Here is a 48,080-nt window from a genome sequence, read left to right as displayed (position 1 = left end):
CAAACACCAACCTCCACACCGACACATAGTTGTCGGGTGGATCAGAAGACCTGGTGGCTATGGCGGGAGACTTCCACCCGATCCCATCCCGAACTCGGCCGTGAAACGCCCCAGCGCCTATGATACTGCATCTCAAGATGCGGAAAAGTCGGTCGCCGCCAGGTCCCCTGATCCACCCCACAAAACACCCCACCACCCTCGCGGGGTGGAGCAGCCCGGTAGCTCGTCAGGCTCATAACCTGAAGGCCGCAGGTTCAAATCCTGCCCCCGCAACCAAATCCCCACACATACACAGACTGCCGCAATCAGCGCATCAACACGCTCGCCCAGCACATAGAACGTGCACAGCGGCGAATACACGTGCCCAATGCCCGAAACGCAGGCACCAGCGCAAAGGCGCAAACCACTCTCAGAGGGTTAGAAAGAGCGCGCCTTACGCATGCGCTTGCGGACTGATCACTCCAGACACTCGTGACGCAGCCGTTGCCTGGGTCGAGCCCGAATTTCTACAGCTCTCGGTAGAGGTAGAACGGGATAAACGCGAAGATTGTCCATGCGATCAGGAAGACGAGGGGAGCCTGATGGGCAAACATGCGGCCGCGACGGGCACGATGGGTCATGGCACGCGCATCCTCGTCGCTTTTCCCAAGCGTGAACTCAGACAAATTTGGAGATCGTCGATGGAGACGCTGCTCCTTCTCGTTCCATTTACCAATCGCCGCATAGCCCGCACGGATGCCGGGAAACGCCATGAGGGTCAGCATGAACCCCAGGAGCGATAGAAGCGGAGGAATGAGAATGGCCATGCGGTCTCCCCAACGCGTTGTTGAGCCGGTCATCGCGGTCGCATAGGCGATCACCAGAAAGGCCTGCGAACTCAGCAGCGCTTGGAGACGGCCATTGACAGTCTCCGTTTCGAACCGGATCTCAGAGCGATAATAGGCGAGCAGCTCGTTATCGGACGGTTTGCCGTGGGCGATGACTTCTTCAGCATCGGGGGGCGGGAACGCAGGTATGACCATGCAATGCTTTCGTGGAGTGAGAGGTGAAATCAGACAGGATCGTGTCGTCATCTGCCTAAGACAAAGGCGACGCATCTGAGCCTATGGCGCCATGTACTCTCAAAAAGCGTGTCCACCCCGACGGTTCATATTCGCCTAGGGGGGAGGCCGGATGCAGCAGGATACTGTGCGCTGATGGGCGAAATTATTGAGTCTTTCGTCCTGACCTCGCGCTTTATGAATGCATGAGCCGTGCAGCCAGCCTTCAGCAGATCCTGAAACGTTCGGCGCCAGGCCAGAAGAAACATGATCGGCGCATAGGGGGCAGTGGCCCTTTGCCCGTTTCATGACGTTTTTTCGGGAGAGTGGAAATGCGACCACGCCTACGGCCGTGCCCTATGTCTCGGGTCGGCTAACGCAATGGGACGCGTCCCCTTTTCGCGCAATGCTCGTTTATCGGCTCAACGCGACGCGATTTCGCGGCCGGCTCCGTAGATATGATAGAGCGAACTTGCAGGCATGTAGTCCACCAGCGGATGCCCTTGTGCATCCACATGGTCGATCCAACCCCCATTCAGTCTGGCCGGGGCGAATTGCCGTAAAAATGCCCGCCCATAGGCTGTGGCATCTTGCGTGAGCGCCTCCTTATGCGGAGCCATATGCAGAAGCCGCAGCAATTCGGTTTGTGCCCAGATGCGGGCGGAATGCTCCAATACGCTGAGGGTGTCGCTCATACTGTCGAGTACGACGCGCCGCTCATGGTCGCACCCATGAGTGAAACCTGCCTCATGGAGGCGCGATGCTGTAGCGCCAAGCCATTCGGCTTCATCGCCAGAGCTCTGAGCCAGTCTGGCGAAATCACGCAGCAGCCATGACCATTCGAAAAGATGCCCGGCCTGAACCTGATTGGCCCCATGAGAGGCGAGTGGCATCCAGTCTGGGGCAAAGAATTCAAGCAGCAGACCCGAGCGATGATCGATCAGATGTGTCCGTGCAAGCGTGACCAGAGCACGGGCCTTGTCGAGATAGAACGCGTCTCCCGTCGATTCGAATACGACGAGATAGGCCTCCAGCAGATGCATGTGCGGGTTCTGGCTGCGGCGGGTTCCGTTATCAGGGACCGCATCGAGATAGCCGCCATTGGGCGCTGCAAAGATTGCCTCAATATCCTCGGCAATCTGCCGCGCCATTTGCCGGTCCTGAGGACGGTCGGCATAGCGAATGGCCCATCCATAGGCAAAAAGAATGAAAGCATGGGCATACAGGTCGCGTCTGCTGTCTGCCGGACGATCATCCTGGCCGATGGAGAAAACCCAGCCTGGTTGACCATCTGCCCGGTGATACAGCCTAAGAACGGTGTCGAGACAGTCGAGCGCCTGTTGTCCGGCATCATGCACGCCATCGAGCGCGGCGCGACAATAGGTGGAGATCTGGCGGGCCTGAACCATCAGGCGCAAGGCCGGGAGGACAACCGGACGTGCCTGCCAGTCCAGGCGCTCGTGATACAGCCCGCGGTGAGTATCAAACCCTGCCGTACTCCATAGCGGCAGAGCCTGTCCGAAAAGCCAGTTGCGCCAGGACTCCTGCAGGGAGAGGGCCGGATCTTCCATAGCGGTCGTCATATCACTCGGGGGCCAATCACGTTGGGGCCAGTCACTTCGAGGCCGGGTTCACTTGCTGATCGGCTCGTCCGTCTTGGGGGCGGTTTTCATCTTGCGCACGATCGAGGTTGTCGAGCGCCCTGATACCAGATCGGCCAGTACGACGCGACCACCATAGGATTTCACAACGTCTCCACCGACAACCTCGTCTTCGGTGTAATCCGCCCCCTTGACGATAATGTCCGGACGAAGGGCGCAAATCGTCTCAAAAGGCGTGTCTTCATCGAAAATGACGACCAGATCGACATCGCGCAGGGCGCCCATCACGATTGCGCGTGCCTGCTCGTCCTGAAGCGGCCGCTCCTCTCCCTTCAGGCGTCGTACCGAGGCGTCGCTGTTCAGCGCAACGATCAGCTTGTCTCCCTCGCGCGCAGCAGCCTGGATGAGTGCAATATGGCCAGGGTGCAGCAAGTCGAAGCATCCATTGGTGAACACGACACATGCACCATGCTGGCGCCAGGCCTCTATCATGGCCTGAGCCTGAGCCAGGGTCGCGATTACGCCATCGCGGTCGATCTTGGATTTGAGGGCTGCGCTCAGCTCTGCGCGTGAAACCGTGGCGGTGCCGAGCTTCCCGATGACGATCGCGGCCGCATTTGTCGCGATCACCATGGCAGTGCGCAGATCAGCCTTGGCGGATATCATGCCGGCAAGCGTGGCGACCACGGTATCACCCGCACCAGACACGTCGAAAACTTCAGATTTCGGCACGTGTGCATGCGTCATGCGTCCATTGCGCTCCAGCAGGGTCATGCCCTCTTCAGAACGCGTGACCAGCACATCGCCGCCGAATTGCTCCTGTGCGGCGAGCGCCGCAAAATGAATCTCGGTGTCGCTGCCAACGGGCAGCCCCGTGGCCGCTGCCAACTCCTTGCGGTTCGGGGTGATCAGCTGGGCGCCCTTATAGGCCGAAAGATCGCGGCGTTTGGGATCGACGACCACCGGGATACCACGCAGATTTGCCGCCTGTATGACGGCCTGAAGCACGGCGTCGCTCAGCACACCCTTGGCATAATCAGAGCACACCACGACATCCGCCCGGTCCATGGCGACGAGGGCTGCAGCGATGAGGCGTTCCTGCGCGGCAGGTGCCACGACGACGGAGGGCTCCTCATCAATACGCACGATCTGCTGCCGCCCGCTCAGGACGCGCGTCTTGGTGATCGTCACCCAGTCAGGATCCTCCACCAGATGCGTCAGATCAATAGACGGCTGACGGCCGATTGCGCGGCGGAATTCGTGAGCAGAGCTGTCCTGACCGACGAGCCCGACCAGATCGACGGCACAGCCCAGGGCAGCGGCGTTCATGGCGACATTGGCTGCGCCACCGGGCACGGTGCTGTGCTTGGCGCGCAAAAGGACCGGTACCGGGGCCTCGGGAGAGATGCGATCGACGGACCCATGGATATAGCAGTCGAGCAGCAGATCGCCGATGATCAAGACCCGTCCGAATATGAAGTCACTAATCATCGCTCATCCTTGTGAAAACGCCGCTTTGATCCCGGCAGGCCATATCCTGCCCAAAGTCGCTCTAGCCCAGAGCCGCTCAGGGGCATCACGGGTGATACGCGATCAGCCCGTCCTTTTGTCCTGCCAAAGGTGGCGCCGCATGACAATCCTCAACCCGCTCAGTCAGAGCGGCATGCTGGCCCTCGTTCCTGCGCACCGGCGAGAGGGCCTCTCGGTCAGCCGGGTAAAACGGATCAGGAAGGGAGATGGAATCATTTCGTTTCTGCGCTATCGTGCCCCCATGACCCTGAAATTTGCCCTGTCTGTGGTTTCTTGATGCGCGCAGCTCTTGTTCTCCTCGTCCTGGCCGGGTTCGGCGTGAAGCAGGCCCACGCCCTGCCGGCATTTCTGGAGAAATTTCTGCCGCATCCGCCGCCACAGCCAAGTCATCCTGCCATTCCTGCCGTTCCTCCGGCGAACACGGTGCAGATTCCGGCCCAGGCGGCCGTGCCGGATGGAACGCCGGCCCTGCCGCCCGTGCTCGTACAGTCAGGGCCGCTTTCTTTCGCCCCTCTGGTCCAGCGCGTGATTCCGGCGGTTGTGAATATCGCCATCACGCAGATCAGTTCGGAAGGGGGAGGCAAGGTTCCTGCCCAGATCAAGGGCACCCCGCTCGAAAAGCGTTATCGCGAGAAGATGCAGCGCCATCAGGAGGAGATCCTGGGAGCGGGGTCAGGGTTCATCATCGACCCTTCGGGGATCATCGTCACGAATGATCATGTCGTCGGCGATGCAGATAACGTGACCGTCTCGCTTTCAAACGGGCAGGAACTGCCTGCCAAGCTCGTCGGGGTGGATGCCCTGACCGACATTGCCGTGATCAAGGTGGAGTCGCCCAAGCCGCTGCCCTATGTCACCTGGGGCGATAGTCACAAGGTCAATGTGGGCGACTGGATCCTGGTCGCGGGTAATCCCTTCGGTTTCGGTTCCTCCGTGAGCGCGGGGATCGTTTCAGCCCGGGGCCGCGATCTCGGGGCCGGATCGCTCGACGACTTCCTGCAACTCGACGCACCGATCAATCCGGGCAATTCGGGTGGCCCCGCCTTCAATATGCGGGGTCAGGTCGTGGCCGTGAACGCCGCCATGGTGTCGCCCGCCGGCGGGTCGGTCGGGATAGGTTTCGGCATCCCGTCGGAAATCGTGGCGCCGATCGTCGAGGAGATACGGCGCACCGGCCATGTCGATCATGGTTGGCTGGGCGTGACCCTGGATGACGGGGATGGATCGGTCGTGTTGGTCGACGTGGATCGCAACGGTCCTGCCCAGAAGGGCGGATTGATGAAAGGTGACAAGATTACCGCCATCAATAACGTTCCAGTTGAGAACGGTCGCGCGTTGCTGCGTACGGTCGCCGCCGGAAAACCCGGTAGCGCCGTGACATTCACGGTAATCCGTAAAGGCAAGACCGTCACTGTCACGCTTCCAATTGGGAAACGCCCGGCAGATGCGGATCTCTGATCACAGAACCCTTTCTTCTCGCGCGTAACTGAAAGATAATGCAGTCACCGTAAAGTGAGGGGCGGACCTGCCGCTTCTCTGAGCCAAGGACTGACCATGCGTATTCTGCTTGTCGAGGATGATCCAACCGTCAGGAGCTTCATCGTGAAGGGCCTGAAGGAAACCGGGCACCTTGTCGAGGAAGCCGATAACGGGAAGGACGGTCTGTTCCTCGCCGTGAGCGAGAACTTCGATATCGTTATTCTCGATCGCATGCTGCCGGGCGGCATTGACGGTCTGCGCATTCTCGAGACGTTGCGTGCGCAAAACAACGCGACCCCCGTTCTGTTGCTCTCGGCGCTGGCCGATGTGGATGAGCGTGTGGCCGGGTTGAAGGCTGGCGGCGACGATTACATGACCAAGCCTTTCGCCTTTTCGGAGCTTCTGGCCCGTGTCGAGGCTCTGGCCCGCCGTGGCAGCGCCGAGCAGGCTCCCCAGACGAAGCTGACCGTGGCAGATCTGGAAATGGATCTTCTCTCGCGTACGGTAAAGCGCGGTGAGGAGAAGATTGATCTGCAGCCGCGCGAATTCCGCCTGCTCGAATTTCTGATGCGTCATGCCGGTCAGGTTGTCACCCGCACCATGCTGCTGGAGCGCGTTTGGGACTATCACTTCGACCCGCAGACCAACGTGATTGACGTGCATGTCTCGCGTCTGCGTCAGAAGGTTGACAAGCCCTTTGAAACTGCGCTGATCCATACGATCCGCAATGCAGGCTACATCCTGCGCGCCAATTGAGCAGGATGAGATAACTTCATGAGGTTCAGCCTGTCGCGCTTTCCCCTGCTTCGCGTCTGGTGGAAGCGCGCCTGGCGATTTCGTTCGGCGGGGCTTGGTTTCTCTCTGGCCTATGGGCTGGTCTTTGCCCTTTCGGCCACGCTGTTCCTGACATTTCTGTGGTGGCACACTATAGGCGCACTGGAGCGCGAGGTCGGACAGGCCGTCGACGCCGATGCTCACGGTCTCGCCGAGCGCTGGATGCAGGGGGGACTCTCCAGCCTGCAACGCGCAATCCAGGATCGTCTGGACCAGGATGTCGAAGATCAGGATCTCTATCTCCTGATCACGCCGGGCGGCCAGCGTCTTGCCGGGAACATGCCTGCCTGGCCTGAGGCCGTGCAGAGAGCAGATCGCTTCTATACGCTCAAGATCAGCCGCGCCGGTAACACGATCTCGGCGGCCATGCACGCCTATGTGCTGCCGGATGGGCTGCAATTGCTGGTCGGGCGCGATATCAGAGGGCGCGATATATTGCGCCGCGTGCTGACAGAGACCTTCCTCTGGTCCTGGCTGATGGTGACGGCGCTGGCGATAGGCGGCGCCTGGGTGGTGCGGGGTATCTTCAGCCGTATTCTCAGTTCTATCGCGCGTACCACCACGGCTCTTGCGAATGGCGATATGCGCCAGCGTATGCCCCTCGTCGGCAATGACGTCGATCTCGTCTCCCATTCGATCAATCGCATGCTCGACCGAATTTCCAAGCTGATGGAGGGAGTGAAGCAGGTCTCGAATTCCATCGCCCATGATCTGCGTACGCCCATCACCAGAGCGCGCAATCGCCTTGAGGATGCAGCCCTCCATGCGCGCTCCACCGAGGAGATGCATGATGCGATCTATCGCGCCGTGGCAGACCTGGATCACGTCACGGCGGTGTTCGATGCCCTGATGCGTATTGCCCAGATCGAGGCCGGGGCGCGCCGCGCAGCGTTTGAGACGACCGATCTGATCAGGCCGCTGCACGATATCGCTGAGCTCTATGAAGCCACGGCGGAAGATGCCGGGTTGCAGATCGCGCTCGATCTGCCGCCGCGCCTGTTTTTCCATGGTGATGCGCGTCTGATCCAGCAGGCCGTGGCCAATATGATCGATAACGCCATCAAGTTCTCGCCTGCGGAAACGACCGTGACCCTGCGCGCCAGCACCTCGGGCGCGCTGGTGCGGATCAGCGTGACCGATGAGGGCCCTGGCATGTCGGCCGAGGATCTTTTGCGCGCTTCCGAGCGGTTTTTCCGGGCTGATCAGGCACGCAACACCCCTGGTGCGGGCCTCGGGCTGTCGCTCGTCCAGGCCGTGGCGCAACTGCATCGTGGAACTCTGGCCCTCGAGCCGCTGCAACGTGGGCTGAGGGTGGTTCTCAGCCTGCCCGTTGACGACACGACGCTGAATTGACGCATCGGTCAGGAAAATTGACCACATAACCAAGTCTTCATGTCGGGCCCATCAGACCGCAATACAGACTGGCATAGTGCGGGTTTCATGACCCAAACCGCCATCACGCTGCTTTGCCTGACCTGCGCCCTCGGCCTGCCCGGCATTGCCGAGGCTGAAACGATAGGGGGGCCGCGCTCACTGCCTGTACGGAGTGAGGCTGTTCCCATGGCCGTGACGAGCGACACTCTGGAATATTGCAAGACGCTGGCGCGCAAGGTCCATCGGACGCTGCGCCAGACCGCCACGGCCACGCCCCCCATCATCAATCAGGCCATGTATCTCGAGCATGAGGGCGAGGCACTGTGCGCTCATGGACATCTGCGCACGGGCATTGCCCAGGAGCGGCGCGCGCTGATCGTCCTGACGCGCTCCTGAGCGCATGGACCGACAGGCTTACGCTGCCCCGTCAGCCGGGTAACGTCATCCCGGTTCTGCTCTCTATCGTTTCCCCATCGTTCGGGGTAATCCAGTGCACTGCGCGCGGTGTCCGAGCTTCCATACCGGTCCGCACCCATCGTGATGGATGACCGGCCATGAACATGATCGCTGTTCTCGACAAGACCCCTGGCAATTCCGGCACCCATGCCGCCTTTCTCGAGGCGCTGCACGATGCCGGGTTCGCGGGCGAGATTGGCACGGGTCATGACACGCGCCTGGTGCATGCCACCGATAATTCGATCTATCAGCGCCATCCTGAGGCCGTCATCTGCCCCCGGCATCGTCAGGATCTGGAGGTACTCACCCGTCTGGCCGGACAGGATGCCTGGCGCGGCGTAGTGTTCGCCCCGCGCGGCGGCGGGACCGGCACCAATGGCCAGTCCCTGACCGATGGGATCGTGGTCGATCTATCGCGCCACATGAACCGTATCCTTGAGATCAATGTCGAGGAGAGGTGGGTGCGCGTCGAGCCTGGTGTGGTGAAAGACCAGCTCAATGCCGCTGTGGCCGCGCATGGGCTCTTTTTCGCCCCTGAACTCTCGACGTCCAATCGTGCGACCATTGGCGGCATGATCAGCACCGATGCAAGCGGGCAGGGAAGCTGCACCTACGGCAAGACGCGCGATCACGTTCTGGGGCTCTCCACGGTCCTGATGGGCGGAGAGGTTCTGGACAGTGTGAAACGCGATGACGCGGAACTGAACGCGCTCAGGCGCGGTAAAAGCCATGTCGCCCGCATCCATGATTGCGTGGCTGCGATTCATGAGCGTGAGAAGGAGACCATCGAGCGGATCTTCCCCAAACTTAATCGCTGCCTGACTGGATATGATCTGCGTCACCTGCGCGACGCAGAGGGACGTTTCGATCTGACGAGCCTGATTTGCGGGTCTGAAGGAACGCTGGGATTTCTGGCCGAGGCAAAACTGAATCTGCTGGCGATCCCGCCCCACAGCATTCTGGTGAATATCCGGTATGGGAGTTTCATGGAGGCGCTGCGTGACGCGCGCGCGCTGATCGGGCTCAAACCTCTGTCGATCGAAACCATCGATTCGAAGGTTCTCGGTCTTGCCATGCATGATTTTGTCTGGAATTCGGTCGAGAGCTATTTTCCCGAAGATGCCGCAGGCCCCGCACAGGGGCTGAACCTCGTCGAGTTTGCCGGGCATGACGCGGCGGCACTTCGCGAAACGGTCGATGCTTTCCTTGAACATCTGAGGCAGGACAGAACCGTCCAAAGGCGCGGTCACACCCTGGCCGAGGGGCGCACATCCGTTTCGCAGGTCTATGCCATGCGCAAGCGGGCCGTGGGTTTGCTGGGCAATGTCCAGGGTGAAGCCCGTCCGCAGCCTTTCGTCGAAGACACGGCGGTCCCGCCCGAGAAGCTGGCCGATTTCATCGCTGAGTTCCGCACCCTGCTGGACAGTCATGGGCTCGATTACGGCATGTTTGGTCATGTCGATGCCGGGGTGCTGCATGTGCGTCCCCTGCTCGACATGCGCAACCCGCGTGACGCCGCGCTCATCCGTCCGCTGAGCGATGAGGTTCATCGTCTGACACGTCGTTACGGCGGCCTTCTCTGGGGAGAGCATGGCAAGGGCGTGCGTTCGGAATATGTGCCCGATGTCTTTGGTCCGCTCTATCCCTGTCTCGAAGAGATCAAGGGCGTGTTCGACCCTCATAACCAGCTCAATCCCGGCAAGATCGCTGCGCCAGCAAGATGTCGGGAGCCCCTCCTGCGCGTGGATGGGGTGCCCCTCCGTGGCGCGCAGGATCGGCAGATACAAGATCCGGTCTGGAAGGGCTTCGGCGCTGCCATGCATTGCAACGGTAACGGGGCCTGTTTCAATTACGATCAGGACGACCCGATGTGTCCGTCCTGGAAGGCGACACGCGACCGACGTTTCTCTCCTAAGGGCCGTGCGTCCCTCATGCGCGAATGGCTGCGCCTGCAGGCAGGGGCCGGGATCGACGTGGCGACGCTCGAAAATGCGCCTTCATCGCTGGTTGCCCGGATCCGAGCAGTATTTCACTGTCGCAGCCGCGCCCCGCTCGATTTTTCGCATCAGCTCTATGACGCGCTTGCCAGTTGTCTCGCCTGTAAATCCTGCACGAGCCAATGCCCGGTTAAGGTCGATGTACCCGATTTCCGGTCACGCTTTCTGAGACTGTATCATCAGCGTTATGCGCGGCCCCTGCGTGATTATCTGGTCGGGATGATTGAATACGCCTTGCCGCTCATGGCGCGCTTGGCGCCGCTCTACAACCTCGGTACGGCGTTGCCGCCGGTGCGGGCGCTTTTGCAGCGGGGGCTTGGGCTGGTGGATATGCCGCGTCTGTCGCGTGGCACGCTGCAAGGAGTCTGCGATGAATGGGAGGTCCAGCCCGCAACTCCCGAACGGATTCTGGCGCTGACCCAGGCAGAGCGTGCGCGTTCCGTCATCCTCATGCCGGATCTCTTCACCCGGCATTTCGAAACCGATCTGGTGGCCGCATTCGTCGAACTCGCTGCGCGCTGCGGTTATCGCGTTTTCCTGGCTGAGAGCCTGGCTTGTGGAAAGCCGCTGCATGTGCACGGCTTCCTCGGGCTTTTCGCCCGTCAGGCGCGCCGCAATATATCGGTGCTGCGCGTTCTTGCCTCGGCTGGTGTGCCGATTGTGGGACTCGATCCGGCGATGACCCTCGTCTACCGTCAGGAATATCGCAAGCTGCCGGGACTTTCCGCAACGCCTGATATTCTGCTCCCACAGGAATTCCTGTTGCGTGCCCTCAAGCCGCACGAAAGCAAGGAAACGGGCCAGGCGCATGTGTTCATTGGTCATTGCACTGAAAAGACAGCCCTGGCCGGTTCGGGTTCGGACTGGCAGGCGCTTTTCGCGCGGCTTGGACTCACTCTGACACTCGAGAAAACCGGGTGCTGCGGAATGTCCGGCACTTTCGGGCATGAAGCGCGCAACGTTGAAACGTCACGCGTGATATTCGAACAATCCTGGGGGCCGCATCTCGATGGTCTGAGCGGCACGCGTGTTCTGGCCAGTGGCTATTCCTGCCGCAGTCAGGTCAAGCGCTTTCGGGGGCAATCGCTGGACCATCCCCTCGTCGCTTTGCTGGAACGGCTGCGCGCACTCTCCGCCGTCTGAGAGCCGCTCCGTTGGACCTGTGCCGCCCAGACTGATGCTGTGCTGCCCGGGGGCGTTCGGATGCCCCTCGGCGCCGTAGGCGGACGTGGCTGGCTCAGATTTCGTGGACGGTATCCAGGTCGCCGAACCGCGTGAACTCGCCCTCGAAGAAGAGCGAGATCGTGCCGGTTGGCCCATGGCGCTGCTTTTCCAGAATCAGTTCCGCCTTGTTATGAACGAGCGCCATCTTGCGCTGCCATTCCTCCATGGCGACCTGATACTTGTCCATGCTCTCATAGGCGCTGTCCTTGGGCATGCGCTGTTGCAGGTAATACTCATCGCGATACACGAACATCACGGCATCGGCGTCCTGCTCGATCGAGCCGGACTCACGGAGATCCGAGAGCATTGGCCGCTTGTCTTCACGCGATTCGACCTGACGCGAGAGCTGGGACAGCGCGATGACCGGCACTGACAGTTCCTTGGCGATCGCCTTCAATCCCTGGGTGATCATCGAGATTTCGAGCACGCGGCTTTCGGGTTTTGTCCCAATGGCGGGCCGCATCAGCTGAAGGTAATCGACTACCACAAGGCTCAGCCCCTTCGTGCGGGCAAGGCGGCGGCAGCGCGTTCGCATGGCGGAGAGGGAAATGGCCGGTGTATCGTCGATGTGCAGCGGCAACTCTGACAACTCGCGCGAGACACGCACGAAGCGATCGAATTCGCGTTGGCCGATATCGCCACGGCGGATCTTTTCGCCCGAAACCTCCGATTGCTCGGACAGGATACGCGTTGCCAGCTGCTCGGCCGACATTTCGAGCGAGAAGATGGCCACGGCACCACGCGGCTTGATGTTCTTGTCTTCGGCCTCACGTAGCAGCGCCTGTGCCGCCGAGAAGGCGATTTTCGTCGCCAGCGCCGTTTTACCCATGGCGGGACGTCCCGCCAGAATCAGAAGGTCAGAGGGATGCAGCCCACCTGTCTTCTTGTCGAAATCGCGCAGACCCGAGGTCAGGCCGCTTACATCGCCCGTACGCTGGAACGCCTGTTCGGCCACTTGCAGTGCCCCTGTAAGGGCGCGCTCGAAGCTTACAAATCCACCATCCTGGCCCTTATCCGTGGCGAGCTTGAACAGTGTTTCTTCCGCTGCGGCAATCTGATCGCCCCCTTCGAGGTCGGCGCGTGCACCATAGGCGTTATTGACCACCGTCTCGCCGATATCGATCAGCTGGCGGCGTATCCAGGCATCGTGAATGGCGCGACCGTAATCGCCTGCATTGACGATACCCACCATTGCCATCAGCAACTGGCCCAGATATTGCGGGCCTCCAACTTCATCGAGCAATCCTGAATGCTCGAATTCGGCACGCATGGTGATGGGGTCGGCCAGCATGCCGCGATCAATGCGCCGCGCAATGGCCTCGAAAATGCGTCCGTGGAGCGGATCGGCAAAATGTGCTGCCACCAGAAAATCGGAGACGCGCTCATAAGCCTTGTTATTGGTCAGCAGCGCGCCCAGAAGCGCGCGCTCGGCCTCGGGATTGGCCGGAGGGGTGCGCCGCAGAAGCGCCGTCAGGCCATCATCGGCCGCAGGTCGGTTGGGGGTATCGGTCATGGTCACAGCGCTCCTCTATCATGACCTCCCCCGATTCGATCAAGATATCGAGGGGTGGCACGAAGCACCGGATCGGCGATAACAGCGAGAGCGCCGAAAAGGCGCCGCGCTGCCAGGAGGTTTCGTCATGCATCTTTCGGGTCTGTTCACTCCCATTCCCGGTGAGGGCATGCTCCAGATCAAGGAACTCGGTCTTGCCTTCCTTCTCTCTGCCCTGATCGGGCTGGAGCGCGAATATCGTCAGAAGGCCGCAGGATTTCGCACCTATACCCTCGTCGGGGTTTCTGCCGCCCTGTTCATGCTGATTTCCAAATACGGGTTCGAAGACGTGCTGCTTCCTGATCGGGTGGTGGTGGACCCTTCGCGTGTTGCCGCCCAGATCGTCTCCGGGCTCGGATTCATCGGCGGTGGCGTCATCTTCATGCGGCGCGATACGGTGCGTGGCCTGACGACAGCGGCCTCGGTCTGGCTGACCGCGGCCATCGGCATGGCCTGTGGCGCAGGCATGGCCGGTATCGCCGTGCTGACAACGCTTGGCTATCTGATCATCATGTTTCTCACCCCTGCCTGGCTGCTGCGCCTGCCGCGCGCACCGCGCCATGGGTTCAAGGTGATCATCCGCGGGGATTCGGATGTCGATTTCGTGGACACGGTCTACCAGACTCTGACCCGACTGGGTTTTACGCTCGGTCACGTCTGGCAGGAGCGCAAGGAGGAAGATTCTGTTCTGCTGCTCCGTCTGCACGTGCACGGTATCAAGCCCGCCGAAGAGGTCATCTCGGCGCTCATGCGCATCCCCGGTGTTCAGGCAGCGGGGAGCGAGAAGCCTGACGAAGCTGCGGATTGACCCTGGGTCGGAGCGCGAAAGAGACTATTTCCAATTGTGCGAAGCTTCTGCGGGGCGCTGCCCCGCTCCCCGGAAAGGGGCGCACCCCTTTCATCCCCTGGGAGTGGGTTTGCGACGGTAAACTGCCTCTGCGGTGGCGGGACCCGATCGCGCACATCCCTCAATCTCTGGCGTCATTGCGACGTATCGCCCCGCTTATTGGCATCGTGCAGCGCCCCGGCTTCATTTCCCAGATCTGGGTAAAGGGCGACGGCCCTTTTGCTTGGGTCCGCAGCAGCGCTCCGGGCAACCGGCGATCCGGGTTCAGAAACTATTGGGGCGGCACAGCCCTTCAGGCGAGAGAATACGGGCGAGCGTCTCCTCCGGCACCAGATGGCGTTCGCGTACGATTTCGATCACGCCACGGCCGGTGCGATGGGCTTCGAGGGCAATGGCAGTGGCGGTTTCGTAGCCGATATAGGGGTTGAGCACCGTCACCAGACCGATGGAATGGGTGACCATGGCCTCGAGCTGGGCAGTATTGGCGGTGATGCCGCGGATGCAGCGCGATTCGAGCGTCAGGCAGGCGGCGTGAAGATGGGTGAGGCTCTTGAACAGGCTGTGCGCGATGATGGGCTCGAAGGCATTGAGCTGGAGTTGCCCCGCCTCGGCGGCCATGGTCACGGTCAGGTCATTGCCGATCACCTCGAACGCGACCTGGTTCACCACCTCGGGAATGACCGGATTGATCTTGCCCGGCATGATGGAGGAGCCCGATTGCATGGGCGGCAGATTGATCTCGTTCAGCCCGGCGCGCGGACCGGAGGAAAGCAGACGCAGGTCGTTGCAGATCTTTGAAAGTTTGACGGCAAAACGCTTGAGAACGCCGGACATCTGGACGAAAGACCCGCAATCCTGCGTCGCCTCGATCAGGTCCGTGGCGGTCAGGAGATGCAGATTCGTGATCATGTTCAGATGGCCGCACACGATCTTCGGAAAACCGGGGTGCCCGGCAATTCCCGTGCCGATGGCGGTGCCGCCCAGATTGATCTCGCTGATCAGCAGGATCGCCTCCCTGAGGCGCTTCTGGTCTTCATCGAGCATTACGGCATAGGTATGAAATTCCTGACCCAGCGTCATGGGCACGGCATCCTGTAGCTGGGTCCGGCCCATCTTCAGAATGTCATGAAACTCGCGCGCCTTGGCCATGAACGCCTTGCGCAGCACCGTCATGGCGTCGCTCAGATGATTCACGCCATGGATGGCGGCAATACGCAGGGCGGTGGGGTAAACGTCGTTGGTGCTCTGGCCCATATTGACGTGATCGATGGGATGGAGCGCGCTGTATTCGCCGCGCGCACGTCCCAGGTGTTCGAGGGCACGATTGGCGATGACCTCATTGGCATTCATGTTGGTCGAGGTGCCGGCGCCGCCCTGAATGACATCGACCACAAACTGATCATGCAGCTTACCCGAGCGGATATCCTCGCAAGCGGCGATGATGGCGCGGGCGCGGGGGGCATCGAGCAGACCGAGATCGCGGTTGCTGAGCGCTGCGGCCTGCTTGATTGCGGCCAGCGCATTGATCAGTTCGGGATAGGCGTCGATGCGGCGCCCCGTGATGGGAAAATTCTCGACGGCGCGCAGGGTATGAATACCGTAATAGGCATCGGACGGGACTTCGCGTGTGCCAAGCAGATCGTGCTCTGTTCTGGTCATCACCATGATCCGGGTGTCTCCCTCTTTCCTTCAGCCAATGGAAGAGAGAAGTGGTCCTGATGCAAGACGATGGCGCGCGCCGGGATATGGTTTCTCGCCGCAGGAGCCATGCACTGACAGCACATGACTTCAGGCAGGACTGCTGCTAGCGCAGCGCTTCTGCGGGATGCGTCTCAGGCGGTGAAAAAACGGCTTAATCCCAGATCGCGCAACCCCTTGCGATAGGCGATCGAACTGCGATCCGCCATGACATGGGCTTCGAGAGTCGGGTCCAGCGGCAGGCATTCGGGCTTCTGGGCTTCGACGAGCACCCGATCCTCCTCGAACACGCGGCGATTGAACTCGTAAACCGCTTCGACCGGGATATCCTTATCGAAATTGCGGCATATGGGCGCGAACATGCGGGTCTTGCGTGCCGAGACGGGCGAGGCCGCGTTCATGATCACGAGGCGCCCTGCATCCGGGAAGTGGATTTCCAGCGTCGCGGTGAAGGGGAGCGAGGTACGGAAATGACGCAGCCATTCGAACCCGGCCGGTGCGCGGCCTTCGACCCCGATCGGGTAATTGCCGACCGTGCTCCGATATTCGACTTCGAAGCCTTCTGCTGTTCGACGGGGCATATAGGGAGGCACGACCGGATTTTCGGGGTCGGCAAAGGTATCCGTATGCACGAAGGCAAAATGAGCAACATCCAGAAACCCCTCGACCTGCCGTCCCGCAAAACCGGCAATGTCAATGGAGGGGCAGGTGATCTGCTGATAGGCTGGCTCGTCCCAGTGCGGCATTTCCGGCACGTCATGGGGCGTTTCGCCTGCAAGACAGGTCCAGATCAGCCCATAGCGCTCTCTCGCGGGAAAGGTTTTCAGGTGTAGCTTGCCTGGAATGGCGGAGGCGGGATGCGCGGGGACTTTCACGCAGCGGCCTGACGCGCCGAAGCGAAAGCCATGATAGGCGCAGGCGATACTCTCGCCATTGCCCGAGCCGAGACTGAGCGGCACGCCGCGATGAGGGCAGATATCCTGTGCCACGACCAGCGCATCGCCAGCGCGATAGATTACGAGCGTCTCGTCGAGCAATGTGGCCGCGACAGGGGCTGCGCCGACATCGCGGCTGAGGGCGATGGGATACCAGAAAGTCGAGAGAATGGCCCAGTCGGCAGCGTCGAAGCTGCACTGACGTGGAAGCTGGACCGGGCGGTCGAGAGTTTCTGACATGGCGCTTCCTGCAAAGAGGGAAATGACAGAAGAGAGTCTTCCATGCCCCAAGCGTTCGGCGATATATCGAAAAACGCTCTTTTCCGTTCGAAAAAACAGAGCACCCTAAGGGTGCGAGGACGCCGCCATGCCTGTCTTCTCACGCTTTCTCACCTATTTCTCGGCTGTGGCGCGTCATGGGTCGATCCGGCGTGCCGCCGAGGCGCTGGGTATATCGGCCTCGTCCATCGACAGGCAGATCCTGCTCGGTGAGGAAAGGCTCGGTGTCGCGTTGTTCGAGCGTTTGCCGACAGGACTGCGGATGACGGCGGCGGGTGAACTGCTTCTGGCGCAGTCAACACAATGGCACCGCGATCTGGAAGCCTATCGGGGGCGTCTGGATGACCTCAAAGGAATGAAGCGCGGTCATGTTACGCTTCTCATTCCCGAGGCACTGGCGCGCGGTTTTGTGCCGCGCATTCTGGCCGAAATACGCCGCTCTCATCCCGGGATTACCCTGTCGGTGAAGGTTCTGGGCAACCACGAGATCGGTCCGGCGCTGATCGAGGGACGCGGTGACCTTGCCCTCATGTTCGATGCAGTGGCGTCCAGCCGTCTGACGCTGCGCGGGCGTATGGATTTTCCGCTTGGGATTGTCACCGTGCCCGGTCACCCCCTGACGCGAAAGGCGCATGCCCGCTTCAGTGATTGTGCCACATGGCCTCTCATCATGCCTGCCTTCCCGCTCGCCCTGGCCGAGAAGCTGGACTGGCTTGCTGCGGAAACAAGGGTAAGGATTACGCCGGTATGTGAGTCGGATGATATCGAAACCCTGAAGTCCCTGGTTCGCCATGGGGTCGGGATCAGCGTCATGAGTTATGTGGATGTGATCGAGGAGGTGGAGTCAGGCGCGCTGGCCTTTATCGGCCTGGCCCATACCAAGCTGCGGCCGTTCAGTCTTTCATTCTGCGTGGATCAGGCACGATCTCTGCCCCTCGCTGTGCGTCTGGTGGCGGCCGCGCTCGACAAGGTGATCAGCGAGGGAAAGGGTCTGGCGCCGACTAGGGGTCAGCACCCCTCGCCGCGCCAGGCAATTTCCGGTGCCTGAATGCATCGGAAGCGCTTACCCCTCGTGATGGTTGAGGAGCGGTTGATGACCCACGCTGGCCGAAGAGATCGCCTGGACCGTCTCCGCTGAATCGACCACCACCAGCGCATCACCCGCAATCGGGGTGGGGGTGCGATCCTTGGGCAACAAGGCACGGAAGCGCCCGTCATAGCTCGCGGCCTGTTCGTACTGCGCGTCGAGCAGGCCGTTCTTGTCCATGAACACATTCATGGTGGCGGGAATGCGAATACAGCCTTCCGAGGCCGGATGGCCAAGACGCTGCTCAAGAAAATCCGGGTCAGTGGCGTGAATCTCGAGGCGGATATCGCCTGTTTCGTGATCAGGGCGCCAACCCTTGACTGCCGTATGCCAACCCATATCCCAGACGCGCATCCCTTTGGCGCCGATGCCGCGAATACCATTCTCGTTCTTGGTCCCGAGCGCGCGATAGCCCAGACGGTCAGGCGAATTGATGAACACGCCGGTGGGGGTGATGTAATAGAATTTGCGTCCCGCCTTCCCGGTGGAAACCGGGGTACCGCCGAGCGTTTCCCATTCGGCTGCGCCGGGCATGGCGAGAACATAGCACAGGCGCTGCACCTTGGGGTTGCGATCAACCACCATAAGAAGCTGCGGCCTGTCGATAGGCGTGTTGGAACTGGCGATGGCCGCGCGCGCCAGCCGGATGAAGCGTTGACGCTGCTCCGGCGTGTAGGTGGTGAAACGGGAAACCGATTTCTTCATGAGAAGAGTGAGGCGGCTCGCCTCTACCCGGGCCTGAGCCTCGGTCAACACTGGCAGAGGCGGGATGACGATGGGCGGCGTTGCGGCATGATCGGGTACGGAAGAGACCGCGCCAGAGGTGGCCGGACCCCCGCTTATGGATGATGGGAGCGGCGGTACATTGAGATTCTGGGCCTGAGCGCAGCCTGACAGCGCTGTGGCCGAGACAAGACAGCTCAGGAGAGCACCCTGCAGGGCCCTCCCGATCGGGGTCATCATGCCTGACGAGCTGGCCCGGTATCTGTTCTGCATCTCAACTCCAACGCTCCGTCAGTCAAACGTTCCAGACCGGCTTCAGTTTGTCGGGCCGGGCCTGGGGCCCGAGCCGCTCAGATAGCGGTCGAACCAGGCAATCATGCGCTTCTGGGCATCGATTGCGTGATCCCGCCCCCTCATTCCGTGGCCTTCACCGGGATAGATCACAAGGCTGGTCGGAATCCCGAGCGCGCGCAAGGCATGATAGAATTCAAGACTTTGTGCAGGCGGGCATTCCACGTCATTCGCCCCGACATAGATGAAGGTCGGCGTTCTGACCTGCTTGATGAATGTCATCGGCGAGGAATGCGCATAGATAGCGGGATCGTCATAGACGGTGGCGCCGAAGAAGGGAGGCATCCAGGCATCGATGCCGTTCTGTCCGTAATAGGATTGCCAGTTGGCAATACCGCCCCCTGCGGCGGCGGCCTTGAAACGGTTGGTCTGCGTCACGATCCACATGGTCATGTAGCCGCCATAGGAATAGCCGGTCACGCCGAGGCGGTGCTCATCGATGGGGGCCTGTTTTTCGAGCGCATCGATACCACGATGGATATCGCGCAGATCGCCATGGCCGAAATCGCGGCGGTTTGCCATCGTGAAGGCCTCGCCCTGGCCATAGCTGCCGCGCGGATTGGGCATGAACACATCATATCCCGCCTTGAGCAGCACGGCCGAATCCCCGGTCGCCCGAAGGAAGCGCGGCGTGACGGCTGAGGAAGGCCCACCATGGATCATGGTGATCATCGGTACCTTGCCGTGATATGTCTGGGGGGCAGGACGCTCTTTCGGGGCGAGATGCCAGCCCTGTACCGTGTAGCCATCGCTGGTCCAGCTGATGCTGGTGGCAGTGAAGGGCGCGGTCTGACCCTCATTGTCATGGGTTACGGCCCGCCAGGACCCGATTGGCCCTGCCCAGAGTTCGGGAGCCTTCGTGAAATTCTGTCGGACGACGACGCTCTGCGTGCTCGCGCAGACCAGTCGGGGCTCGCCCCCGCCATCGGAAAGCAGATCATCATCGAGGACCATCAGGGGAGATTTGTCATCGAGGGCCTGAAACAGGGTTTTCGGGCTCGCGATGGCCGAAGCGATCAGACGTCCGCCACACCAGCTCAGCCCGGTGACTGTGCTATGGACGTTGCGGGTAAGGGCGACCGGGGCGGCTTTCGGGCGGGTCAGGTCAAGCTGCATCGGGTCGCCGCCAAAAAAGCCGAAATCGCTCATCAGTCCGCTCACGAAGCTCACGCTCCTGCCATCCGGTGCGACCAGGGGAAGCCCGATCTGCTGGGAAAGCGGGTGGGTATAGAGCACCGTTTCCTGACCATGGGTAAAGCGTGACAGATGAGCCTGCCACCAATTGGCATCGCCGTTGCCCTTCGCTGCCGTACCGATGAAAGCGGGCTCGGGGGCCTTCTGCCAGTCATATTCATAGACATAGAGATCATCGGGCGACTGCCAGTGCAGGCCATCCTTCTCTACCGTGGCAATACGCTGCTCGTCCTCTTTCGCGTCGATCTCACCTGTTTCAGGAGCGCCTGCCTGCAAGGCGCCGGGATCGCGTCGCGCATCGGCAATGGCCAGCACGGCCAGGGTCCCGTCGGGACCATAACGCAGGTCCTGCAGGGACCCCGTGAATTTCAGCAGCGTCGTAACCCCATGGCCACCCGGCGTCACGCTCACGATCTGGCGGTTCTGCGTTTTCTTCTGTCGCAGGATGAAGGCCAGATGCTGCCCGTCCGGACTCCAGCTTGGGCTGGAGGGAACGCAATCGTTACAGGGTAGCGCGATTGTCGTGGCTTTGCCGTCGGGCAGGGAGCGCAAGACGAGAGAAGGAACCGGAGTCTCGTCTGACTCGGGGTGTTCGAGCGTATCGAGCGTCGCCACGAGCCGGCCGTCGGGTGAGAGGGCAGGGGAGGAGAAGAGATGGAGCGGCTTCGCTCCGGCAGTGCCGAATGCAAGAAAGGAGGTGCCGAGCAAACCGGCCAGTTTCAAGAAGTCGCGTGTCATGACCGGCCTTAAGATTGGGTCGTCAGGGGCGCGGAGCCCGAAGGGGGAGAGTTGGGGTGCGTACCGGTACGGTCCGGCTGGCGCACGGGGAAGACCCGGTGCCAGAGTCGCGTGCCGAAGCGGCCAATGGCATCCATATAGAGATAGACGATCGGGGTCGTATAGAGCGTGAGCAGCTGGCTGATGAGCATCCCTCCCACGATCGCGATACCCAACGGGCGACGCATCTCGGAGCCATAACCGTGACCGGTCATGAGTGGTACGGCCCCTAGCGCCGCAGCCAGGGTGGTCATGAGAATGGGCCGGAAGCGCGTGAGGCAGGCCTCATAGATGGCTTCGCGCGGTGTATGGCCCAGCTCTTTCTCGGCATAGAGCGCGAAATCGATCATCAGAATCGCGTTCTTCTTCACGATGCCGGTGAGCAGGATCATGCCGATCATGGCAATGAGACTGAAGGACTCTCCGCCGATCCACAGGCCCAGAATGGCGCCGATCCCGGCGGAGGGCAGTGTGGAGAGAATGGTGAAGGGATGGATCAGACTCTCATAGAGCACGCCCAGCACGATATACATGGCAAACAGGGCCGCCACGAAAGCAAGAAGCTCATTGATGAGCATATCCTTCGTCTCACCGGCCAGCCCGGAGAACTCGCCTCCCAGACCGGGCGGCGCGCCCATGTCCTGCAGCGTCTGCTCGATCAGCTTGCGGGCATCCTCATAGGTCTTGCCCTCGACGAGATCGAAGCTGATGGCGGTGGAGGTCATGCCATCCTGATGGTCGATTTCCATCGGGGTTGGCTCCATCGACAGATCGGCTACATTGATCAGCGGAATCATGGTCTCGACCGAGGACGCCACGGCCGAGCCGTTTGAGTTATTGCCCGTGATCTGGTTGGCAATAGCGTTTCGGAGCGAGGCCTGACTGAGCTGGGTGGCGGTAGAGGCGGTGGCGCTGTTATCGGCCCGTACACGAATCTGATTGGACCGCACGGCGCCAGCCGGTGTGCCCGAGGCGGTGGAGATCCAGGTGTTGCGCAGGACCTCCGGTGATTCGCGATAGGCGCGGGCAACTTCCATGACCACGGAATGGGTCGTGATCTCGGTATGGATGCGTGACGCCACGGTCTGGCCATAGGCGTCATAGAGCACATTGCCGACGAGCTGCGGGGTAACCAGATAGCGTGCCTCGGTATCGCGGCGAAGCTTGACATGGACCGAGGCACCATGACCTTCGATATTGGTCGTGACCGAGGTCATCATCTTCTCTTTGCGCAGACGCGCTACCAGACGCGGCACCCAGAGCTTGAGCTCGGCGACATCCTGATCTCGCAGCACATAGCGGAAGGCGCCACTGCGATGCTGGCCACCCCCGCCATTGGGGTCGCCTGCCGAAAAGAAGGAGGTACGCAGCCCCGGCATGTCGCCCAGCTTCTTGCGAATGCTGTCCACGATCTGGTTATCGGTGCGTGTTCTGCTGCGCTTGTCGCTCAGACGGGCAAAAAGCTGGCCGTCACTGCTGCTGTTGTTCCAGCTCGTGACCGAGAGCACATCGGGATCGGCCTTCATCACCGCACCAACATAGTGGATGCGCCTAGTGATTTCGCTGAACGACATGGTGTCGTCACCGCTGATCGACCCGCCGACGAGCGCGATATCCTGTGCCGGCACCCCTGTCTTGGGCATGAGTACGATCGAGGCCACCAGGACGATGAAGCTGAGCGGCAGCGTGAGAAAGGTCAGGACGTGATGGCGCAGGGCGACGCGCAGCGTACGTCCGTAGAGCGCGATGATCCCGTCGAGTACGAAATCGATCACGCGAATGACCCGGTCGCTCAGCCGATGACCCTCCGGCTTCTCATGTTCCACATCCAGCCAGTAGGCGCACATCATGGGGGTGAGGGTGAGCGAGAGCACGAGCGAAATGAGCAGCGCCGACACGATGGTCATCGAAAATTCGTAAAAGATCGCCCCGACCTGCCCGGGGATGAACAGGAGGGGGATGAACACGGCGATCAGCGAGGCGGTGATGGAGAGCACCGTAAAGCCGATTTCGGAGGAGCCGCGCAGGCTGGCGCTCATGCGGTCCATGCCCGACTCCATGTGTCGGGCAATGTTCTCGAGCACCACGATGGCATCGTCCACCACGAAACCGACCGAAATGGTGAGTGCCATGAGCGACATGATATCGAGGGTGAAATGCTGCCATTTCATGACGGCAATGGTACCCACGAGCGCGATGGGCACCGTCACGGCGGGGATGATGGTCGAGCGCAGGCGGCGCAGGAAGACCAGAATGACGCCGATCACCAGAATGATCGAGATAGCCAGAGTGAGCTGCGTGTCGTCCATCGAGGCGCGTATGCTCGACGAAAGGTCGATGGCTGTATCCATCTCCACACCGGGGGGCAGGACGGCCCGAAGCGTGGCCATGCGTTCCTTAACGGCATCGACGATCTTGACCGTATTGGCCTTGGGCTGGCCCCGCACGATGAGGGTGATGGCAGGCTTGTTGTTGAAATACCCGGCCTGATACAGATCCTGAACGCTGTCATTCACCGTGGCGACAGAGGACAGTTTGATAGGATTGATATTGTTGCGATAGCCAATGATCAGGTCGCGGTATTGCGCCGCCTTTTCGGCCTGGTCATTTGTCTCGAGCATCATGCGCTGGCCGCCGGAGTCGATGAACCCCTTGGGCGTGTTGGCATTGGCCGAGGCGAGCGCCTGGCGCACGTCTTCAAAGCCCACACCCCATTTGTAGAGGGCGTACGGATTGACATCCACGCGTACGGCGGGGTCCGAGGACCCTACGGCCTGGACGTGGCCCACGCCTTTGATCTGTGCCAGGAGCGGCTTGACCCGGACCTGTGCCAGATCGAACAGCTTGGGGAGCGTCATCACATCCGAGGTCAAAGACAGCAGATAGACCGGTTGTGAGGTGGGATCTTCCTTATAGGCATAGGGATCGCGGTCGAGTGTTCCCTGGGGCAGGTCGGCCCGCGCCGCCCGGAGCGCCGCCTGGACGTCGCGGAGGGCCCCATCGATATTCCGCGATTCCACGAAGTCGATGCGGATATAGGCAAAGCTGTTTTCGCTGTCTGATTCGATCTGCTTCACCCCGGCAATCTGGCCGAGATAGCGCTCCAGCGGCGTAGTGACGGAACTGACCATCTGCTCCGGGCTCGCGCCTGGCTGTTCGATCTCGACATTGATGGTCGAGGAGCCAATATCGGGCAGGCTGGCGACAGGCATGAGCGGGTAGCAGATTGCCCCTGCCGCAAGCAGCGAGAGGGCGAGCAGAATCGTCGCCACGGGACGCATGATGAAGAGACGACAGAAATTCATTTCGACTTCATAGCAAAGATTTCGTCGAAATACTGCGCACCGAAAAGCGCGGCGATTATCTTTTCGTCATCTTGTCACAATCGCATCGCCCCTGGCGCGCATATGACCCTACGAGGCCGCACAGGGTCAGGTGCGGGGAGCCTGCTCAGGTTGATCCTTGCAGCCGGGTGTGTCCACACCCGGCATGGAACCGGGGCGGCCTGTCGGCTGGCGTGTGTAATAGAATTCTGCAAGACGTATGGGCAGCACATCCATGAAGCGCGAGCCCAGCACCAGCCACGACGGAAAGATGATCCGTCTCTTGCGGCGCACGAGGCCGCGCAAAATATGAGCGGTCGCATCCTCGACATTCATCAGGCCGGGCATCGGGAAACGGTTCTGAGCCACCATGGGCGTGGCGACGAAGCTGCAACATACGCTCGAGAGATGGATTCCCGCCCGACGGCTATAGGCGCCGCTCGCTACCAGAAACCGGTCGAGTGCGGCTTTGGAGGCTGAGTAGGAGGGCGTGCCAGGATAGGAAACAAGCCCTGCCACCGAGGCGATGGCGCAGATCTGCCCCCTGTGGCGTGAAAGCCGTCCCGACTTTTGAAGCGGTTGGCTACGCATGCGTTCCATGACCGGCAGGATGGCATTGAGTGCGCCATCCAGATTGACCGCCATCATGCGCCGTATCTGCTCAGGGCTCTCAAAAGCGGCCTGTTCCTTATCGAGGGCATCGACCCCGCCCGTTACCCCGGCGCAAGCCAGCAGAAGATCGATCGCCCTGTCGGCGTCCTGGGTACACCAGCGCGTCATGGCCTCCTGATCGGTCACGTCCAGACATGTGGTGCGCGCCGTCGCGCCCTTTTCGTGGCATCCGGCGCGCGTCGCCTCAAGTCCTGTGGCATTGCAATCGGCCAGATAGAGATGACGCCCCGGTCCCGAGAGCGCCAGAGCTAGAGCACGGCCAAGACCTGAGGCCGCACCGGTGATGAAGATCGTCTGATAATTCATGAATCGAACTTTATACGCTGTGTCTCGCGGCACCAAATTTCTCGGCAAGATCAGCAAGATGGGCGTGATGGGTGAAAAAAAGGACCTGATGACGCGACGCAATTCGGGAGAGCGTGGCAAAACCCGCTTCGGCGCGTTGTTCGTCGAAAGTGATGAACAGATCATCGGCGAGGAACGGCAGGGTCACGCCCCGCGCACGGGCCTGTTCGAGCGCAGCCAGGCGCAGGCTGAGGAATAGCTGGTCGCGCGTTCCTTCGCTCATGGCAGCGGGGCGGATGAATTTCTCGTCCTGGGACAGGGCGGCTTCCGTGAGCGCTGCGAGTTCAGGCCCCTTGCCATCATCTGCGATCACCAGCTTCTGATACCGGCCGCAGGTCAGAGATGTGAAAAGTGCTTCTGCTGCCTGCAGGAGGGGATTGGTGTTCTCGAGACGCTGACGGCGCGCCACTTGGTTCAGGAGGAGCGTCTGGATACGCGCCTCGGCCCACTGCTCGGCTGCCTCGGCCATCTCGACACGGCAGGATTCGATGTCGAAGGCCGCTTCGAGCGCGCCCTCCGCCTTTTCGATATCATGGAGGGACTGGCGGATCTCTCCCCCACGCTGCAGCGCCGTGTTGCGCTGCTGTTCCAGTGTCTTTTGTTCGGCATCGAGCGCGGCGAGGCGCGCATCGAGCGCAGCCGGTTCCATGGCGCGTGCCTGTTCCTGGAGGGCATCGAGCGAGAGGCCATCAGCCTGTTCGAGGATCTGGCGCTCGAGCCTTTTCCTTTCGTCAAGCGTGCGCTGATGGGCCATTTCTGCCTCAAGCGCGACTCTCATGCTGTCGATCTCGTCGAACCCCAGCCGGGCCGCATAGGGGGCAAAAAGCGCCGTGGCGTCATTGAGGGCGTTCCGAGCCCGATCCTGCGCTGCGGCACTTTCCTTCAGGCGCGCATCCTGCTGGTCGGCCTGATCCTTATCACTGCGCGCCCTGATGAGGGCGTCGACCAGACCTGCCAGAGCCTGCGGGCAAGGCAGAGGGGCGAGTGACTCTGCCTTGCCCAGCAGGGCCGTGAAGTCCCGAAATTCCTTGTCGAGTGTCGCAAGCGCCTCGCGCCGCGCGAACAGGGTGTCGCGCCCTGACTGAAGGGCTGCGGCGTCACGCCGGTTCTGACGCAGGTCTTGCACGGCTTCGGGCGACCAGATCGGCGTTTCGGGCAGGAGCGTGCTCCAGCTTTCCTGAAGGATCGCTCGTGTGGCGGCGATCGACGCCCCCTTGCGATGCTCGGCCTCGACACTGCGCCGCGCCAGTTCGAACTCCTGGGCCCGTTCGGCCAGTCGTTCGGCCTGCTGTTCCCTCTCGCGCAGGCGCTCTCTCGCTTCGATCAGCGTCTCGGCCAGATTCGGGCTGAATGCCTTCGGGGCTGGCGTCCCATCCTGCGTAAGCGCGCCAAGGGCGGCAATGGCCGTTTCACGACGAGCGCGCATTCTTGCATGCTCGTCACGCAGGCCTGCGAGGGCACAGGCGGCGTCCAGTGCCTGTTGCCGCAGGGTCAGCCAGGACGGCAGGCGATCTGGGGAAAGCACTGGAAGGCCGCGGCGTGTCTGCTCGACCGCGAATTCCTGCATTGCTGCCCGATGGGCAGAGGCCAGCCCGGCGAGGCGCGCCTGAGTCTGTGTGTGACGCAGGGCATTGCGTTCAAGCGCCAGATCGATCTGCGTCAGGCGGGCAGAGTCTTCAGCCGCCTCGTACCTGCGGTCTGCCAGATGATCGGCATGGTGCTGCGCCTGAAGGAAGATTTCTCGAACCTCTTCTGATGCAAGATGCATCTCGGACGATGCGAAACACTGTGCGAAGAGGCGATCGCGTTCCATGCGCGCCTGATCGAGTGCGGCTCGCGATACGACGTCGCGTTGTTCGAGCTGCGCCTTGTCCAGGGCGAGGCGTTCCGCCTCCTCGGATAGGGTGCGTCGCTCGATTTCTGTGTCGGCCAGTTCCTTTTCGCGCACGCGCCAGGTATCGCGACGCTCCGAAAGGAAGTCCTGATCGGGGACAGCCATGGTCCCGAGGGCCTCGGCATCACCCTTCCAGGGAAGCAAATCACGCAGGGTTTGCGCTTCATGACGCTCGGCCTCAGCGATTCTGCGCTCGAGAGCGATGAGGCTCGCATCCAGATCGCCCAGTGCCTCGGCCTGTTGCAGCGCAACCTGGAGCGGCCGCAGGGGCAGCGTCTCGTCCGACCCTATCCGGGCTTCTGCAACGGCGAGTCTTTCTCTCGCCGCTTCGTCATCGCGGCGCCACGCGGCTTCGCGCTGGCTCAGGGCGGCATGTTCCTGGGCAAGCGGCAGCAGACGCGCCAGAAGCGTCTCGTCGGGAAGGCGGGCGAGAATGTCCTGGGGGTTGCCCTCCTGCCCCGCTGCCAGAAGGCGGGCCTGGAGCGTATCGAGGGCGGCCACGTCATCCTGCTCGTTCCGGCTGCTCGCTAGGGCGTCAAAGCGGGCCCTGAAGGAGAGAATCGTCTCCTGCTGTGCAAGAAGCGCCAGATCGGGCTGACATCCGGCGCGCAGGGCCAGCAATCCCTCGTGGAAACGCTCGGCTTCAGCCACCTTCTGGCCAGCTTCAGTCCAGTTTCTCAGGAAGGCCGAAAAACGATTCTGTTCGTCAACGGTGAAACGTAGAGCGGGGCGTGAAGCAAGCGTTTCATCGAGCCTGCCTAGCCGCAAAAGATCATTGCGAATACGCCTGAGACGCTCCAATCGGGCACGTTCGCCGAGCATGGTTGCAAGAGCGTCTTCGACAGCGCCGTTCTGCTCTTCCAGTGCTCGCGCCTCACACGTCAGGCGCGCCCAGTCATCGCGTTCTTTCTCGGCCTTTGTCAGGCGGGAGCGTGCATCGGCCAGACGATTGCGCAGATCATTCAGCCGCGTACCGCGGCCGTTCCTTTTCCAGAGCGCTCCAGCCTCTGCCTCAAGCGCATCAAGCACGGTCTGGACATTTTCCAGCCCGAACCCCGCAGCCAGTAATTGCTGGCCCAGATCGCCTTCGAACCGCGCCATGGACTCGCCCCCCAGGCGCAGGCGCTGATGATCGAGACTCCACATGCGCTCGAAGGCGGCGCGATCCACCCCGCCCAACCAGCGCAGCAGGCGGTTCTCATCAAGAGGGGTCGCGTCATCCTCAGCCAAAAGCGTCTGGCTACGTCCACGCTTGCGGATCATGCTCAACTGCTCGCCGTCCTGTTCGACACAGGCACCGACGCGCAGTTGAGCGGCATCGAAGCGCCAATCCTGTGCCTTGAGGTTCGGAAAGCCGTAGAGCAGATCGCCAACCGCCGAGAGCGTGGTCGATTTACCGGCTTCATTCGCGCCGTGGAAAAGCTGCAGATCCTGCGATGGGGAGTCGAATACATAAGAACGCTCGGAAAAGCCGCCGTAGCGTATGAGGTTGAGAGAGGCGAATCTCATGGCGCTTCTCCCTCAGCCCCCGGCGCAGACGTATTCCGGCGTTGGGGTGTCGAAACAGGAACTGACGGGATCTGAGACTGCGCAGGCGGTTCTGGGCCGAGCCTCGCGCCGAGTCTCACGCCGAGTCTCCCGGTCAATTCGGGCAGAATCGCGCCCCAGTCCCGGTCGTTTATGCGTGTGAGGAGGGAGTCCGGGGCGATTTCGCCCAGATTGAGCGTCTTGAGGCAAAGATCGAGATCGCTCCCGAGCGATACCAGAAAATCTTCGTCCCGGCTCGCCTCCTGCAGCAACGGCCCCAGGGAGAAATTTTCGCTTCCTGCATCCGGCAGGGAGGGGGCTTCCTGCGCGCTCTTGCCCGGTAGGGTGGTCGCGACAACGAGTTTTTCGAGCTCGATATCGCCGCCGCTCAGCGTTGCCAGATGCTGGACCGCTTCCCGCAGCGAGGGCCCTTGTCGTGACAAACGATCATGAAGGACGGTCTCACCCACGAGCGTCAGGCGCGTCACACAGAGATGGCCTTCCTGTTCCTGCGCGATCTGACGAAAAAGCGCTGCGATCCGGTCATGAAGCGCGGCCTCGGTTTCAAGGCCGCTGCAGTCCTGATGCGCCTGCTGCCAGCGCACAACATCACAGGGTACGGGTGTAATGGAGTCGATTACCCTGTCCCTCACGGATACGAGAATGACGCCTTTTTCCCCCGTTTCATGGATATGTCGCCCCTGAAGCACGCCGGGATAGACGATGGGTGTGCCGTCACGCAGGATCATGCGCTCATGGACATGGCCAAGGGCCCAGTAATCATAGTTCCTGGCGCGGAGCCCTTCTACGGTGCAGGGGGCGTAGGTCTCGTGCTGGCCATGCCCGGAGAGCGAGGTGTGCAGCACGCCGATATTGAAATAGTCCGGCACCGGTGACGGGTAGGACGGTGTCATGTCCTGGGGTACGTGACGGTTCGCGAAGCTCTGCCCGTGCAGGGCGACCCCCAGATCGTCCAGCAGGAAACTGCCCGGCTTCTGCGACGGGAAACGGTCGATACCTGCGGGGAGCGGAAGGTCGCGTGTCAGGACCGAGGCCGCATCGTGATTGCCCTGAAGCAGGAAGACACGAATACCCTGCGCCAGAAGGCGCCCCAGGGCCGAGGCCATATAGCGGCCTGTGCTGATCGTCTTCCAGTTGCCGTCATAGAGGTCGCCCGCAATCACCACGAAGGCCACCTTTTCATCGATGGCCGTCTGCACCAGACGATCAAGCGCCCGGCGTGAGGCAGAGCGAATACGGTCGATGGATAAATCGTCATGCCGCGTCAGCCCCCTGAGTGGGCTATCCAGGTGGAGATCGGCCGCGTGCAGAAAGCGAAAGGAGGTCATGGCCCCCTTCTAGCGCAATTTTCTGCCTTGTGCGCCGGATGAACGTCACCCGTTTTCACAGGGCCGTGTCTGAGGAGCCTGGTGTCCCAACGCCATGATACCCGCCGATAACATTCTCTTTCTTCTCTTGATGGCCGCCGGCAGCAGCCTGCTGGCCCGACTGCTCAAGGGGCGCATTCCCCTCCCGCTGATACAGATCGTCCTTGGCATTCTCGCAGCGCTCGTCGGGGTCACCATCGGGCTCCGGCCCGATCTGTTCATGTTGGTCTTTCTGCCGCCGCTCCTTTTCGCCGATGCATTTCGCATGCCGCTACGCGAGTTCCACGAGTTGCGGGGGACGATCTTCTTTCTCGCATTCGGGCTCGTCGTCTTCAGCACGATCTTCTGTGGATACGCGATCCATTGGCTCATCCCTTCGCTGGATCTGCCTTGCTGCTTCGCTTTGGCGGCAGCGCTCTCGCCCACCGACACGGTAGCGGTCTCAAGCCTGCTTGCCGGGCGGCGTGTGCCGGAACGCATGATCCATGTCCTGTCTGGCGAGGCGCTGTTCAATGATGCCTCGGGCCTGGTCTGCTTTCGCTTCGCCACGGCTGCCGCGCTCACCGGTGAGTTTTCCTACCGGCAGGCTTTCGATGATTTCCTGCTCGTGGCGTTTGGTGGCATGGCGATTGGCGGGGCGATCGCCTATGGCGCGGCGCGGCTCAATCGTATCCTGCTCAGGCGTGGTTTTGATGATCCGCCCTTGCAGATCACGCTTATGATCCTGCTGCCCTTTGTGACCTATATCGTGTCGGAACGGGTGCATTGTTCGGGAATTCTGGCCTCTGTGGCGGCCTGTATGGTCATCAAGATGATGGGGATGATCGAGGAGACGAACACTGCCACGCGTCTTCAGGCGACCACGGTCTGGGGAATGGTCAATTACATCTTCAATGCGCTGATCTTTCTTTTGCTTGGCCTGCAATTGCCCGCCTTGCTGCGTGGCGGCATGACGATGGCGCATGAACGCGAGGTATCCCTTCTGCAACTCGTGGGGTTGGTCGGTGCGGTCTATCTCATCATGACGCTCCTGCGCTTTGTGGGGATCTGGCTGTCCATCCTGCGACGCTGGGCGATGGCCCGATGGAGCGCTACGCCCTTCGTCTGGCCCGATTTTCTGAGCTCTCTGCTCCTGACTTTCGCGGGAGTTCGCGGGGCTGTCACCCTGGCTGCAGTCCTTTCCCTGCCCGCGGCGGGCAGCGAGATGGGGGCTTTCCCTTATCGGGATCTGCTGATCACCATCGCAGCCGGGGTGATTGTGGTGTCTCTGGTGGGCGCAGGCGTTCTGATGCCGCTATTCGTACGCTTTCTGCCCAGATCCGGCATGGATCGCCACGCCACCGAGGAAATGATGGCGCGCCAGAGCCTGCTGCGTACGGCATTGGCCATTCTCGCAGAGGAAAAGTCACGCCCCCATGAAACGGGGTCAGGCACGCCGCATGAGCAGGATCTGAAGCGCGACGTGCTCGACAGGCTGGAACAGATTTATGAGAACCGTCTGTATCAGATCGATGAAACGACGCAGACCTCACTCATGAACCGCCAGCTCTCCCGCAGGCGAGAACGTCTGGAACTCGCAACGCGGTTTCTGCTGCTCAAGGCGCAGCGTCAGACCCTGCATCGCCTGTTTGTCGAACGCGGGATCAATGATCAGACCGAGTGGGAATTGCAGCAGGAACTGGATTTCGAAGAGCAGCTTCTTCGCGCCCGGGTGCAGCGCTTGCCGAGGGATATCTGAGCAAAAAAGACTCCCCGCGTACCGAGCACGGGGACACATATTCACCCCCGCGGCCGGATATCGGGGCCGGTATACTGCCCTCCGGCCATTGGACGATTGACCGGCGGGGAGACCAGAGAGTCCGGCCAGGCCGGTTCGTCGCTGGCGCCGGGGACAATGGCGGTGCGGCCGCGTGGCAGGGATTGCGGAAGCTCTTCACGCAGACGCTTGAGCATGCGCTCACGCAGGTCGCAGCACAGATTCCACATGCCATTGGCATCGGCGGCTCCCGCGATCAGTCGGATGGAAATCACCTGAGCGTTACTGTCAGCAACCTGGCATCCGACAGAACTCATGTCTCGATCCCAATTGGCGGATTTTTCGAGCTCTTCATGGAAAATACGACGCACCTCATCCACGGGCGTCTGATAGTCGAGCCAGAGAAAGAGCGAGCCGATGAGCGACGGTGAGCTATGGGTCCAGTTCTGGAACGGATTTTCGAGAAAATAGGCGATAGGCACGATATAGCGTCGGCGGTCCCAGGTGCGCAGCACCACATAGGTGGCATTGATCTCCTCCACATAGGCCCAGTCACCATTGAGGATCAGCATGTCCTCCATGCGGATTGGCTGGGTAATGGCAATCTGGATGCCGGCAATGAGGTTGGACAAGGCGGGCCGTGCGGAAAGACCGACAACGAGAGAGGCCACGCCCGCCGAGGCAAAGAGTGATACCCCGTATTGCCGTACGGATTCGAACACCATCAGGGCCGCTCCGACCGTGATCACCCCGCAGGTGATCTCGATCAGACGGCGCAGAATGCGGATCTGGGTCTGGTGCGACCGTACCGTGATGTCATCGACATGTTCGCGATTGGCGATGCGGTCGAGATATTTATCCGTCCCGAAACGAAACGCCCTGATCAGCCCGAAACCGATAGTGATGATCACCGCAAAGGCGAAAAAATGCGCCAGAAACTGGATGGTGGTCGGCGCAAAGCCGGTCGTGGCGGGCAGGGCGGCACTGGCGGCCACGATCATCAGCAGCAGACGCACATGGTTCTGCAGCCGCCCGATCGTTTCATGAATGAACGCAATGCGCCTAAGCCCCGGAAGGCGTGGCAGGGCCTCGGTGATCAGTCGGCTGAAAAGCAGGGCAATGAGCGCAGCGGCCACCAGCAAAAGCGCTGAGGCCATTGCGGGGGGGAGCCAGTCGAACCAGGCGAGAAGCCGCGACATGGAGTGCACATAGTCTTGCTTGATCACGGGTTTTCCTTCGTCTCTCCGGATGACAGGGGGCTCTGCTATCACTTTGACGTGATGGAACAAAACCGTTGCATAAGAGGGTTAACCCCTGATGCTGCCTGCGTTTCCCATGAAAGAGCGGTAAGGAACGGGGCCGAGCCCAAATAGGCTCTCGAAAGCGCCCGTGATCTTTTGGTGTGGTGTGATCAGGCTTCTGGTCGTGCCGCCAGACGTCGGGCCAGAAGGGTGCACACGAAAAGCTGGATCTGATGATACATCATGAGTGGCAGTACCACGGTTCCGACCACCGAGACCGGGAAGAGGATATTGGCCATCGGAACGCCTGTGGCGAGTGATTTCTTCGACCCGCAGAGCATGAGCGAAATGCTGCTCTCTTCCGAGAAGCCAAGCACGCGGCCCAGCAGACGCGACAGCACCAGAACAAGGCCCAGCAGGACGATATCGAGCCCTGCCATGAGCGCCAGATCGGGCACGGAAACGCGGTGCCAGATTCCCTCCACCACAGCATGGCTGAAGGCGGTGTAAACCACGAGCACGATGGAGCCTCGGTCGCTCAGGGAGAGCAGTTTCTTGTTGCGATGCGCCCAGGCGCCAAGACGCTTATGCAGCAATTGCCCCACACCGAAGGGCAGCAGAAGCTGGGTGGCGATATCGAGAATGGCGTGGGCCGACCAGATATTGCCCTTCTGCACGATAAGCCCCACCAGAATGGGCGTGGCCAGAATGCCGATCAGGTTGGATAATGTGGCCGCGCAGATCGAGGCCGGGACATTGCCTCTCGCGATGGAGGTCAGGGCAATCGAACTCTGAACCGTGGAGGGCAGGCAGCACAAAAAGAGAATGCCGTGCCACATATCCGGTTTGAGCAATCCCGGGACGGCGGCGCGCAGGGCGAGGCCCAGTAGCGGAAAGAGCAGGAACGTGCAGGTGAGCACGCTGCCCTGAAGCCGCCAGTCGCGCACGCTCTCCAGAACGGCTTCGGGCTTGAGACGGGCCCCTTGCAGGAAAAACATCAGCGCGATCAGGAAAGTCGTGAGCTTTGAAAAGACATCGGCCCACAGCCCCGAACAGGGCAGGAAGGTGGCCAGGGCGATGGCGGCGATCAGGCTGAGCAGGAAGGGGTCGAGTTTGCGCATGGGGAGGGATTTCCACTGCAATCACCCCATTTGGCAAGAGGGCGTGCGACACGCCTCCTGTAATCCACAGGTCGCCGAAGAAATCGACCGACATAAGGGGCGGTTCTTCCTTCGGGACGCGGCCGTGCGCCCTGGCGGGATAGTGCGCGATGATGCGGTCTGGTCTGCCACGCCTTCTTCCTAAAGCGGTCCAGGAACGGCCCGTCTTCAGGTTTCACAGGAGAGGGCAGATGCCAGCCGGTGCGTCAGGCCTTCCTTTGCGTGGCACCATTGCCAACAGACGAAGATACAGGGGGTATGACCCCTCACCAGATCGACCCACCGCGCGGGTAGAGGCGCACCGGCGGCGCGTGGAGTGACAACGAAAAGAGGCGCAGGAGCTGATATCGGGTCGGCTGATTTCACCAGGCTATGAATGCGAAGACGAAGGCCGCGAGATTACGAAAAGCCAATATGCCGAGGGCTGATATGACCTCACGGTTTCGTTATAATGGACGCAGTCTTCACCCAGCGAGATAGCGCGTTTTCATGATCAAGAGCTTCCCCGGATTCTTCAAGGTATCCTCCCTTTTCGACCTGTTTGAGGAATGCGCGATGCTGATCCTGACGCTCTGCGTCATGGTCGTGGCCGCGCTGGGGCTAGTTCACGTTGTTTACGCTGTGTTCGACATGATCCGCACGGCTACACTGACCCCGTCGAACCCGGCTGTGCTCCAATCCCTGTTTGGCCTGTGCTTTACTGTTCTGATTGCCCTCGAATTCAAGCACTCCATTCTGGTCGCGCCCGATACGCCCTCGCATAGTCTCGTGCGTATGCGCTCGGTCCTGCTGATCGGCATGATGGCGACCGTACGCAAATTCATCGTGCTCGATCTGAGTTCGGTCGATGTCCTGCAGGTGCTGGCTCTCTCTGCTTCGGTGCTGGCTCTGGGCATCTGTTATTGGCTGGTGCGCAGCCGCAAGCCGGGTGCCGATATCGCTGGTCAGGAGGGCACTTTACCGGGCGCTTCTCTGTCCAAGGGGGCTTTTGTAAGTGCCTCCCATGCAGAATCGGGACATCACACCGTTGCGAGAGGCTCGACCGGGATGGGTGGGCAGGATACGAGCACCGGCGCCGTCTGAGTCGGGTTATCCTGTCCGGGATATCTGTCCTGTTCCGAGGGGGCGTGGCAGGGTGATCCTGACGAGGCGGGGAAGCGCACCCCGGCCATGAATCAGACCATGCCCGCGGCGAGGCCAGGATGACCGACGAGAAAAGCCCGAGCTCCCCGGGAGAACCCGAGCGTGTGACGATCGGACAGACCCGGCTTCTGGCCAATGACTGGGGGGTGCTGACGAAATACACCCTAACCTATCATCGGCGTGATGGGGTGGCACAGCAACTCACCCGAGAAACCTATGACCGGGGTGACGGGGCGGCGATTTTGCTGATCAACGCCGCGACCCATACGGTCCTCCTGACCCGGCAGTTTCGTCTGCCCGCCTATGTCAGCGGACATCGCGAGGATCTGATCGAGGTCTGCGGCGGGATGCTCGACGACCATGACCCTGCCGCAGCCATCAGACGCGAGGTCGAGGAGGAGATGGGCGTCACCATCGACGCCGTGCGCAAGATCGGCTGCTATTACATGAGCCCCGGATCGGTGACCGAGCGGATCCATTTCTTCATCGGGGCCTATGATTCATCCATGCGTCGCGCCGCAGGAGGGGGGCTACAGGAGGAGGGGGAGGAAATCGAGGTGCTCGAACTCGATTTCGATGAGGCATTGGCCATGATCGATGATGGGCACATCGTTGATGCCAAGACGATCATGCTGCTCCAGCACGCAGCACTCAAAAATCTGTTTGACCGGGCCTGAACGCTTCCCTGTTCGAACTCTAACACAAGGCTGTGATCCCTCACCTGCGGGGATGACAGCGCAGTAAGAATCATCTTACAAAACGAAAGACATATTTTCGTTTCGAAAGTTCTCTCTCGATGTCCATGGGTGTCAACAGTGCGACCCTGAAACGGCGTCTGGGCATCATCGATGCCGTCAGGCGGGCAGGGTTCCTGCGTACGGAGGCGCTGGCGGAGCAGTTTGATGTCTCCATGGTCACCATAAGATCCGACCTCGCTTATTTGCAAAGTCAGAATCTCGTCATCCGCACCAATGGCGGCGCGCAGCCCGCGCATGATTACGCAGTCAATGCGCCGCTCGATGAAAGTCCGACCCTGTTCGAGGCGCGGGCCCTGGCCCGAGCCGTGGCCTTCAGGCTCAAACCGGGGCAATGCGTGTTTCTGGATAATAGTCAGGCAGCTTCCTTTGTGCCGGTTCATGCGACAGCCGAGAACCTGCGCTTCGTCGTCAATAGTTTCGAGACCTATCACCTGGCGTGCCGGACGAGCGATGCTGCCGTGTCGCTTCTTGGGGGGGAGTATGACCGGCTCGGTTACCCCATGCTCAGCCCGGCCGCTGATCATGCCCTGTCATTCTACGATATCGATCTGGCTGTCATTTCTGCCTGTCAGATCGGCAAGACGGGCTTCACCTGTCTCGACCAGACGGGAAACTGCCTTGAGACCGCCCTGTATCGTGCAAAGCAGGTCTATCTGCTGACCGACCGTCTGGACCGTGTCGACGAGGATGGGCGTGTGATGGAGTGGCGCAACACCATGTCGGTCCTGCATGGCGGCATGCCGCCCGATGGCGCTGTCCTGTGTCAGGACTGGACCGTTTTTGCCGAGCCGCCTGCGCCACCGGAATGAGAGGGACGATACCCCGTCCAGTTCTCGATCGCGCCTTAACCCGGCCTTTCTTTCCTTGATTCTTACCTGATGGATTACCGATCATGGCATCCAGTTTTCTCATGGATCAGACCGCCGATTCACCCCGCTGCATCGTTACGATCGGTGAGATCGTGGTCGAGATCATGGCCCAGACGCAGGGGGTGGGTTTCCTCGAACCCATGGCGCTCAAGGGACCGTATCCCTCCGGTGCGCCAGCCATTTTCATCGATCAGGTCGCTCGTCTCGGTGTCGATTGCGGGATCATCTCCGCAGTCGGTCGCGATGATTTCGGCACGCTGAATATTGAGCGTCTGAAGCGCGACAAGGTGGATGTATCTGCCATTCTCAGCGTCGATTCCTATTCGACGGGCTCGGCCTTCGTGCGCTATCGCCCCGATGGCAGCCGGGATTTTGTCTATAATATCCGCCAATCTGCCTGTTCGCAGGTGGGGCTGCATGAAACGTCGCGCGCCCTGCTCAAGCGCGCCACCCATCTGCATATCATGGGTTCGTCACTCTTTTCCTTCCCGATCATTGATGCGGTGACGACCGCAGTGCATCAGGTCAAGGCACAGGGCGGCACGATTTCCTTCGATCCGAATATCCGCAAGGAAATGCTCGATATTCCCGATATGCGCGCAGCGCTCGAGCTGATGCTTCAGGAATGCGATATCTTTCTCCCCAGCGGGCCGGAGCTGCTTTTGTTCAGCAGTGGCACCAGTCAGGAAGAAGCCATCCGCGAGATTCTTGACATGGGCGTGTCCGAGATTGTGCTCAAGAAAGGCCATGAGGGCGCGAGCTGCTTTTGCGCCGACAAGACGGTGCATCACGACGCCTTTGCCGTCGAGGAGTGCGATCCCACCGGTGCAGGAGATTGTTTTGGTGCGACCTATGTGACCTGCAGGCTCTCGGGCAAGACACGCGAGGACTCATTGCTTTACGCCTGTGCCTCTGGCGCGCGCGCCGTTTCGGTATTCGGTCCGATGGAAGGGACATCGAGCTTTGCCGAGCTCGATGCCCTGATCGCGGCGCAGAAAACAGGAATCCTTGCATGACATCCGAATTTCTCACATCCCTGCGCGTGCGCCATGACAAGGGCGGAACGGAAGCTCTGATTTCGGTCTGTTCGGCTCACCCTCTGGTGATCGAGGCGGCCTTGCTCCACGGGGCTGCGCGCCAGCAACCCGTTCTGATCGAGGCGACCTGCAATCAGGTCAATCAGGAGGGTGGCTATACGGGTATGACCCCGGCCGATTTCCGCGACTACGTGTTCGCCATTGCCGACCGTGTCGGATTCGATCGCGCACGGATCATTCTGGGGGGCGATCATCTCGGCCCCAATCCCTGGAAATCGTTCCCGGCCGATGAGGCCATGCAGAAAGCCTCGGACATGATCGCGGCCTTCGCCGAAGCAGGCTTCGTGAAGTTGCATCTGGACGCCAGCATGGGGTGCAAGGGCGAGCCTGCTCATCTTTCTGATCCCATCGTGGCCGAGCGTGCAGTGACCTTGGCGCGAAGGGCCGAAAGCGTGGCGCCGGGTCAGGCCGTTTATGTGATCGGTACCGAGATCCCGACACCCGGTGGCGCAACCGAGGCACTGGATCATGTCCTGCCCACCACACCCGATGCCGTGCGCGCCACCTATCATGTGCATGAAAAGGCGTTCAGGGCTGCGTTGCCCGATGCCTGGTCACGGGTCATCGGGATTGTGGTCCAGCCCGGTGTCGAGTTTGGCCACGAGGATGTGGCGGTCTATGCGCCTCAGGCTGCACGTGCGCTGGTTGCGACGCTGGGCGACCTGCCGGGACTGGTCTTTGAGGCGCATTCGACCGACTACCAGCCGGGAGAGGCCCTTGCCCAGTTGCGCCGGGATGGGTTTCGTATCCTCAAGGTCGGGCCTGAACTGAGTTTTGCTCTGCGCGAGGCTCTGTATGGGCTCGATGCGATACGCTGTTTTCTTGAACCCGAATCTGTCTCTCTGGTCGCGGTGATGGAACAGGTCATGCTGCAATCGCCCGGGAACTGGCAGAGTCATTATCCGGGCGACCTGCGTACGCAGCGTATCCTGCGCCATTTCAGCTATAGCGATCGCATTCGCTATTACTGGCCCGTGGCTGAGGCCGAAAAGGCCGTCACGGCGCTCATGCAGTCTCTGGACGGGGTTGCCTTGCCCGAGACGATGATCAGCCAGTACCTCCCGCGCCTGTTCGAGCGGGTCAAATCAGGCGCGCTGGCCGCCGATCCGAAAACCCTTCTGCTGCAGTCGGTCCGGGATGTCCTGGATCGCTATGAAACGCTGTGACCCTCACGGCAACGGGATACATAACAGATGAGCACCAATAAACCTCTGCAGAACCGTGTTGCCCTGATCACCGGTGCCGCGCGCGGTATCGGGCGCGCCATTGCCGAGCGCTATGCGCAGGAAGGCGCCAAGGTCGTGATCGGCGATCTGAACGAGGCTGGCGCCACCAGCGCGGCAGCTTCCCTCGGTGAGGCGCATATGGGCGTAAAGCTCGATGTGACGCAGCAGGCCTCCATCGACGCGGCCCTGGCTGCAATCATCACGCGCTATGGGCAGATCGATATTCTGGTCAATAATGCCGGGCTGTTCGATCTGGCCCCTACGGTCGAGATCACGCGTGAGAGCTATCACCGCGTGTTTGCCGTCAATGTCGAGGGGCTGCTGTTCACTCTTCAGGCCGTGGCGCGTCAGATGATTGCCCAAGGCCAAGGTGGCAAGATCATCAATTTCGCCTCGCAGGCAGGACGCCGTGGCGAGCCATTGGTTGGTATCTATTGCGCCTCCAAGGCTGCGGTAATTTCTCTCACCCAGAGCACCGGTCTCGATCTGATCAAACACGGCATCAACGTCAATGCCATCGCGCCCGGCGTGGTCGATAATGAGCATTGGGACGATGTGGATCGTCGCTTCGCGCAGTACGAGAATCTGCCTCTGGGTGAAAAGAAGCGTATCGTCGGTGCCTCCGTGCCCTTCGGGCGCATGGCCCGCCCTGATGAAATCGGCGGTCTGGCCGTCTTCCTCGCCTCGAAGGATGCGGATTACATCGTCTCGCAAACCTACAACATCGATGGCGGTAACTGGATGAGCTGAGCCTCAGGGCCCAGCGCATCAGGGGGTCAAGAAAGCGCCTGTTCGATCGGAGGCGCTTTCGAACTTCCCTCATCGGAGCGCCTGAATGAAGAGGCCTCCGTGACAGCGCCGCCATGCGCGGGCGTTCAGGATCTCGTTCCGGCTTCGTTGACGGGATCGCCCTGACAGGGGCGGGGAGATGCTGACTGCCCGCCCTCGCGCCTCATAAATCGAAACGCCGTCTTTTCCGCCGCATCACAGGGCGGAGAGGGCCGTCCTGCGCCTTCGCCACCGGGTTCCCACCGGGGCGTCGCCGATCCCGCCTTGCCTGAAGAAGGGGAAAAACATGAATGAACGTGAGCACTCCGCCATCCGTCAGAACGGAGGGGCACCGAGGGGAGCACAGGAGTCCATCGAGACGATTGTGGCCGAAGCTTCCCCCATGCGGCATTCGTGGCTGATACTCGCCATGGCGTCCTTCGCGGCGGCGGTTTGCGGCGGGTTATACGGCTATGATACGGGGGTGATTTCCGGCGCCCTTTTGCTCATGACGCGCGAATTCGGTTTGTCCCATACCCAGCAGGAAATCGTGACCGCCTCCATTCTGGCCGGTGCGGTTGCCGGGGCGTTGATGACCAGCTGGGCTTCCGAGCGGTTCGGGCGCAAGAAGACCGTGCTGATCGTCTTGTTCCTGTTCGCGACTGGAGCCATTCTCTGTTCGGTTGCGCCAAGCGTGGGCAGCCTGATTGCCGCGCGTTTCCTACTTGGTATCGCTGTGGGCGGATCGACCCAGGTCGTGCCGATGTATATCTCGGAACTCTCGCCCAGTCGTTATCGCGGCACGCTGGTGACGACGTTCAACGTGGCGATCGGTATTGGTATCGTCCTGGCCAATATCGTCGGGTATTATTATCACGATGTCTGGTCGTGGCGGCGCATGGTCAGCGTGGCAGCGGTGCCTGCCGGTCTTGTTTTCGTCATCATGCTGTTCATGCCTGCGAGCCCGCGTTGGGTGGCCGAGAAACGCGGTCTTGTGGCGGCAGCCCGCATTCTTGAGCGTGTGCGGCGCACGCGGCTCGATATTCACCAGGAACTGACCCAGATCGACCGGATCAGGCAATCGACAGACAAGGCGGATTCCGGCTGGGCGGGCATCCGGCAGCCCTGGGCACGTCCGGCTCTGGTGGCGGCGCTTGGCGTAGCCTTTTTCACCCAGTGCGGCGGCCTGGAAATGATGATCTACTACTCTCCTACCTTCCTGTCCGATGCGGGCTTTGGCAAGAATGCCGCCCTTCTGGCCAGTGTGGGGGTAGCGCTGGTATATGCGGTCGTCACGCTGGCCGGGTGTTTTCTGGTGGATCGTATCGGTCGCCGACGCCTGATGCTGATCATGATCCCCGGCTCCGTTCTCAGCCTGATCGGGCTCGGGCTGAGCTTCATGTCCGGTAGCCATCAGGGGGTAGGCGCGCTTGCGACGGTCGCTTTCCTGCTGCTGTTCATGATGTTCAATTCAGGCGGTATCCAGATCTGTGGCTGGCTGCTGGGCGCTGAGCTTTTCCCTCTGGGTATGCGTGGCATGGCCACGGCGCTGCACGCAGCTATGCTCTGGGGAAGCAATCTGCTGGTAACGGGCACCGCGCTTACCCTGGTTCAGGCAGCGGGGATCGGGCCGACCATGTGGATCTATGCGGGAATCAATCTCCTCTCCTTTCTATTTGTGTATCGCTACGTGCCTGAAACGGCAGGATTGTCGCTTGAGGATATCGAAGGGAATCTCCGGGCTGGCAGCTTCACGCCGCGCGCCATACGCAAGATGAGCGCGCGTCAGACCCGCACGCACCAGGATCGGGAAACCGCGCTGCAGAGTTGAGTGCCAGGCCGGTTTTCCTCGCGGCGCAGAAATTCTACTCTCTCCCGATTGATGTGAATGGGAGAGAAAGATGGAAAAGCGTCGCGTCGCCCCTTGGGGCACTCTCGGAATCGGCGCGCTGCTGCTCGCAGGGTTGGGGGCAGGCGCTGCTCCCGTCATGGCAGCGCCCGGCCAGGTGTCAGCTGCCAGCATCGGTTTTACTCTGCCAGCAGAGCGCGTTTTCTCTCCTGCCGATCAGGCGCGTGTTGATCGGATCGAGCAGGAGATGGCGCCGGTTCACGACTTCACCAAACGGCTTGACCAGATATCGGCCCGGTTTCTGGGGACCCCCTATCAGGCTGATACGCTGATCGGTAGCGCAGACACACCGGAGAAACTCGTGGTCCGCTTCGAGGGCGTCGATTGCTACACCTTCATCGATCAGGTGCGTGCTCTGGCTCTTGGCCATGATCGACGGGGATTTCTCGAGGCACTCGTGGGAACACGCTATCGGGGTGGGCATGTCGCCTATCTGGATCGGCGTCACTTCCTGACGGATTGGGTCGCCTATGCCCCGAATAACGCGCGCGATATCACATCCGACCTGTCTTCCGGGGTGCGCGTCACACATAAGATCCTCAATCAGCGCAAGGATGGCGGTGTGTATATAAGGGGGCTGTCTCCCCATGCACGCGATATCGCCTACCTGCCGCCAGAGGCTCTCACGCCTGAAGTGGCTGCGAAGATCCATACGGGCGATGTAATTGGTATCTACACTGCCCTGGATGGGCTGGATGTCACCCATACCGGGCTTGCCATCTGGAAGGATCACACGCTCTATTTTCGCAACGCATCCTCGCTTAAGGCCAACAGGAAAGTGGTCGACACCGAACTCGGTAGCTATATCCAGGGCAAACCAGGTATTCTGGTGCTGCGCATGATCGAGGGCGAGTGAAGTCGCTGCCGCTTGGAAACGGGAGCGACTGGCCGTACCGATAAGCCTCGAACGATATCATCACCGGATGAGCGTCCGGCGCTTACTGCAGAGCCTGGCTCTCTTCAGGCTCCCCGCCAGGCGTGCGTCGTCCCCGTGGAGAGCTGCCTGAGCCGGAAATGAGGCTCTCGTGTGAGAGGATTCTCGGTTCAGGCGTCCCCTCGACAGAGGTATCGGCTGACCTGTGCATCGCGAAACAGGCCGGGCTTGCGAGATCTGACCCATGGGCAAATAGCGGCCCGTTGTCCCGGCCCTGAACGCCATGATGCGGAGTGTCATGGCCTAAGCCGCACGATGATCCGTATCTCGAACTCTTCGGGTTCGCGTATAAGCTGAACGGCGCTCAGGTCATGTGTAGGGCGTACTGATGGCGTACTCGGTTATTGGCAAGGATTGTTACTTGCTACCAATGGGACGACTCAGAAACGTTCTCGTGCCGCCTTCTCGTTGCGAAAATAGTCACCGCATTTGTCGCCCGAATTTCGGCGGTTATTTCCCTGCACTGTCCTGAACGCGTTCTGCGAAGCATGTCGCCCCAAAAAAACGCGCTGCCCTTATTTTTTACTGAATGCGTTCGAAGACCAGGGGGCGGCGGAAACATTTTATAATGATACTGATTGCGAAGTTTATTGACGAAAAAATACTGTATTTGCAAGATGGAACATATCATCAATAAAAAACAATAATCAGGATGTTGCATGGCTTATACACTCAGCGGAACATGGTATGCTGTTCTGAGCGGTCAGGGGACCATCTACACAAGCACCGTTAATGGCCAGACCGTCTCGTATTCGGGTGCGGTCGTGTTTAAAGGCGCCACCCTGACGGTCACGAGCGGTGCGGTTGTGAGCGCCATCTCTGCCGTGTCGACGCAGATCTCGATTGCCTCGGGCGGCATCCTGCAGGGCTCGATCATGAGCAGCGGTGGCGTGACCATCGCGTCTGGCGGGAAAAGCATTTCCAACAGCTATAATGGCGGGGCGGATGTCACCACGCGCTACGAGGCGTATATCAGCGCGGGCGGGGCCTCTTACAGCGACACGTTCAATCGCGTCGGTACGATCAATGCGAACGAGGTGGACTCATTTGATGTTGGCTCTGGTGCCATCCTGCAGGATGCCACGATGGGAAGCGGGTCCTATGTCGCCATTTCCGATGGCGCCCAGGTGACGGGCCTGACGATTGAATCCACAGTAGCTTTTGTGGATTTGGGGGCAAGCTATGGATCTGTCCCGCTATCGGCCCCGCCGCCGCCATCATACACGCGCATGATTTCGGGTACCTGGTCGGCAGTCCTGAATGGCGGGCAAACCTATTACCAGAGTGGCACCAACTCCTTCCTGCAGCCCACCGGGGGGGTGTGCCTGACCGGTGGAGCGCTTTACGTCCAGTCGGGTGCAACGGTTGATCATGTCCTTGTGCAAAGTGGACAGGTCTTTGTGAGTAACGGGGCGTCGATGCGTAATTCCACTACGGAGAGCGGTGTTGACACGGTTATCCGTGATGGTGGCGTTTCGACCTCCAACGTCTATCGCGGTACGATTTCTGGCGCGGCTGGCAGCCTGTCGCAGGAGGATTATTTCGTCTCGCTCAACGGAATATTTAACCGGATCGACGGAACGGCGCAGGACGCGCATATCGGAACGCAAACCGAAGCGGGCTCGCTTTATATTGCTTCGGGCGGAAATCTCATCAACCCGACTGTCGCAGGCGGACGAAGCAGTGTGACGGTTCAGGGGGGTATGGACCCGTCCTGCTTCCTCCCGGGTGCCCTGATCGAAACCGTGAACGGCTATGGTGCAGTGGAGACGCTGCGTGCAGGCGATCTGATCGCCATCTATGATAGCGGTGAGCGGCAACTTGCGCCGATCTTGTCGGTATCGCGCCATACACATCACGCGCATGGACACAAAAACGCGGCTGATCTCGCCGGTTTTCCTGTCCGCATTCTTGCAGATGCCTTTGCACCGGGCGTACCATTCCAAGATCTGCTGGTGACCGGTGAGCATTGTTTCGTTTTCGATCATGCTTTGGTGCCGGTTCGTATGCTCATCAATGGCGGAACGATCCGTTATGAGACCGAGATGCCAAGCTATGACTATTATCACGTCGTCTGCGCCGGACATCACCTGATCCAGGCTAACGGTACGATGACGGAAACCTATCTCGACGCCACGACCGTATCCCGGGTCGAAACGATGCCAGCGGGGCGCCCTGTCGATACGACGCGCCACTTCGTGGAACCGCTCCATCGCGCCTTGCGCGCACGGGCGGGCATCATGGGCGTCGGTTGCGCCCCTCTGCCGGAAATCAGCGGTACTCGAGCCCAGTCGCCGTGTCTCGTGACGGGTGCAGGGACCCTGATTCATCCGCTGCGCAGGGCGGGTAACCGGGTGATTTTCAGCCTGCCTTCGGGTCTGTCCAGCGCTTATCTGCGGGTGCGCGCGGCGCTTCCCTCGCAGGTTTTTGGTCCATTCATTGATGACCGGCGTCTGCTTGGCGTCTCGATCGGTGAGATGAACGTGTTCCATACAAGGGGGCAGCGCGCGATCACGAGCCACCTGACGTGCCACGAGCTTACGGGCTGGCATGGGCTGGGCGAGGCTGCATCACGCTGGACGACCGACCTCGCTTATCTGCCGGATCTGGCCCCGGCCGCGTCCTTGCAAGGTGGTCTGGACGATGTCGGCCCCTCTCTGCTCTCCATCGAGATTCTCGATGAAGGTCCTTCGGTCCATCTGCTGGCCGAAGACGGGGACGCGGCGCGTCTGGTAGGCTGAATCAAGAGGGCTCGATCAGACGGTTCATGGGAGGGGCTTAGAGATGCCTCTCCCAGTCCTCTCCTTGCAGTGGGACGCCAAACAGATCGTGAGGTGCGGTCGCGACACAGGCAAAACCATTGCGGGCATAAAGGCGACGCGCCGTGTCCAGCACGGTATGGGTCCATAGCACCACGCGTTCATACTGTTTCTCACGCGCGAAATTCAGACATTGCTGCACGAGGGCATCGCCGATGCCGCGCCTTCTGGCGAAGGGTTCGACATGGAGCAGGCGCAGCCGCGCCGTACCCGGTTTTCCGCGAGCGGCTTCATCGGTCAGAAAAACGGCCCCTGCCATGACGCCATCCAGATCGGCAATCCAGCACGCCTCGCGATCCGGTACGAATTCGCGCAGAAATTGTGCGGCGGTTTCGGCAATCAGACATTCCAGCTTATGCCCCCAGCCATGGCTCTCGGCATAAAGCGCCGATTGGCGGGCCGCGATCAGGCTCACCTCTCCGGATCGCGGCGCACGCAGGGTGAGCGTTGCCGGGGCTGAAGGGGCCAGCAGGCGATGGGCGAGCGACAGGGATGAAACCAGGTCGTGCTGCTCCATCGGGTCCAGAACCGTGAGCGCCTTTTCGACGGCACTCCGCATGCGTTGATCGAGTTGGGCGACAAGACGGGCGCCAGAATCGGTCAGGCTGACCGGACGCGTGCGTCTGTCCTGTGTCGTGGCGTCTCGCGCAACGAGTGCCCGTCGGCTGAGACGTGTGATAAGGCGGCTCAGATAACCTCGGTCGATCTGTAGGATCTCCTGCAAGCTGGCGGCGCGTACCGGCGCGTTACGGGCGATTTCGAACAGCACGCGCGCCTCGGCCATGCTGATATCCTCACCCAGGAAATGGGTGTCGATGGCCCCGATATGGCTCACATAGAACCGATTGAACCGCCTGATGGCCTCGATCATGTCATCCATAATACTGCAGTCCGTCCTTCACTGGCGTGGGGCGATGGGTCGCATCTGCCCTCTGCGCTGCGAATGAGGCAACTCTCGGGTCATGACCTTCTGCAAATCTGTGCCTCGCGCCCGTGACGTAACAGATCAGTTCTCCAAACTGTGTCTTTGAGGCTTCAGAGCGGGCGATAAACCTGACTCAGGAGTCATTATGCAATTGACAATAACTCGCAATTGCAAGATCTCCGAGCGGGTTTCGTTCTAAGATGATGTGAATTCAAGACAATGCGCAGGACAATCGGTCTTCTCGCCCTTGCTGCGGCAAGTGCGGCTTCTCTCCCCATGGCTCTGGCAGAGGACAGACAGCCCGAGTCGATCTTGCGAAAAAAACCGGTCGCAGCCCGACATGATGCGGCCAGGAAAAAGGCCACGAACCGCGACAAGGCAGATGAGGTGATCGTTGTGTCGGCCACGGGTCTTTCCCAGGCAGGGGCCACGACCAAAACGCGGACACCGATCATCGATTCCCCGCAGACGATCTCGATCGTGACGCGTGAAGAGATCGAATTGCGCGCGTCACCGACCATTGCAGATGCGCTCTCCTATATGGCGGGCGTGCAGGCAGAGCCATCCGGTGTCGATAATCGCGTGGATGAGGTTTCGGTACGCGGGTTCGGCGCTGGGGGGTTCTCGTCGAATAATAATTTCGTCGATGGGCTGCGTCTGCCGTCGGGCGGCCAGTGGACGCGTACCTCCTTCGATCCTTTTGCATTGCAGCAGATCGAGGTTCTGAAGGGGCCCTCAGGCGCGCTTTATGGCCAGACGGCACCGGGCGGTATCGTCAATCTCACCACCAAGCGGCCAACCGAAAAGTCGCATGGTGAATTCTTTCTCCAGACCATCGGCTATACCAAGCTCGGCAACTGGCAGGGCCAGGCTTCGGGAGATGTTTCCGGCAAACTCAATAAATCAGGAACGGTCCAGGGGCGTATCGTTGCTGTGGCGCGTTATGGCGGAACGCAGGTCAATGATGTGAATAGCGGGCGCTATTACGTGTCGCCCAGTCTGACATGGAATTATGCCAAAGGGTCGAGCTGGACGCTGCTGGCGCAATATCAGCGCGATACGGGTGGGTCGACTTTCCAGTTCCTGCCGATGACTGGCACACTTGTGCCGTCCAAGGGACGCTATATCCGCAATGATGAAAATATCGGCGAGCCGGACTGGAACACTTTCGATCGGACACAGGTGCTGACGGGCTCGTTCCTCGAGCACAAGTTCAATAATATCGTCACGCTGCGCAACAACACGCGTTATACCTATCTCGATAATCTCTATCGCTCGACCGTGCTTTCGGGGGATACACTCACAAAATGCACGGCCAGCATCAAGGGGTGCGTGCCCTATCAGACCG

The 48,080-nt window shown here is 60.7% G+C and carries 34 protein-coding genes, 1 tRNA gene and 1 rRNA gene (1 of these 36 only partly in view); 21 read left to right on the top strand and 15 right to left on the bottom strand.

The genetic code is table 11. The features are described from left to right. Positions 1 to 49 precede the first annotated feature (49 nt). Together rrf and C0V97_RS15480 are read left to right on the top strand one after the other, a co-directional pair. A 5S ribosomal RNA gene (gene rrf / locus C0V97_RS15485) occupies positions 50 to 164 on the top strand. A 35-nt stretch (positions 165 to 199) separates the two neighbouring features. Next, positions 200 to 276: transfer RNA gene (locus C0V97_RS15480), tRNA-Met, on the top strand. A 230-nt stretch (positions 277 to 506) separates the two neighbouring features. Here the strand turns inward: C0V97_RS15480 and C0V97_RS15475 are convergent. The 3 genes from C0V97_RS15475 to rfaE1 all read right to left on the bottom strand — a co-directional run bounded on the left by C0V97_RS15475 (position 507) and on the right by rfaE1 (position 4,132). Further along, positions 507 to 1,022: a hypothetical protein gene (locus tag C0V97_RS15475; RefSeq protein ID WP_127103459.1), complete on the bottom strand. Its 516-nt coding sequence runs from the start codon at positions 1,020 to 1,022 to the stop codon at positions 507 to 509. Between the two features lie 440 nt (positions 1,023 to 1,462). Further along, positions 1,463 to 2,623 carry an AGE family epimerase/isomerase gene (locus C0V97_RS15470; protein ID WP_233582213.1) on the bottom strand — a complete coding sequence of 387 codons (1,161 nt, stop codon included), beginning with the start codon at positions 2,621 to 2,623 and terminating at the stop codon, positions 1,463 to 1,465. 48 nt (positions 2,624 to 2,671) lie between these two features. Then, positions 2,672 to 4,132 carry a D-glycero-beta-D-manno-heptose-7-phosphate kinase gene (gene rfaE1 / locus C0V97_RS15465; RefSeq protein WP_127103458.1) on the bottom strand — a complete coding sequence of 487 codons (1,461 nt, stop codon included), beginning with the start codon at positions 4,130 to 4,132 and terminating at the stop codon, positions 2,672 to 2,674. Between the two features lie 139 nt (positions 4,133 to 4,271). Here rfaE1 and C0V97_RS18430 point away from each other — a divergent pair, with 139 nt between their 5' ends. The 6 genes from C0V97_RS18430 (at position 4,272) to C0V97_RS15440 (ending at position 11,454) form a co-directional block, all read left to right on the top strand. Continuing rightward, a complete protein-coding gene (locus C0V97_RS18430; protein WP_158625444.1) occupies positions 4,272 to 4,448 on the top strand; it encodes a hypothetical protein in 177 nt (58 codons plus the stop codon). Continuing rightward, complete coding sequence (locus C0V97_RS15460) at positions 4,448 to 5,629, top strand: S1C family serine protease (RefSeq protein ID WP_127103457.1); 1,182 nt, start codon at positions 4,448 to 4,450, stop codon at positions 5,627 to 5,629. Before C0V97_RS18430 ends, C0V97_RS15460 begins: the two co-directional genes overlap by 1 nt. 96 nt (positions 5,630 to 5,725) lie before the next feature. Further along, complete coding sequence (locus tag C0V97_RS15455) at positions 5,726 to 6,406, top strand: response regulator transcription factor (protein WP_127103456.1); 681 nt, start codon at positions 5,726 to 5,728, stop codon at positions 6,404 to 6,406. A gap of 18 nt (positions 6,407 to 6,424) precedes the next feature. After that, positions 6,425 to 7,837, top strand: coding sequence for a HAMP domain-containing sensor histidine kinase (locus tag C0V97_RS15450; protein WP_127103455.1), 1,413 nt, complete (start codon positions 6,425 to 6,427; stop codon positions 7,835 to 7,837). A gap of 87 nt (positions 7,838 to 7,924) precedes the next feature. Further along, positions 7,925 to 8,254, top strand: coding sequence for a hypothetical protein (locus C0V97_RS15445; protein WP_127103454.1), 330 nt, complete (start codon positions 7,925 to 7,927; stop codon positions 8,252 to 8,254). A 158-nt stretch (positions 8,255 to 8,412) separates the two neighbouring features. Then, positions 8,413 to 11,454 (top strand): FAD-binding and (Fe-S)-binding domain-containing protein, encoded by a 3,042-nt coding sequence (locus C0V97_RS15440; RefSeq protein WP_233582212.1) that lies wholly within the window; start codon positions 8,413 to 8,415, stop codon positions 11,452 to 11,454. Between the two features lie 94 nt (positions 11,455 to 11,548). On the opposite strand, the gene C0V97_RS15435 is transcribed toward C0V97_RS15440, so the two are convergent. Further along, positions 11,549 to 13,048 carry a replicative DNA helicase gene (locus tag C0V97_RS15435; protein ID WP_127103453.1) on the bottom strand — a complete coding sequence of 500 codons (1,500 nt, stop codon included), beginning with the start codon at positions 13,046 to 13,048 and terminating at the stop codon, positions 11,549 to 11,551. 127 nt (positions 13,049 to 13,175) lie between these two features. Here C0V97_RS15435 and C0V97_RS15430 point away from each other — a divergent pair, with 127 nt between their 5' ends. Further along, positions 13,176 to 13,895, top strand: a complete 720-nt coding sequence (locus C0V97_RS15430) for an MgtC/SapB family protein (protein WP_127103452.1) — start codon at positions 13,176 to 13,178, stop codon at positions 13,893 to 13,895. A gap of 303 nt (positions 13,896 to 14,198) precedes the next feature. Here the strand turns inward: C0V97_RS15430 and aspA are convergent, their stop codons facing one another. Continuing rightward, a complete protein-coding gene (gene aspA / locus C0V97_RS15425) occupies positions 14,199 to 15,602 on the bottom strand; it encodes an aspartate ammonia-lyase (protein WP_199751935.1) in 1,404 nt (467 codons plus the stop codon). Between the two features lie 164 nt (positions 15,603 to 15,766). After that, entirely contained in the window at positions 15,767 to 16,807 is a 1,041-nt protein-coding gene (locus C0V97_RS15420; protein ID WP_127103450.1) for an aromatic ring-hydroxylating dioxygenase subunit alpha, read from the bottom strand. Between the two features lie 127 nt (positions 16,808 to 16,934). Here C0V97_RS15420 and C0V97_RS15415 point away from each other — a divergent pair, with 127 nt between their 5' ends. Continuing rightward, entirely contained in the window at positions 16,935 to 17,894 is a 960-nt protein-coding gene (locus C0V97_RS15415; protein WP_127103449.1) for a LysR family transcriptional regulator, read from the top strand. Between the two features lie 15 nt (positions 17,895 to 17,909). On the opposite strand, the gene C0V97_RS15410 is transcribed toward C0V97_RS15415, so the two are convergent. From C0V97_RS15410 to C0V97_RS15385, 6 genes are all read right to left on the bottom strand, one after another. Then, the gene (locus C0V97_RS15410; protein WP_199751929.1) at positions 17,910 to 18,929 is read right to left on the bottom strand and encodes a L,D-transpeptidase; all 1,020 of its coding nucleotides are present in this window, start codon (positions 18,927 to 18,929) and stop codon (positions 17,910 to 17,912) included. 42 nt (positions 18,930 to 18,971) lie between these two features. After that, entirely contained in the window at positions 18,972 to 20,939 is a 1,968-nt protein-coding gene (locus C0V97_RS15405; protein ID WP_127103448.1) for a S9 family peptidase, read from the bottom strand. An 8-nt stretch (positions 20,940 to 20,947) separates the two neighbouring features. Then, on the bottom strand, positions 20,948 to 24,283 hold the full coding sequence (locus C0V97_RS15400; RefSeq protein ID WP_127103447.1) for an efflux RND transporter permease subunit: 3,336 nt from the start codon (positions 24,281 to 24,283) through the stop codon (positions 20,948 to 20,950). A gap of 126 nt (positions 24,284 to 24,409) precedes the next feature. Next, complete coding sequence (locus tag C0V97_RS15395; protein WP_127103446.1) at positions 24,410 to 25,279, bottom strand: SDR family oxidoreductase; 870 nt, start codon at positions 25,277 to 25,279, stop codon at positions 24,410 to 24,412. Positions 25,280 to 25,289: 10 nt separating this feature from the next. Next, the gene (locus C0V97_RS15390) at positions 25,290 to 28,721 is read right to left on the bottom strand and encodes a YhaN family protein (protein WP_127103445.1); all 3,432 of its coding nucleotides are present in this window, start codon (positions 28,719 to 28,721) and stop codon (positions 25,290 to 25,292) included. Further along, positions 28,718 to 30,088, bottom strand: a complete 1,371-nt coding sequence (locus C0V97_RS15385; RefSeq protein ID WP_127103444.1) for a DNA repair exonuclease — start codon at positions 30,086 to 30,088, stop codon at positions 28,718 to 28,720. Before C0V97_RS15385 ends, C0V97_RS15390 begins: the two co-directional genes overlap by 4 nt. A 94-nt stretch (positions 30,089 to 30,182) precedes the next feature. Between C0V97_RS15385 and C0V97_RS15380 the strand changes: the two genes are divergently transcribed. Beyond that, positions 30,183 to 31,865 carry a Na+/H+ antiporter gene (locus C0V97_RS15380; RefSeq protein ID WP_127103443.1) on the top strand — a complete coding sequence of 561 codons (1,683 nt, stop codon included), beginning with the start codon at positions 30,183 to 30,185 and terminating at the stop codon, positions 31,863 to 31,865. Positions 31,866 to 31,906: 41 nt separating this feature from the next. Here C0V97_RS15380 and C0V97_RS15375 read toward each other — a convergent pair whose 3' ends face one another. Together C0V97_RS15375 and C0V97_RS15370 are read right to left on the bottom strand one after the other, a co-directional pair. After that, entirely contained in the window at positions 31,907 to 33,082 is a 1,176-nt protein-coding gene (locus C0V97_RS15375) for a mechanosensitive ion channel family protein (protein WP_127103473.1), read from the bottom strand. Between the two features lie 212 nt (positions 33,083 to 33,294). Then, positions 33,295 to 34,245 (bottom strand): bile acid:sodium symporter family protein, encoded by a 951-nt coding sequence (locus C0V97_RS15370; RefSeq protein ID WP_127103442.1) that lies wholly within the window; start codon positions 34,243 to 34,245, stop codon positions 33,295 to 33,297. A gap of 528 nt (positions 34,246 to 34,773) precedes the next feature. Here C0V97_RS15370 and C0V97_RS15365 point away from each other — a divergent pair. From C0V97_RS15365 to C0V97_RS15325, 9 genes are all read left to right on the top strand, one after another. Continuing rightward, the gene (locus tag C0V97_RS15365; RefSeq protein ID WP_127103441.1) at positions 34,774 to 35,367 is read left to right on the top strand and encodes a phosphate-starvation-inducible PsiE family protein; all 594 of its coding nucleotides are present in this window, start codon (positions 34,774 to 34,776) and stop codon (positions 35,365 to 35,367) included. 119 nt (positions 35,368 to 35,486) lie between these two features. Further along, entirely contained in the window at positions 35,487 to 36,104 is a 618-nt protein-coding gene (locus tag C0V97_RS15360) for an NUDIX domain-containing protein (protein ID WP_127103440.1), read from the top strand. A 119-nt stretch (positions 36,105 to 36,223) separates the two neighbouring features. After that, the gene (locus C0V97_RS15355) at positions 36,224 to 36,994 is read left to right on the top strand and encodes a DeoR/GlpR family DNA-binding transcription regulator (RefSeq protein WP_127103439.1); all 771 of its coding nucleotides are present in this window, start codon (positions 36,224 to 36,226) and stop codon (positions 36,992 to 36,994) included. An 83-nt stretch (positions 36,995 to 37,077) separates the two neighbouring features. Then, on the top strand, positions 37,078 to 38,070 hold the full coding sequence (locus tag C0V97_RS15350; protein ID WP_233582210.1) for a sugar kinase: 993 nt from the start codon (positions 37,078 to 37,080) through the stop codon (positions 38,068 to 38,070). Continuing rightward, positions 38,067 to 39,317 carry a D-tagatose-bisphosphate aldolase, class II, non-catalytic subunit gene (locus C0V97_RS15345; protein WP_127103438.1) on the top strand — a complete coding sequence of 417 codons (1,251 nt, stop codon included), beginning with the start codon at positions 38,067 to 38,069 and terminating at the stop codon, positions 39,315 to 39,317. The genes C0V97_RS15350 and C0V97_RS15345 overlap by 4 nt, the downstream gene beginning before the upstream one ends. A 27-nt stretch (positions 39,318 to 39,344) precedes the next feature. After that, on the top strand, positions 39,345 to 40,127 hold the full coding sequence (locus C0V97_RS15340) for an L-iditol 2-dehydrogenase (protein WP_127103437.1): 783 nt from the start codon (positions 39,345 to 39,347) through the stop codon (positions 40,125 to 40,127). A gap of 325 nt (positions 40,128 to 40,452) precedes the next feature. Further along, complete coding sequence (locus tag C0V97_RS15335) at positions 40,453 to 41,976, top strand: sugar porter family MFS transporter (protein ID WP_127103436.1); 1,524 nt, start codon at positions 40,453 to 40,455, stop codon at positions 41,974 to 41,976. 70 nt (positions 41,977 to 42,046) lie between these two features. Then, on the top strand, positions 42,047 to 42,910 hold the full coding sequence (locus C0V97_RS15330) for an N-acetylmuramoyl-L-alanine amidase-like domain-containing protein (protein ID WP_127103435.1): 864 nt from the start codon (positions 42,047 to 42,049) through the stop codon (positions 42,908 to 42,910). 737 nt (positions 42,911 to 43,647) lie between these two features. Continuing rightward, entirely contained in the window at positions 43,648 to 45,729 is a 2,082-nt protein-coding gene (locus tag C0V97_RS15325) for a Hint domain-containing protein (RefSeq protein ID WP_127103434.1), read from the top strand. Between the two features lie 37 nt (positions 45,730 to 45,766). Here C0V97_RS15325 and C0V97_RS15320 read toward each other — a convergent pair whose 3' ends face one another. Beyond that, the gene (locus C0V97_RS15320; protein ID WP_127103433.1) at positions 45,767 to 46,687 is read right to left on the bottom strand and encodes a bifunctional helix-turn-helix transcriptional regulator/GNAT family N-acetyltransferase; all 921 of its coding nucleotides are present in this window, start codon (positions 46,685 to 46,687) and stop codon (positions 45,767 to 45,769) included. Positions 46,688 to 46,951: 264 nt separating this feature from the next. Between C0V97_RS15320 and C0V97_RS15315 the strand changes: the two genes are divergently transcribed. Next, positions 46,952 to 48,080 carry the start of a TonB-dependent siderophore receptor gene (locus tag C0V97_RS15315; RefSeq protein WP_127103432.1) on the top strand. Its footprint extends 1,154 nt past the window's final position, so the window shows 1,129 of its 2,283 coding nt (coding positions 1-1,129); its start codon is at positions 46,952 to 46,954; the stop codon falls past the right edge of the window.

This window comes from Asaia sp. W19 (assembly GCF_003994335.1).
Classification (GTDB): domain Bacteria; phylum Pseudomonadota; class Alphaproteobacteria; order Acetobacterales; family Acetobacteraceae; genus Asaia.
This window is presented reverse-complemented; position numbering and strand designations above follow the sequence as displayed.

Excerpts from the sequence above, each read along its gene's own strand:
- C0V97_RS15475 (WP_127103459.1), bottom strand. The coding sequence starts at position 1,022 with ATGGTCATACCTGCGTTCCCGCCCCCCGATGCTGAAGAAGTCATCGCC.
- C0V97_RS15470 (WP_233582213.1), bottom strand. The coding sequence starts at position 2,623 with ATGACGACCGCTATGGAAGATCCGGCCCTCTCCCTGCAGGAGTCCTGG.
- rfaE1 (WP_127103458.1), bottom strand. The coding sequence starts at position 4,132 with ATGATTAGTGACTTCATATTCGGACGGGTCTTGATCATCGGCGATCTG.
- C0V97_RS18430 (WP_158625444.1), top strand. The coding sequence starts at position 4,272 with ATGACAATCCTCAACCCGCTCAGTCAGAGCGGCATGCTGGCCCTCGTT.
- C0V97_RS15460 (WP_127103457.1), top strand. The coding sequence starts at position 4,448 with ATGCGCGCAGCTCTTGTTCTCCTCGTCCTGGCCGGGTTCGGCGTGAAG.
- C0V97_RS15455 (WP_127103456.1), top strand. The coding sequence starts at position 5,726 with ATGCGTATTCTGCTTGTCGAGGATGATCCAACCGTCAGGAGCTTCATC.
- C0V97_RS15450 (WP_127103455.1), top strand. The coding sequence starts at position 6,425 with ATGAGGTTCAGCCTGTCGCGCTTTCCCCTGCTTCGCGTCTGGTGGAAG.
- C0V97_RS15445 (WP_127103454.1), top strand. The coding sequence starts at position 7,925 with ATGACCCAAACCGCCATCACGCTGCTTTGCCTGACCTGCGCCCTCGGC.
- C0V97_RS15440 (WP_233582212.1), top strand. The coding sequence starts at position 8,413 with ATGAACATGATCGCTGTTCTCGACAAGACCCCTGGCAATTCCGGCACC.
- C0V97_RS15435 (WP_127103453.1), bottom strand. The coding sequence starts at position 13,048 with ATGACCGATACCCCCAACCGACCTGCGGCCGATGATGGCCTGACGGCG.
- C0V97_RS15430 (WP_127103452.1), top strand. The coding sequence starts at position 13,176 with ATGCATCTTTCGGGTCTGTTCACTCCCATTCCCGGTGAGGGCATGCTC.
- C0V97_RS15420 (WP_127103450.1), bottom strand. The coding sequence starts at position 16,807 with ATGTCAGAAACTCTCGACCGCCCGGTCCAGCTTCCACGTCAGTGCAGC.
- C0V97_RS15415 (WP_127103449.1), top strand. The coding sequence starts at position 16,935 with ATGCCTGTCTTCTCACGCTTTCTCACCTATTTCTCGGCTGTGGCGCGT.
- C0V97_RS15410 (WP_199751929.1), bottom strand. The coding sequence starts at position 18,929 with ATGCAGAACAGATACCGGGCCAGCTCGTCAGGCATGATGACCCCGATC.
- C0V97_RS15405 (WP_127103448.1), bottom strand. The coding sequence starts at position 20,939 with ATGACACGCGACTTCTTGAAACTGGCCGGTTTGCTCGGCACCTCCTTT.
- C0V97_RS15400 (WP_127103447.1), bottom strand. The coding sequence starts at position 24,283 with ATGAATTTCTGTCGTCTCTTCATCATGCGTCCCGTGGCGACGATTCTG.
- C0V97_RS15395 (WP_127103446.1), bottom strand. The coding sequence starts at position 25,279 with ATGAATTATCAGACGATCTTCATCACCGGTGCGGCCTCAGGTCTTGGC.
- C0V97_RS15390 (WP_127103445.1), bottom strand. The coding sequence starts at position 28,721 with ATGAGATTCGCCTCTCTCAACCTCATACGCTACGGCGGCTTTTCCGAG.
- C0V97_RS15385 (WP_127103444.1), bottom strand. The coding sequence starts at position 30,088 with ATGACCTCCTTTCGCTTTCTGCACGCGGCCGATCTCCACCTGGATAGC.
- C0V97_RS15380 (WP_127103443.1), top strand. The coding sequence starts at position 30,183 with ATGATACCCGCCGATAACATTCTCTTTCTTCTCTTGATGGCCGCCGGC.
- C0V97_RS15375 (WP_127103473.1), bottom strand. The coding sequence starts at position 33,082 with ATGTCGCGGCTTCTCGCCTGGTTCGACTGGCTCCCCCCCGCAATGGCC.
- C0V97_RS15370 (WP_127103442.1), bottom strand. The coding sequence starts at position 34,245 with ATGCGCAAACTCGACCCCTTCCTGCTCAGCCTGATCGCCGCCATCGCC.
- C0V97_RS15365 (WP_127103441.1), top strand. The coding sequence starts at position 34,774 with ATGATCAAGAGCTTCCCCGGATTCTTCAAGGTATCCTCCCTTTTCGAC.
- C0V97_RS15360 (WP_127103440.1), top strand. The coding sequence starts at position 35,487 with ATGACCGACGAGAAAAGCCCGAGCTCCCCGGGAGAACCCGAGCGTGTG.
- C0V97_RS15355 (WP_127103439.1), top strand. The coding sequence starts at position 36,224 with ATGTCCATGGGTGTCAACAGTGCGACCCTGAAACGGCGTCTGGGCATC.
- C0V97_RS15350 (WP_233582210.1), top strand. The coding sequence starts at position 37,078 with ATGGCATCCAGTTTTCTCATGGATCAGACCGCCGATTCACCCCGCTGC.
- C0V97_RS15345 (WP_127103438.1), top strand. The coding sequence starts at position 38,067 with ATGACATCCGAATTTCTCACATCCCTGCGCGTGCGCCATGACAAGGGC.
- C0V97_RS15340 (WP_127103437.1), top strand. The coding sequence starts at position 39,345 with ATGAGCACCAATAAACCTCTGCAGAACCGTGTTGCCCTGATCACCGGT.
- C0V97_RS15335 (WP_127103436.1), top strand. The coding sequence starts at position 40,453 with ATGAATGAACGTGAGCACTCCGCCATCCGTCAGAACGGAGGGGCACCG.
- C0V97_RS15330 (WP_127103435.1), top strand. The coding sequence starts at position 42,047 with ATGGAAAAGCGTCGCGTCGCCCCTTGGGGCACTCTCGGAATCGGCGCG.
- C0V97_RS15325 (WP_127103434.1), top strand. The coding sequence starts at position 43,648 with ATGGCTTATACACTCAGCGGAACATGGTATGCTGTTCTGAGCGGTCAG.
- C0V97_RS15320 (WP_127103433.1), bottom strand. The coding sequence starts at position 46,687 with ATGGATGACATGATCGAGGCCATCAGGCGGTTCAATCGGTTCTATGTG.